Origin of the sequence: Sphingobacterium sp. BS-2 (genome assembly GCF_046161205.1) — a bacterium.
Classification (GTDB): Bacteria; Bacteroidota; Bacteroidia; order Sphingobacteriales; family Sphingobacteriaceae; genus Sphingobacterium; species Sphingobacterium mizutaii.
In genome coordinates this window covers 57,672-115,342 of sequence record NZ_JBIXGO010000007.1, presented here as the reverse complement: position 1 = coordinate 115,342, position 57,671 = coordinate 57,672, and the positions used below count along the sequence as shown (strand labels likewise).

Here is a 57,671-nt window from a genome sequence, read left to right as displayed (position 1 = left end):
AGGAATGGAAAGTCCTCTCTAGCCAAGAAATTCAAGGAAATACCAAAGCGATTGAGCTTAGGCTTCAAACAGAGGCGGATCTAAGCTGCAAAGCATTATTCAAAGTCCAAAATGGAACTTGGACCAATATTGAAATAAAAGACTCAAGTTCATTTAATCTAAAAGAACTTGCTCCATGGGACCGCAGTCCAAGACCGGGCTTACAAGTGAAAGGCGGACCAAATGAAAAGGCTGTATTTACAGAGCTTTCACTAGACTATTAAAAAATAAGAAAGGCTATTCAACGCTCAGGGTTCAATAGCCTTTCTTATTTTCAATCCCATCCATATTCTGTATTGAAAACATTTTCACAAAATGAGATATTGATTATCCATATTTTCATTATATTAGAGTAGCTTAAACGTTTAATACCATAATAAACCCAAGTTTTTAATTCTAATTCTATTGCAATGAAAAGAGTTTTTTACCTGTCCATCTTGGCTATTTCCTTTATTTTCTTGAATAGCAATCCTTCATTTTCGCAAAAATCCGAATACAGTTTTGTGAAGGAGCTCGATAATTTAGTTCGACCTGATTTACTCCCGGCGTACCGGACTGGAGAATATGTGGAGCAGATATCAAGTTATGATCGGACCGGCAAGAATGATGATGGATTTGGGGGAGCTTATTCATTTATTAGAAAAGAAGGAAATCATTTGGTCATTGCCGATTATAAAGGAGCAGGCGTGGTTAACAGAATTTGGACACCAACCCCGACCGATGATACACTTGCCTTTTATTTTGATGGAGAGAAAAAAGCGAGGTTGAGGATTCGGTTCTCAGATCTTTTTTCAGGAAATGTATATCCATTTGTAAAGGGTATTTCTGGGAATGAGGTTGGAGGCTATTTCACTTATCTACCAATTCCATATAAGAAATCATTGAAGATAGTATTTGAAGGAGAAAAAATCTTGTTCTTGCAGATTCAAAACAGACAAATTCATGGTAAAAAGGTTGAGTCCTATACTGGGGATTTTTCAGCTTTGGAGAAGGCCAAAATTGATGAAGTGAGTAAACTATTTACTGAAATGAAGCCCCAAGCTAATCTTTTTGCTAAAGGTAGGTCTGCGGGAATACAGTCAGAGGAGAAAACATTTGTGATCAATCCAGGGGAAGAAGTTGACTTTTTTAATGCTACCCAAGGGGGACGGATCGTTGGGATGGAAATTGATGGAGGGACTTCATTTGAGGGAATGCAAAAAGATATTGTCTTATCGGCTAAATGGGATGGGGAAAATGTTGAAGGGATCTATGCTCCAATAGCAGATTTCTTTGGCTATGCCTATGGTAAAAAAGCAATGCGAGGCCTATTGATGGGGAGCAAGGGGAATTTGAATTATAGCTATATTCCAATGCCTTATGATCAATCGGCTGTCCTGAAAATAGTGTATAAAAAAAGAGCGAATGGGGAACAAGCACCAATATCAATAAAAACTAAGGTGTATTATACAGCCCAAGCAAGGGATAAACAAAATGAAGGGAAGTTTTATGCGGTTTGGCGAAGGGAAAAACCTGAACAGGGGAAATATTATGAATTCTTAAAAACTGAGGGCAAAGGTCATTATGTGGGGACTATTCATTTAGCGCAAGGGTTGAGGCCAGGAATGACCTTGTTTTTTGAAGGTGATGATGTAACCCAAATTGATGGTAAACAAAGGTTGCATGGAACAGGATCGGAAGATTATTACAATGGTGGCTGGTATGCATTATTGGATCGCTGGGACCGCGGAATAAGCTTGCCTATACACGGATCATTAGATTATAGTCTGCCAATGGGTAGGACAGGGGCATATCGCTTTTTTATGACTGATAAAATGCCTTTTGAAAAGGAGATCAACCATGTAATCGAACATGGACCAGAAGGGAATGAGTTTCCAGTGGATTACACATCGATAGCCATGTATTATGGAGCCCAACCTTTGCGTTCTAAAATAGAGCCTACAGATGAACTTCGTCAGGTTTATTTGCCAACGGTTCATGAGTATTTCCCGCAGTTGATGGAAGTGACACTCGGTGGTGGAGCAGAAGTCAAGCAAGACCGTGGATTACGGATGCGTTCTGATGGGCATCATACCGTTCGAGTTATGCTGACTGATGTTCCAGAAGGCGAGTATAAATTATCGATTTCCTATTTTGAGAAAGAAAACGGGGCTGAGTTCGCAATTTGGCAAAGACAAAAGTTAATTGCAGATTGGAAGTCAAGTCAGGCTACCCAAGAGAAATTAAATGAGAAAGTAGAAGTGGGAAGTATTAAGATCACGAAACAAACCAATTCCATTACCTTCCACGTCCGGAAACAAGGAGAGAAAGGTAATGAATTTGAGTTGGATCGGATATTCTTGGAGAAAATCGCTGATTAGTCTTTTTTCCTTATACATCGGATACAAGCATTCCAAGAAGCGGTGTATGTGCCTGTATTGATATAGTCGTTTGGATTTGTACTGAAGTTGACGCGAGCAAATACTGCAGGGTCTGTTGTTCGCCAATATCCTTTGGTTTCCCTGAATCGCATACTAGTTGGGAAATATTGGCTAAAACCTTCAGTGCTGATTCTTTTGTAGCCAATTGGTACTAAATTTAAATATCCATCTACATATCCAATAGACAATGGAACTGAGTTTTGTGGGATAAACCTTAAATACCAATTCCCTGGTTCTCGTATAATTTCTTTATTTGAATACCTATCTAATTCATTGAAATCCTCTCTAGTTGGAAGATCCCATACACCTTCAGGATAAATTCTTTCACAGATGTTTTTTCCACCAATATTATAAATGTCATTGGTGAACATATCGGTCATAGGTGGAACAACGCTGGTCGAGATGTACAAAGGGTTGTCATATCGGAACCTGTATTCCCAAAAATTCCCTGGAAGTAAAGGACCTTTTGCATTCCGGTATACATTTGCTCTTGCCCATTGTGTTGAGCCGATTGGGATGGCAGATTCAACCAATTTTATTGAAATAAAATAGCTTTTTCCAGCTTGAGGGATGAAATTGGGGAAACTAAAGTCCCTGCTAAAGAAATTTCTTTCAACAAAGTATGATCTTCCATCGAATTCAGAAATCCGTTCACTTGATATTCTTAACGTATCCAGAGAAACGACTAGGTTGACAGGAGTAGATCCATTAGCGACGGTATAAAAAGTATATCTCCTTTTCCAATCGGCAACAGTGACTGAATCAGTCCCTACTGGTACAGAATAACCGGATCCATGATGATTATATACATTGAATGAATTAATGGTTTTTGTTGGATTTTGAAAGCTGCTATCCACTAATCTGAAATCAGCTTTGCTAAGGCCAGAGTTGTCCTTAAATCGAGGGCTCGCATAAGCAATTGCGCCAAACATACCTCTAGAATTAATTTCAACAATGATCTGCGCGGTTTTCCTAGTCAAGACAATGTTGTTGATACTGCTACTGCCATCAATGACATTGCCAGTTGTAATTAGCCCTGTTGCATAAGCAAAGTCCTGTCTTAATATATTATTGTTTCCAGAAGGTTTTACTGGCAGGCTGTTCTGGTTTGAAGTAAATACTTCTAGTGGACTACTATTGTTATAGGTATATGCATACCAACGGTATTTCGTGTTTCTGTAAGCTTCAATGGAAATATCCTTTCCACCAACTTGACCATCTGCTTGATCAACAAATTCGATAGGTTTGCCGTTTTGATCCGCTTTATATAGCACTATTTTATATTGAACACCATTTTTTAACTGTGAGATTGCTCTTGCAATATTTCCATTGCTTCCGGCATTAAGCCTTGCGTTTTTTACAGTCCTTGATTTTTTTTCGAGTTTATCTGGGTATTCGTTTGGAACATTTTCAGATATCGTCATGATAGCATCGATTCCATCCAGATTCACGATGTCACTTTCAGCAGCAACTTTACGTCTTGTGGACGCTGAATTTGTAGAGGCTTTATGCTGTTCATTGTTATTTTCAGCCTCACTGATATCTTGGATTCCCTGAATTCTAAAATGTAGTGAATTTTCCTTTGCTGGATTAGGTTTCTCAGTTTCTCCAGTAGGCTTATGGCAAGCTATAATGGTCAACATCCAGAATAGGAAAATTGGATAGAATAGATAGGTCTTTTTAACTGTTGTCATGTTAAATTAAGTATTGGTTTAAATTAGAAATTGGTTTTTGGGTGTTCTAGGTTCTTACTTATAGATCAAAGTTTTTGAATTTACCATCCGTATTCGTGTCCCAATCTTCCATTCTTGGTTCGTTTGAAGTTCCCCCTGTCTTAATATTATAAGATCCGACTGCAATCCCGACCTCCAGTTCAATTTCTTCAATGAGGATAATAGGATTGACATAAACTTTTTTTTCGTTAGTGTTGTAGTTCATGTTGTTTATTGCAAAGAAAAATTTAATGTGTTTATATTAACTGATTAAATAAAAATGTGAGCAAAAATAGATTGTATTATTCAAATAAATAAGAAAATGTATTTCGTACACATATTATTATTAATAAAATTAACTTATCAATAATAAACATTAATTGATTTATTAAGATATTATAGTGGTTTTTAGGGAATTAGAGTTAGTAAAATAAATGGGAGGGAACTGTTTGTTTTGTAACAAAAGGTATGTTCTGCAACTAATGAATAGTTGCAGATTTTATTAAAAATGATGTTTATATAAGAATTATTGGGAGAGTTTTATTTTAACAGCCAGATATTGCTTTTGCCTTCCAAGGCTTCGAATGGTCTGGAGTTCCCATTCAGTAAATCTGTTTCATGTCCTTCTAAATGCCAGTTTAAATCTTCTTCATTTACTTTTTTCATTTGGAAGATGGCATCAGGGTCTTTGTAGCTGATATCACTTTTTAGCATATTGATTTTGTTATCTGCAAAAAGCTGTTCAGCCTCGTCTTTGCTGACTTGGATTAGGCTGTTTGCTTTACTGTCGAAATCTGCTAGTTCACGGTCCATTTCTCGTGGATAATTATCGGCTAGGTAAGATGCATAAAGGTCTCTGTTTTTTGTTCTTAATGCTTCGTTTTTATAAGCGATGCGTTCCGGATTCATTTCAAAGTTAAAGTCTTCGGGATGTTCCCTGAATCCAAAATGTCTGTTCAATTCCTCAATCCTTTGTTCCAATGTTGGCATAATTCTGATTTATTGTTTCCTAATAAACGTTTTACAAGCTGTTTTGTTGTTGTTATTTTTGTTGCTAATGGCTTTTGAAAACTAAAATAATCCTTTCTTCTTCCAAATCGATTTGATAGATCTGTTGACGGATTATTTCTTCATCATATTCTTCCTCTTTGTTGAGGTTTGTTAAATATATTCTTTGTTCTGCAAAAATTTCCAATAAGGTCTGTTTGCTGACACCATTCATCCAGCTGTTGTCTTGGACTTTTGATTGGTCTTCCCAGTATTTTAGGATTCTTTCCATGGCTGCATCAGCTTGATGATGGTTTTCATATTTATCTTTGACAAAATTGTAAACATGGGACTTTAGACCAAGTTTCATTTTTAGTCTATTTTCAGCTTCTTTCTCCTCTTCATTTTTGTAACCTTTGAAAGGTTGTGTTTTAGCGATTAAATAGGGTAGAGTGAGCCCTTGGATAACTAAGGTTAAGAGAATAGCGACAAAAGTGATAAATAAAATAAGATTTCGATGGGGAAAAGCTTCGCCGTTTGGGAGGGTTAATGGGATAGCCAAAGCGGCGGCAAGCGAAACTACCCCTCGCATTCCTGTCCAGCCCATGAGGAGTGGGGTATACCACCTACGTGTACTAAATTGTTGTTGATGCGCAATCTGTGGCCTGAACACGATTGTTGCCAACATGGCTGCAAAAGCGGAAATCATCCTTGCAGCAATCAAGACCAAGGTAATGATTACGGCATAACCAATCGCTGTACCTAATGGAGTACCATGGGATCGGATTCCAGCAACGATTTCGGGAAGGTCTAGTCCGATTAATAAAAAAACCATGCCATTCAATAGGAATACAAAGCTTTCCCATACAGATGCACCTTTGATCCTACTGCTTGCCGCTAAATACTTGAGTCTTTGGGAGGACATATATAGACCTCCAGCAACGACGGCCAGTACGCCAGAACAATGTGCCTGTTCTGCCAGCCAGTACATGAAATAGGGGCTGATAAGGCTTAATGCGATGTCTGAAGCGGCTTCAGTCCGCAAATGTTTGTGAATCCAAATAAATACTTGAGCCACCAAGAGACCGATGCCAACGCCTCCAAATAACATCCATAGAAATTGGGTGCCTGCATCTTGCCAAATAAATTGACCAGTACCCACCGCAACCAAAGCAAAGCGAAAAATAATCAGCGATGATGCATCGTTCAACAGACTTTCGCCTTCTAGAATGGCTGTTGTCGACTTGGGGATCTTGACGAATTTAGTTATAGCTCCTGTGCTGACTGCGTCGGGAGGTGAAACAATTCCACCAAGAACAAATCCTAATGCTAAGCTGAAACCTGGAATGATCTGATTGGAGATAATCGCGACTAAAAAGGCTGTGAAGAATACCACTAGGAAGGCAAAACTACCGATGATGCGCCACCATTTTTTCATTTCCTTGAAAGAGACGCCCCAAGCCGCCTCGTAGAGTAATGGCGGAAGGAATACAAAGAAAATGAGATCTGGGTCGATCTTAAGGATAGGTAGCCCTGGAACAAAACTAATCGCTAAACCAGCCAATACCAATAGGATAGGGTAGGCTATTTTGAGCTGGTTGGCAAAGATGGTTAGAAATACGATCAACAGTATTAAAACCAAGATAAATGGTAATAGGCTGTGCATGGGGTGTAGTAGTTAGTAGTTAGTATTTAGTAGTTAGTATTTAGACTAGTGATTGTTGTTGTAGTTGGTGAGATAGTGTGATGTAATTGATTGATGAAATTTGATATTTTAAACAACAAAAAAAGGATAGTGTTTTGTGACACTATCCTTTTTTTTGGATGTTTTGGATATGTTAATTTATCTATTATTTCTTGATACCTTGATAAATGCTGGAGGCTCCGAAAAATTGAGGCATAATCTTTACGTCTGTATATCCGGCTTGTTCGAATCGTTTTTTTAATGCTTCGCCGTATGGGAAGTTTAAAGCGGATTTTGAAAGGTACTTATAGGCAGTTTTATCTTTGCTAAACATGCGGCTCAATAAAGGCATGATCCATTTGGTGTAGATTAAATGACCAGACTTGAGGATGAAATTTTGAGGCACGGATGTTTCAAGGACGATTAGCTGACCTCCTGGAGCAGTAACGCGATAGATCTCTTGTAAACATTTGTCCAGGTTTTCGAAATTCCGGATGCCATAAGTAATGCTGATTGCGTCAAAAGAATTGTCTGGAAATTCTAGGTTTTCAGCGTCTTGTTGATCAAGTTTAATTCTGTTTTCCAAGCCCAGCTGTTTTACTTTCTCTTCAGCTACGGCAAGCATTCCTTCTGAAATGTCTGTTCCGATAATTTCCGAGGCTTTGCTATTAGCAAAAAGCAGGAGCATATCACCGGTTCCGGTTGCAATGTCCAAGATTTTATTGGGGCTTTTTGCTGCGACAAGGTTGTAGACATTTTTCTTCCAACCTTTTTCCATTCCAAAAGTAATGACCTTGTTGAGTTTGTCGTAATTCCCTGAAATGGAATTGAACATTTTTCTCACCTGCACATGTTTTTGCTCTTGAGATGCCTGATCGGGAAGAATAATCTTGTTGTCGCTCATTCTTAAATTTTTATTATCTGCCAAAGGTAAGGTAATTCAAGGATAAAACAGACTTTTTGGAGGGAAAATCTAAGGGTATTGGAGCTAGAATAAAGGATATGCTGGAGTGTTTGTAAAAAAATCAGCAGTAACCAATTGATTACTGCTGACCTTCTTTTATTCTCTTAATCTGAATGTCTCAGATTGGTTGTGCGAATTAATTCACGTCCCAGAAAATTTTACTGGTCTGTGGGTCGATGTCTCCTTGTGCGGTTACATTTGCATTGTTGTAACTGTATTCACTTTGAGGGTACATCAAACGAAGAGGGATTTTACGTCCTTGAATATTAGGGTTTGCAGACAAAGGAACGTCTGTAGGGAATCCCAACCTTCTATAATCTACCCAGGCTTCGAAGTTGTTGATACTTGGAAGGGATAGATATTTTTGATTGATGATCAATTCCAGTTTGTTTGCTGCGTTGTCCCAATTTGCAGAATTGGCAAGTAAATCCGTTGCTTCCGCTTGTGCATTGGTTACATTTAGCCATTTAAAGGATTCCGATACCGCATTTTCATAAGTTGTCTTAGCATTTCCAGCTAGCCAACCGCGTTGAGTTGCTTCAGCTTGAAGGAATAAGCTCTCCACAGAGGTAAAGAACCACATCGGGGCAGAGCCAGAAGAAACGATGCCTGGGCCAACTACTCTAGATTGGTTCGCAGAATACAATCCTTGAACAGTAGGGCCTCCGAAAATAGCGCCTACATATTCAATGGTAGGGTCTACCGGTGAATCAGCCTTATCGAAAAGATATTGATACCGGATGTCGTTGTTGGAAACATATCTGTTTAATAAATATGCGCTTACCCTATTGAAAGCATCTGTTTCAATTCCACTCTGGTCTGCTACATATGACATATAGACAGGGTTTACTTGGCCTTCGTTATTGGCAAAGCTCAAGGTTAAATTCGCTGAATTACCGGCTTCAATAAATCCGCTACCATCGGCAGTAATTTTTGCGATCTCAGCAGTAGGGTTTTGGGCAAATTCTGATTGGTGAATCAATAATTTAAGGGATTGGGTATTAGCAAGCTTTCTCCACATGGTTAGATCGCCTCCAAAAAGGACATCTGCTGTCGCCGTTGCATCTGAAATTTCAGGATTAGCCTTGAAAATTTGGCGAGCTTCCTCAAGTTGTACAAGTAAATCCGCATAGATGTCTTGTCCCTTTTCGTATGCGGGAGCAATATTTGCATCACCTTTTAATGCGTCTTTATATGGCACATTATTGTACATGTCAACCAGGTACATAAAGCCAATAGCCTTGATTACCTTGGATACACCTAAGAAAAAAGTTTCATTAGTTGCTTCCGCTTTTTGAGCCATTAATTCAGCGTCGTTTAGAACGTCAAACCAAGTGGTTGTGCTGTTTGCCCATTGACCTTGTTGGAAAGCAGGCGTGATGCTGTAATTTTCCAAAGGTAGGCTTGGGCCATAACTAGCGCCACGGCCATAATATCCGGTCCAAGAAGCTGCAAAGGAGTATTGAGTTCCCATTCTTGTTGCTGTCTGCTTCAGTACCATTGGTAAAATGTACTGCGGAGTGACAGAGGCAATCGTAGGTCTATTTGGGTTGGTGTTGATGTCAAAGAAACTATCTTTACAACCCGACAATACTAATGAAGTTGCTAGTATTGCCAATAATATTTTTTGTTTCATTTTCTTCTCGATTAAATTAGAACCTAGCATTTATTGTAAACCCAAAATTTCTAACAGGTGGGTTTGAAGTGTCATTGACATTACCATAAGCATTCGGGTAATCAGAAGCCATGCTGTCAAAATCAGGGTCCATGAATTTGTTTTCTTTAGGAAGCCATAAAGCTAAATTTCTTCCAACAAACGCGATAGAAAGACCTTTCAAGGTTTTCTGTCTTGCTGAAAGCCATGCTTCAGGAATATCATACGATAATGCCAATTCCCTAAATCTCCAATGGTTTGCACTTACAATAAAATTAGATGCGGTATTTCCGAATTCTCCTGTATAGTAGTTGTAAATAGGTTCGTTTTCACCAATTTTAGCGGTGGTGTTAGGAATGTATGAACCTGGGTTGTTGGGATCTTCAATCACAGAGTTAGGCAGGATAAAAGGTTCGCGGTTGTTGTAAGCTGTCGCTTCAGATACACCGGTCCAAGCCATTGCAGAACCTAATCCAAAGAATGAAGTTACGTGGCCACCTTTATATTCAAATAACGCTGAAAGGTTGAAGTTTTTGTAGTTTACAGATGGGTTCAATCCGATGATCCATTTTGGAAGGGTTCTTCCAAAGTTTACATTGGTTGATGATGTGAAAGGGCGACCATCTGCTTCACTTACAATGATACGGCCCTGGTCGTCTCTCTCGTAGTCGGTACCACGCATAACAAATGCTGGTTCACCCACGATAGCATAGTTTCCTGCTGCAATATAACCACCGATAGCAAGTTCTTTTTGGTTCAATCCCTGAGCATTCGTAGATGCTCGTTACTTCTGAATCATTCCAAAGGAAATTTCCTCTGAAGTTGATACCGCCATCATTAAATTTAATTAATGGAGATAGGTTGAAGTCAAAATCAACACCTTTACTGTTGAATGATGCAGCATTGGTGTTTGTTCTTGAGTAACCAGAAGCTTCTGAAGTACTCACCCTGATAATTTGGTCAGTATTCTTCGAGAAGAAGTAAGTTGCTTCTAATGTTAATCTATTGTTCCAAAATCCTGCTTCAAAACCAGCCTCAGTTGTGTTGATACGTTCTGGTTTCAGGTTGTAGTTATAGGATTCATTGTTAGCAGTCAAGCCTGAAACTACTCCGAAAGGGAATCCGTTGGCTTGAGAGAAAGTTGCTTCAAGGAAGTAAGGGCTAATGTCTGAATTGGCAGTTTTGGTCCAAGCACCTCTTATTTTCAAATAATTGAAGAAATCAGAAGTGATGTCAAGAGCATCTGAAACCACTACTGCAGCATTCACTCCAGGGTAGAAGTATGAATTGTTTCCTGGAGCTAAAGTTGAAGTTTTGTCCCAACGGCCAGTGAATTCTAAATTAGCCCAATTTTTGTAATTAAAACCGGCACTTCCGTAGGTAGAGAACAATCTCGTTTTATAACCGTCGGAGTTACCAGTTAAGTTTCCGGTTCTTATGCTGATGTTGTATAGTTCTGGGATTACTAGGTTGCCTGCGCCAACTGTTGTCGCTCTGTATTCGTTCTGTCTTACAAAGGTTCCTAAGATACCGTTGAATTTGAAATCATCGTTGATTTGTTTAGTAACATTCGCAAAGAGTTCAGAAGTCAAAATAGTTTGGTTATAGCTATATTCCTCTAATGAAGAAGGGATAGGGGTCTTACCGCGAGACTGTCCGAATGGGGTTGATTTAGTACCTACAGTAAGGTCTCGTTCTGCAATTCCTCTAGAAGTTAAACTTGCACGGTAAGTGAAGTCTAACCAGTCGAATGGTTTGAAGCCAAAATCGATATTGGTAATTAAATCCTGCTTTTTGCCAGTAGTACGCCAGTTATCAAGAGTGAAATATGGGTTTAAGCCATAGTTGGTAAACCAATTCTCGTAAGTCGCGAATTTATCGTTTTTGTAATCTTTGTATTTGGTAAGCAGAATATGCGCAGGTGTATTGATCAATTGGCTGAAAAGGCCGTCATTACCGCCAGTACCTTGGGCTGTGAAGTAATCCTCTGGACCCGATTGGTTAAAGGTATTGTAGTTCTGTTGGGAGTAATTGAAGTTTGCCCCTGCTCTAAACATGCCAAATTCACGTTTTGCATTTAAGCGAATACCGTTTCTTCTGTTATTATCACCCGGTACTATACCTTTGATATCTGAGTTTTCTAAACTTAAGAAGAAGTCTTTCGCATTAATAGATACGTTGGTTTGGTTAGTAACACCAGTGTCGTAGAATTTTTCGCGTTCATCTGTACCTACGTAAGGAGTTGTTTGTTGGCTACCATCAGGTAATTGAGGACCAATATCTGCAATTTGTCCGTCGTAAGCTGGTCCCCAAGACCAGTTTTCTACTGGGTCAATAATTCCATCGTAACCTTGTCCAAATTGTTTTTGCAATTTTGGAAAGAAGGAGATGTTTTGCCATTGGGTAGAATGGCTGACATTAATGTCAGTTCTTTCAGACCCACTTTTGGTATTAACCAAAATCACCCCATTACGAGCATCAGGACCATAGATTGCAGCCGCTGCAGCACCTTTTAAAACGGATACATTTTCTACGTCATTTGGATTTAGGGAAGATAGATATTTAATGTCCATCTGTACCCCATTCAATACTAGTAAAGGATTGTTGTTACCAGTTAATGATCTGATACCACGTAAATTGATACGGACATCTTCAAAAACTCCAGAATTGGAAGTGGTGACATTCAAACCTGAAACTTTACCTTGTAATCCATTTGCGATGTTTACTGCGCTGGCTTTGTTTACGGTTTTGCTATCTACCTGTTCAGCAGAATAACCTAATTCTCTTTTTTCTCTTTTAACCCCTAAAGCCGTTACGATCACTTCTTCAAGTTCGTTGTCAGAGGAGGTCAATTGCACATTTACAGTAGATTGGTTTCCTACTGCTACTCTTTGTGTTGCATATCCAATGTAAGAAAATACAAGGGTTGCATTTTCTCTAGATACATCGATGGTGTAGTTACCATCACCATCAGACTGGGTTGCAGTATTAGTTCCATCAACACGGATTGAAACCCCGCTTAAGGAGTTGCCATCCGAGGCCGAAGTCACTTTACCGCTTACCTGCCTTAGTTGTGCATTTGCTACTCCTACGAATAGCAAGCACAGCAGAATAACGCTGAGTAATCTTTGTTTCATAATACTTCGTTGTTCGTAAATAAATTTTGTTAGTAATACTATTTGTTAAACATTTTCAATAAGTGAAGGCTTATTGATTTCATAATTATTGATTGTGTCAAATATAGAAAAACTTTAACATTTATAAACAAACTTAAATATTACTAAGAAAATATAATACTCTAATGATAATTCGATTAATAAATAAAAGAATATACCATGTTTGCGGTATAAGTTTGAAAATAGTGGGTTTATTTTAGTTAAATCAAGATTTTTATTGATTAGTAAGCGTTGAATAGATCAATTTTGGAGAGTTTATTAAAGTTTTGATAAAATATCTAATTTGGTCTGTAAAAATATTAATTAATTAAAAATCAATAAGTTAATTAGTTAAACATTTTTTTGTAACAAGTTTGATTGATTTTTCAATTTAGGGGTTTGATAATGGCATAATTACCAAGGCTATTTTATGGAAAGAACAAAGGTGCCTAAGATAATAAGTCCTGCTCCAATTGCAGTTTTTACTGTGAGGGCTTCTTTTAGGAAGATTATGGATAGGATGATGGTAATGGCGACGCTTAATTTATCAATTGCAGCGACTTGAGAGACATTGCCGAGTTGTAAGGCTTTGAAATAGAATATCCAAGATAGTCCGGTCCCAATACCTGATAGGATCAAGAATAAGATATTCTGTTTTTAGATGCTTCCCATATCTTTCAGTTCGCCTTTGACTAAAACGATGCTCCAAATCATAAATAATACAATGACTGTACGAATAGCTGTGGCTAAGTTGGAATTGATTCGAGAGACTCCGATTTTCGCGAAAATAGCAGTCAATGCTGCAAATAGGGCCGATAGTAATACATAAAATTTCCACATAATGAATTGGTATTTAGAATACTCTACATAAACTCAAGCCAAAAGTTTTGTTATGGTAATAAGGCATTATCATGGAGGCAATTTGTGTGTCCTTTTTAGTTAATAGCCTGTTTATTACAGGATAGGACCAGTATGCCAATTCTGTAGATAGAATTCCAAATCCTGCTCCAGCAACTACATCACCGACCCAATGCCTATTATTGATAGTTCGGTAAACGCCAGTGAACAGCGCGAAGGAATAGCCTGAGATTCCAAGCCAAATATTACTGTCCTTGTATTCCCTGAACATAAATTGTGCTGAAGAAAATGCTGTAGAGGTATGTCCGGAAGGAAATGAAAGATTATTAGAGCCATCAGGTCTTTCCTCATGGATTAGGTGCTTTAATGGGAGTACCATTGCCGCATTGTACATTTGGGAGGTGAGGTAGATTATGGTTCTATCGCGCAAATTGTGTTTTCCATTTATTCCTGCCACATTCAGACCATAAACTAACAAGGCAGGGGCATATTGGGTGTAATTATCTAGCTGTATGTGATCCGGTTGATGTTCATATATTTCATATCGAGTGGAGCTATTGAGTTCTTTCAGGGATTCATTGGTCAAGCTTGCAACTCCAAACCCTATGAACACTGCTGGAGCAATGAGCTGCCTGTAATCTAATTTATAGTTATTTGTAAGGTGCTGGGCTTGAAGGTCAATTTTGACTGGATTATTTTGGCTAGTGCTATCTTGGATTTGAGCAGAAACTCTAACCATACTGGATAGCACGTAGACCAAAGTAATTAGTGTGACTCTAAATTTTATAAGCATTCTAATGATCTTTCTTTAATTGTTGACAATATCATAGGTGATTTAGAAGAAATTTTGAATTTCTAGACTTTAAACTTGTACAGCCGATTATCTTTATAGCAATTGAATTCGCAATTTGGAGCCATTTGATTTTATCATCTAGCGAGTTTTTTGCTGAAATAATGATGACCCCATCTTGTTTGCCTTGAGATTTCAATTCTTCCAATAGCTTCAGTCCGTTTCCGTCAGGGAGGCTAATGTCTAATAAGCTACAATCATAGCTAAACTGTTCAATTTTATCTGTAGCCTCCGCGAAGGTATTAGATACTTCACAGAGGTATTTTTCTTCAGAAAGATATTGAACCATGCTTTTTGCCAATTCGATTTCGTCTTCAATAATCAGGATTTTCATTTCATCGAAATAATTTCATGTAATTAAAGGTACAATTTTGAAGAAATTTTGAAGATGGTTTACTTCTTTCCATTTTTCGATGATTTTTTCTTATCTTATGGAGAGCATTAATCAATACTAACCCAAAAAACTAAGATGCATCTTCTTCCTAAACTATTTTTTGCTAATGTGCTATGTCTATCCATGATCATGGCCTTGATCATTCCTTTCGCAAGTGCCCAACAAAAGGCCATTTCATTCTATGTTTCTCCAAAGGGATCTGATCAGCATGAGGGGACCAAAGCTAAACCTTTTGCTTCTGCAGAATATGCATTAGCACAAATCCAAAAATATAAAAAAGCACATCCAGATCAAGCTGTTGAAATGCTAATCGAAGATGGGAAGTATTATTTGTCAAAACCCCTTGAAATAAATGTTGATGGCTTGACCATAAAAGCGATAAATGAAAGGAAGGTGATTTTTTCTGCTGCCCAAAAACTGAACCTGAAATGGACAAAATCCAAGAACAATATGTGGACTGCAAAAGTGCCAGCAGGTTTGCAATCTCAGCGACTTTATGCCAATGGTGAACTTTTAATCCGGGCAAGATATCCTAATTATGATCCTAATATCCTTCCATTTAATGGATATGCAGAAGATGCCATTAGCCCAGAGCGAGTAAAAGGCTGGAAGAACCCCAATGGGGCAATTGTCCATGCTTTGCATATTGGTAGATGGGGTGGGTTTCATTATTTGGTAACTGGCAAGGATGCAAATGGAGAATTGACATTAGAGGGCGGCCTTCAGAATAACCGTCCAAGTAAAATGCATGAAAGATACCGGTTTGTAGAAAATGTTTTTGAGGAACTAGATGCCGTGAATGAATGGTACCTTGATAAGGCATCTTCAACATTGTATCTGAATTTTGGAGATCAGGATCCTAATAAAATTGAATTTGAAGCGCCTCAATTGGAGTCTTTGATTTCGATAAAAGGATCGATGGAACGACCTGTTCGAAATGTTCATGTCAGCGGTATCCGCTTTGTACATACCGATCCAACTTTTATGAAGACTGAAGAACCATTGTTGCGAAGTGATTGGACGATTTATAGGCAAGCTGCAGTTCGTTTTGAAGGAGCTGAAAATTGCAGTGTTTCTAATTCGGACTTTGTTGAATTAGGTGGAAATGCTGTTTTCTTGAGTAATTATAACCGAGGGGTAAAGGTTAGTGGAAATTTAATAGAGCAGATTGGGGGAGGAGCAATTAATTTCGTTGGTGATCCTAATGCAGTTCGTAGTCCTTCCTTCCGATATGAGAAATTTGTTCCCGAAAATGAAATGGACATTATTCCTGGGCCAACAACAGAGAACTATCCTGCAGATTGTGAGGCCAGCGATAATGTCATCAGAAACATCGGTTTGATTGAAAAACAGGTTGCAGGGGTACAGATTTCGATGTCAGCAAGGATTTCGGTGCTTCACAATAGTATTTATGATGTTCCAAGGGCGGGAATAAATGTAGGAGATGGAACCTGGGGTGGACATCAGATTTCATTTAATGATGTGTTTAATACTGTTTTGGAAACGAGTGATCATGGCGCGTTCAACTCATGGGGAAGAGACCGTTTCTGGCATCCAGACAGAAAAGAGATGGATCGAATTGTAGAAGCCCATCCAGATTGGATAAAATTGGATGCTATCGAAACGACCGTCATCAGTAACAATAGGTTTAGCTGTGATCATGGCTGGGATATAGACTTAGATGATGGCTCCTCTAATTATGAAATATTTAATAATCTCTGTCTGAGTGGAGGGTTGAAACTGCGAGAAGGTTTCTATAGAACTGTCTACAATAATATTATGATCAATAATGGCTTTCATCCCCATGTATGGTTCAAAAACAGCCATGATGTATTTAGAAATAATATTGTGATGCATGCGCATCAGGATATACAGGTTAACTTTTGGGGAGATCAAGTGGATGAAAACAATTATACCAATTCAAAAGATCTGGAAATTGACCAGGCCAAAGGAGTGGACAAGAATTCCACAGTTGTAGAGTTAAATTTTACAGATGTTGCAACAGGTAAATTTGAGGTTGTTTCCGGAAGCCTGAAAAACTTCCAGCCATTGAATTTGGAAGAAGTTGGAGTTACAGATCCAAGGCTAAAAAGGCTGATCGATTTACCACATATTCCAGAAATCCACAAAGAAGGTAATATTTCAAAGGGTGTTATTTTCAATTGGAAAGGTGCAAAACTAAAGTCCATTGAATCTTTAGGGGAACAATCAGCTGCCGGTTTGCCAAGCATGGCAGGTGTTTTGGTTTTAGAGCTAGATCCTTCCTCTCCACTTGCGAAAGCAGGAGTTCAAAAGTCAGATGTCATTGTAGGTTGTCAAGGAGTAGAGATTAAGGATGTGAATGGCCTTCAACTGGTGTTAAAACGAGATCAGTATATGAATAAATTGAATGTTGAGATTTTCAGGAATCAAGAAAGAAAATCAATTCAGGTCAATTTATGATTGTTAAATCCCTTGCATAGATCTGATAATTTTGATAAACTCTGCAGGATGCTCATCATGGAAACCATGCCCTGAATTGACGGTGATCAACTTGCAATCGGGAATTAAATTTTCAGCTTTATGGGCGTCTTCATCAGACATTGCAGCCATGAGAATACTATTTTCATCGTACTGAGGCCATTTGGAGTTTTTCGCAAAAATCAATGTTGTAGGACAGTAAATCTTTTTTAAAATTTCAGCTTGATCAAAATTCTCAAACCAAGAACAGTCATAAAAAGAATCAGCAAATCTTTTATCATACCGGTTATCGGATGCTGACTCCCAAATTTTATTGATTGCCAAAGGAAGATATCCAATCCTGAAAATTCTATTTGGATGCTTTTTTCGAAACCTGTTTGCTTTAGCAATAATGATTTTCCAAATGCCCTTGAATTTATTTTTCCAGTAGCTTCTTGGGAGATAAAAGATTAAGAAATCTTTCACTTCGGACTGCTGAAGAAATTCATGAGCAATCCGAAAGTTATCTTGCCAAGCGATGGTTTTCTGGCAACGGTCTTTCTCTGTTGAAAATAATGGGGGGTCTTCGAGAACAGTGCTTTGTACCCGGATATGATTTGCCGATATCCATGCTGATAATAATCCTCCAGAAGAATGGCCGGATAAATAAACTGGTTCTTTAATTACATGATCTATGAACCATATAAAATCTGTACCCATTTTTTCGGCGCTATAGCTTTTTGCTGCGTGCGAAGATTTGCCGTGACCATGGCAATCTACTGCGAATACATGGAAATCTTGAGATAATTCTGGAAGTACTTTTGCATAATTTTTCCAATCTACCCCTTGGCCATGGATCAACAGTAAAGCAGGTCCATTATCCGGACCTTCACCATAATTTAAAACTATTCCATTTTCCAACGAAACCTGTTTTTCTTCGAATCCATATTCAGAAATTTTTAGGCGCTCTCTTTCTTCAGAGTGCAAATTATGCTCCTCATAAATGAAATAAAGGATTGTCAAAAGCGCCAAGATGCTAATAATGATTATTAGTAGGTTCATCACTTCAGGTTTTCAGATAAATTGGAAAAAGTTACCTCCAAATTTAAATAAATATTTTTACCGATTGTTGATAATTTTTTCATTATTACGAGAAACAATTCCATTCATAACATGTTCATTTATTATAATAGCTTAAATAAAATATTAAAACGTAATAATATGAATATCAGCAATTTGATCGAACAGCTCGGCGGTGAAGATTTGTTAAATTATGAGAGTAAGGCAGTACAGAAAGATCTGCTTCATTTGCCTTCTCCAACCTTTATTGATGATGTATATGGACCGACTGACAGAAGTCCTCAGGTTTTACGAAGTTTGGGTAATTTATTTGGGCACGGAAGGTTGGCTGGAACGGGATATCTCTCCATTCTTCCAGTTGACCAAGGAATAGAACATAGTGCCGGAGCTTCATTTGCTGCAAATCCTATTTATTTTGATCCTGAGAATATTGTGAAGTTGGCTATCGAAGGTGGGTGTAATGCTGTCGCTTCTACCTTTGGTGTTTTAGGGGCTGTGTCAAGGAAATATGCCCATAAAATTCCTTTTGTGGTAAAAATCAATCACAATGAGTTACTGAGTTATCCCAATAAAAGTGATCAGATCCTATATGGGACAGTTCGGGAAGCATGGAATATGGGAGCTGCTGCGGTAGGTGCCACCATCTATTTTGGCTCTGAAGAGTCGGGAAGACAGATTGTTGAAGTCAGCAAAGCCTTTCAAGAAGCCCATAGTCTTGGGATGGCAACCATACTTTGGTGCTATCTACGAAATGATGCATTTAAAAAAGATGGTGTAGATTATCATCTAGCTGCTGATTTGACGGGTCAAGCCAATCATTTAGAAGTGACTATAGAAGCTGATATTATTAAGCAAAAGCTACCAGAAGTAAATGGAGGTTATAAAGCCTTGAATTTAGGGAATAGCAGCTATGGAAAGCTTGATGAAAGGATGTACAGTGAGTTGAGCTCTAACCATCCTATTGATCTCTGCCGCTATCAAGTGTTAAATTGTTTTGCAGGTAGGTCGGGATTGATTAATTCTGGAGGAGCGTCTGGTAAGAATGACCTTAGGGATGCCTTGCAAACTGCAGTAATCAATAAAAGAGCAGGCGGGACGGGCTTAATTAGTGGAAGAAAAGCCTTTCAAAAACCAATGAAAGAAGGGGTAGAGCTGCTTCATGGAATTCAAGATGTCTATTTAATGAAAGAAGTGACTATAGCATAGATTACACCTGAATAAAGGGGCAAAGTATTATTTGCCCCTTTATTCTTCATTTTTATTGCCTTCAGGATCTTCACCCATAGCATATTTTCGGATGATATGCTCACTAGCAAGTTTGAGTCCTCTTTCGCTATGTTCGGGATGTAAACCGGCGTCTGTGAAAAATTCGACTTCATTATTGACTTTTGAATACCAAATTCTATTGACGTCCTTAAGGCCTAAGGTATCATATCTAGTGATTTTCCTGAAGTTTTTTAACTTATCTTCATCCAATGCAATAACTTGTTGTTTCCACATATTATTGTCCTGACAGTCTACAACAATATACCTGTCCTTGAACCAGCACATGCATTCCTTTCTATCCTTCAAAGTAATATAGCCTAAGCTTGCTGCAATTAATCCACCTGAGCTGACCCACAACAATGCCTTTTTGCTGAATTTTGAAGGAATAGATTTAACATTTGAAGTTGAGGCTTCATCCTCCGGCGTTTTCTTAATAGGAACTGGAACCTTCTGTCCATCAATTTGCGAAGGACGATTTAAAGGTGTTCTAGTCACTTCTGATTGTAGATTTTTATCCTGCTCCATCCAATCATCAATTTTAAAGGGTCTAGGTTGAAAATCAATCAAAACCGCTAAAAGTTTGACTATGGTTTCATCAGGCTTACTGGTTTTTCTGTCAATAAAGTATCGAATTGGTTTTAATTTGTCGATGTCTATGCCAGCAATTGCCCTTTCTAAATCTCCAAGATCATCATTCAAAATAAAAAAATCTCTAAATGTTTTCTTGTCATCAGGATTCATTCCTGTATTCACTAAAAATAAGGCATAGTCTCTTAGATTAGCAGAGGTTGGATTTGCTAATCGAGCATGTAGTTCATTGTTTTTGTGTTTTTCCCAATAGCTGGCAAGAACACGTTCTTTAAATTTATTGAATGCTGACATTCCTTGAATTTAATGTTTTTCTCTCCCCAAGATTTACGAATTCGTAATTCTAATTAATAATACATTTCAAACATAAAAACTGTTTCACAGCTGATTTCACTGGAAATACCGGAATTTACATGGAAATACCGGAAATATCGGAAATGGTTGATTATGAGCGGTTTTTAGTGCGTTAGTTTTGCTTTTGAAATCAGCGGTTAATAGTGTGTTTGTGCTTTCAAGGAAAGATACAAAAGAGATTTCAATATTGGGGAATTCATGAACCTCAATTCCAAAAAATTCAGAAGGCCTTCTGGAAAATTTTCTAGCAATCCCACACAAGGTGTGTGCGGACCTAGCAGGCTTTTACATTCTAATTTTTTGAGAAATGTGGTACTTAATCTTATACCATTTAATGAACACTGGCAATCCAACTATGCCAATTGAACCGATCAACAATGATCCAGTAATCATGCAGTCCAATACAAATTCTGGCGATGATGATCCAGCTTATGGTGATTTGGGACAGGTGCGACCTCCGCGCCCTAAGAAATAAATTAGTAGGTTTGGTTGCCCCCATGGGCAACCAAATTTTAATTTAGAGATTTATGTAGCCATTTTTTATAATGCAACGTCTTATCAGAAAGAATTAACTAATTATATGAAAACCTCTTATTTACTATTTATAGCGTCGCTATTTATCCAAGTATTTCTAAGTTTCCATTTAGGCTTTAGTCAAGTTGAAAAGCCTTCTCCGGAAATAGGTCTGTCTTGGACAGCAATTTCAACCCGCAATATTGGTCCATTTGAAAATCTACAAGGAGCAGGGAGTTTTTCGAGTAAAAAGTATTTTGGAATGGATGTTTCTTTCCTATATCCTATTAACAATCGTTTTTCATTTGAAACAGGATTAGGTTTTTCAAAACAGGAGGTTGCTTATCAAGGCGCAATAGTTGATCCCATGATAGAACGTTTTAAAGATACTTTAAGCCTAAAAATCTTTGAAATCCCTATTCTTGCCAACATGAATTTAGGGAAGAATTTTTATGCAAATTTGGGACCTATATTGCATTTTGATGTATCTGGACAGTACCAAAATTTAGATAGGCAGAATGGGGTTGGAGCACAATTAGGAATTGGTGCTAAATATAATTTTTCAAGAGTCTGGACTCTTTATTTAGAACCTGCTTTCAAATCTTATAATTTAATACCTTTCGAATCAGATAACCATGTTGATCGTATTAGCCAGTTTGCGGTTAAGGTAGGAGTGAGATATGGGATAAGGTAATTAGATTTGGTTAATTTTTATGTATCTTGAATCTTAATATTCTGAATGTTCAGATTGTAGAGCTACTATGAATAAACCTAAATTTTCCTTTTCCAAAATGTCAAAAAGAAATCACCTTACCACCACTTCGATTTTAATCGTTTTATTATTAATTTCTAACCCTTTTTTCCACTCTTTAGCTCAAAGTTCCTTAAAAAAGCACGAGACCCAAAATCCTTTTTTGGACTTGCCTAATGAAAACCTAAAAAGGTCAATGGCCTTAGTTGATAAAACCATTTTAGCTTATTTCAACCCAAATACTTTTGAAATGAGCCGATATTACAATCCTTTTACTCAAGTGAAGTCTGAAGAAACAGCTAGTGTATGGATGTATACAGCGGGAATAGAAGCAGTAAATGCTATACTTTCTGCATTAAAGTCAAATAAAGAAAATGCTGACCAGAACCTTTATAAATTGAATTATCCTAAATATGAAAAGCTATTGGCTAAATTATATGAAAACCTTGATTATTATTTAGGAACTTTTGAATTGGTTTCATTTACTCAAACGATAACTTGGTCAGTATATGCGGTTGACCGGGTAAAAGAAAAAGGAAAAGCCAATGTAACTGGGGTTTTGAATGTTTATGATGACCAAATGTGGTTGTTGAGGGAGCTTATACACTCTTATAAACTTACAGGGAACAAGGAATATCTGAAAAAGGCAGAATATCTTACAGCTTATGTTTTGGATGGATGGGATCCAAGTATAGATGAAAATGGAAAAGAAATTGGCGGAATTCCTTGGGGACCTGGTTATACAACCAAGCATGCCTGTAGTAATTCTCCATTGATTAGTTCATTGGTTTGGCTCCATGATATTTATAAAAACAACAATGAGCAGATTGAACATCGCTATATAGATCCAAAAGACGGGAAAACCAGGATGTCAAAAATGGAACCTAAGCAGGAATATTATTTAAGTTTTGCAAAAGCTATTTACAAATGGCAAAAGGATAAGTTATTAACCCATAATGGAGTTTATGCTGATATGATGGGGGGATGCGATCCTGATTGTAGGATTAGATACGAAGAAATTGATGGGAAAAACTATCGCGCAAATACCAAACTGACTAAGGCAGTCGGAGAGGCTTACTCCTATAATTCAGGTACGATGCTGTCTGCTGCGGTTGATTTATACCTTGCTACGGAGGATCTCCAGTTTGATAATGATGCCAAGGAATTGGCAAAGAATAGTTTTTCTCACTTTTCTGTAAAAGGAAAGGAGATTCCCGAATATTATTCCTTTGGCACAGAAGGTTTCAAGAATTGGTTCAATGGAATATTGCTTAGGGGATTTAAGGATTTGGCTATGATTAATAGCAATTATGGACAATATATTCATCCGTTTCAAAAGAACCTTGATTATGGATATAAGCACGCCAACAAAGATGGATTCTTGGCAACCAATCTTCTAAAAGGTTGGGAGGGAAGTAAGGAGCCTAAAGGTTTAGAAGGAATGTTCATGTTTACTTATGCGGCAGAATATGCTTTATTGGCTGAATATTATTATGGATTATAAGAGTTTTACATTCTATTTATTTATCAACTAAATCTCACATTTAATCCCTCAAACACATTATTTCTTCAAAATCCTTAACTTTATATACAAATCTTAAAGCCATGAAAAAATTAGCAGTTATTGCTTCCACAGTCCTAGTCACTGTAATCATCATGACCATGGGCTTTTCGGAGGGAAATCAAAAAGAAGAAAAATCAGAAACAAATAGCACAATGAGTTTAACAGGAAAAGAAAAAGAGATATATTTTGCCGGTGGATGTTTTTGGGGAACCGAACATTTTTTCAAATTGGTAAGAGGTGTAGTAGGAACTGAAGTTGGTTATGCCAATGGAAATAAAACAAATCCTACTTATGAGGAAGTTTGCACAGGCAGTACAGGAGCAACGGAAACTGTAAAAGTCATATACGATCCTGAAGTTATCGATCTTGGACTATTGATAGACCTTTATCTAGAAAGTGTCGACCCGACCACTTTAAACAGACAAGGAAACGACAGAGGGACCCAGTATCGTACCGGGATCTATTATACCGATAAGAACGATGAGCCTTTGATCAAAGATAAATTGCATGCTTTATCTTTATCCATTCAAAGCCCAGTTGTGGTAGAAAACGAACCATTGAGAAATTTCTATGATGCTGAAACCTATCACCAAGATTATTTAGATAAGAATCCAGGAGGATATTGCCATATCGGTCCTGAACTTTTTGAAATCGCTAAAAAAGCAAATCCTAAAAAGTAATAGGTAACACATTAGAATAAAGGGAAGTAAGATTTATTTTTTACTTCCCTTTTTTATTGATTAAACCAAAATATAGCTGTTTTCAGTGGTTATTTCATCAATATTTTTCGCTAATTTGAAGTTTTAGAATTGTAATGAGGGTTAACATATTTATTAAGGAACGTTCCAAGTATTTATTTTTCCTTTCCATTACTTATTGAATAATAAAACATCGTTAATAAGAGTTAATAAATTAATTGAATTTCAATAGCTGAAGCCTGATTATTAATGAACGAACTGCTGGAAAACACATTTAATTTCGTGCTCTCGAAATGGTACTACACAAGTGCTTTTTTCTTTGTGTTTTTTAGTATCCTCTACTTTCTTGGGACCTTTATTACAGAAACTATTGTACAGTACAAGACCAAAAACGCAAGTTTAAGGCAGATTGTATTTGCCCAAAAACCTGGACAGCGGTCAAAGGAAATTAAAAATTCATTAGTATCCATTTTTGTTTTTTCCCTTCAAGCTATCTTTTTTCAATACCTGTTTTCCATAGGCGTCTTTAAGGTCCGTTTTGACAACAACTGGAACTGCCTATGGGAAATTCCATTATTGTTCCTCTGGAATGAGACGCATTTTTATGCAGTCCATTGGTTATTGCATAGACCTTGGTTCTTTAGAAATGTCCACAAAGTCCATCATTGGTCGAAGGAACCAACGGCATACTCCATATTTAGTTTTCATTGGATCGAATCATTTCTGCTAGGCACCGTGATTTTCTTTCCATTATTCTTCCATGATTTTCAGGTCTATTCCATTTTGAGTTTACCAGTGATGAGTTTGGTAATCAATTTGCTTGGACATTGTAACCATGAGATCCCAAGTGATAAGCCAAGTACATCCTTTTCAAAATATACGTTTAGACATAGCATGCATCATAAGTGGGGCAGAGGCAATTTTGGCTTTATGCTCGGCATTTTTGATAAGATATTTAATACCCAAGTTTCAGATAATAAACACTAATGAAAAAAGAAAATAGACCAGTTTATATAAATGCCATTGGGATGCATCTTCCCAATTCTCCAGTTTCTAATGAGGAAATGGAAGAATATTTAGGATTGATAGGAGGTAAGCCTTCAAGAGCTAAGGAAAGGATGCTGAAGCAAAATGGCATTAAAACAAGATTTTATGCACTTGATAAAAGCCAGCAATCCACCGATTCAGTGGCGGGCATGGCGGACAAGGCAATTAAGGATTGTCTAGATAAGGCAAATGTTAATAAAGATGAAATTGAGTTGCTGACTGCTGGTACTACACAAGGTGATGTGCCTATTCCTGGCTTTGCTAGTATGGTCCACGCAGAAGCAAAGCTACCTGTATGTAATATTGTTTCGCATCAGAGTGTTTGCTCATCAGGAATTATGGCCTTAAAAAGCGCTTACCTGCATATATTGACTGGTGAAAATGATAATGCTATATCTTGTGCTGCGGATATGCCTAGCCGCATGTTTAAGGCTTCACGATTTGAAAAACAGCCAGAAATACAAGAGAAAGGCTTGCCATTGGATACCGATTTTTTAAGATGGATGTTATCTGATGGAGCAGGAGCCATGTTTCTTTCCGATAAACCTAATCCTAAAGGATTGAGCCTTGAAATTGAATGGATAGATGTAAAATCCTATGCCAATAGTTTTGAAGTCTGCATGTATACTGGAGCAAATAAAAAGAAAGATGGAACTATTGATCAATATTGGTTAGATTATCCAAGTTTTTCTGATGCCGATGCTGATGCCGCTATTAATCTGAAGCAAGATATCAAACTGGTAAACAATACAGTAAGCTTAGGGGTCCAACATCTTTTTCAATTGATTGAAGAAGGCAAGGTAGATCCAAAAAGAATAGATTGGTTGGTCTGCCATTACTCCTCAGAATATTTCAAACAACCCATTGTAGACCTTTTGAAAAAAGGAGGATTGACCATTGAGGAAGACAAATGGTTCACCAATTTACACGATAAGGGAAATACTGGAGCAGCTTCAATTTACATAATGTTGGAGGAGTTGCTTTATAGCGGGAAATTAAAACCCAATCAGGAAATCCTTTGCATGGTTCCGGAGAGCGGACGTTTTATCACCACTTTTATGAAACTTAAAGTAGTAGGTAATGTGCAGACTGAAAAGAAACCATTGATTTCTAAAGAGGATGAAATCTTAGCTCCAGAGATACACATAGATAATAAGCCTATCCAAGAAAAGCTAGTTCGTGATCTGACGCAGATTTGGGTGGATTTTGAATTATCCTTGCGGAATACAGCAATTATTGAGCGTATTTACAATGGGACGATCAGTTTAGAGGATTATAAACTCCTTTTGTTGAACTTAAGGCAACAGGTCATTGATGGTTCCCAATGGATTGCTCGTGCAGCATCCAACGTAAGCATGGATTATTTTGATATCCGATCATCCTTTATTTCCCATTCTCGCGATGAACATAAGGATTACCAGATCCTAGAGAAAAACTTTATTAATTGTGGCGGAAGTAAAGAAGCACTATACCAGGGAGAAAAAAATATTGGTTCGGAGGCTTTGAGTGCCTACATGTTCCATAAGGCAAGCCAACCAAATCCATTTGATCTATTAGGTGGAATGTTTATTATTGAAGGCCTAGGTAATCGATTGGCGGGCAAATGGGGTCGTGCTATCCAGCATCAATTGGATCTTAAGGACGACCAGGTTTCATTCTTTATCTATCATGAAACTTCTGACTCCAACGATAACCATTTTGAACGCTTTGAAAAGGCACTAAATTCAGAATTGTTAACTGAAGAAATGGCAAAAAGAGTAGCCAAGACCGCAAAGGTGGTGGCTAAATTATATCAAATGCAATTGGCAGAAATCGGAAATTATTAATCAGCTCCTATGTTACATACCAGCGAATATTTCGAACATAAAAAGAACAATCCAAGAGACCCAAGTCATTGGCATGCCTTGTTCTTAGACAATAGTGTTCCCTTTAATAAGGATGCAAAGGCCGCTTTTTTATTTGATTCCAATAGAAAGAGCAAACAGTTTATGCTGCCTTTTTTGAGGGTATTTGGAAGATTGACCATTATCATCTTGCAGATTTTTAAGGCAATTGCTCCAAATCTCATCAATGCACCAAAGACCTTACACCGTTTTCTTTATTGGGGAATGAAATATTGGGTTTCTCCGGAAGCCAACTTTTTGATCTTAAGGCATTTTTACCTAGGATCTGAGGTCTTAAGATTTATCAAGGATAATGTAAAAGGAGCGGAGGATATTCCGATGAATCCATTAAAGCCCTTGTCTTTGGAGGTGGTCAAGGATAACCTGTTCTTGGAGCATGATCTTAACCTCTACAATTTCATTATCAACTTAAATACGGCAATTCAGGAGAAGGGACTGAAAATTGAACCTGTTTCCAATCCAGATTTCACTGCTGTTTCTGCAGGTCCAATCCCCTTTGAGGAATTTCCAAATCGTTGGACCAATATGATGGATCTATCTTCTGCGATTGAAGTATTTACTCCAGTTTATCAATTCTTTTTAACGGATAATGACTTTTGGAGGGCATCAAACTCGTTACAGCTGGACGAGGTAATTGGCGTATATGCAGCGACAATAATGAGTTGTCCGGAAAAATTGATCGCATTAAATAACAAACACCCTATGATTCCATTGCCAACCTATGGAGCTGGATTTAGGTTGACACTTCATGGTTTATCCACGGAAGTATTACATCATTTGATCTCACAACAGAAATTACATTCCGAAGAAACTCCAGTAGTGGTTTAATATGAGGAATCTATTAAAAAACAAAGGGTTAGCATATTGTATGTTAACCCTTTGTTTTTATGTCGATTAGTTCTATTTCTCTATTTCTTTCAAACTATTCATTTTCTTGTATTCCAAGAATCCTTTAATGTCTTCAAAATGCTCACGAACGCGTTTATTTCCGAATTCGAAAACCTTAGTAGCCAATCCATCAAGGAAATCACGATCGTGGGATACCAAAATCAGTGTGCCATCAAAATCTTGAAGGGCATCTTTGATAATATCCTTGGTTTTCATGTCCAAGTGGTTGGTAGGCTCATCCAGGATCAATACATTCACTGGTTCCAGCAGTAACTTAATCATGGCTAGCCTTGTTTTTTCACCACCTGAAAGAACCTTTACCTTTTTGGTTGTATCATCCCCACTGAACATAAATGCTCCCAAAAGATCTTTGATCTTTACACGGACATCCCCAACAGCAATCTGGTCTATTGTTTCAAAAACCGTAAGTTCTTCATCTAATAAAGCAGCTTGGTTTTGCGCAAAATATCCGATTTTCGCATTGTGCCCAACTTTTAGCGTTCCTTCAATATCAATTTCCCCCATGATAGCTTTGATCATGGTCGATTTGCCCTCCCCGTTTTTACCTACAAAGGCTACTTTCTGTCCACGTTCAATGACCATATTCGCATTTTGGAATACCAAATGGTCACCATAAGACTTGGTTAAATCTTCTACAATGACAGGATAAGTTCCGGATCTTGGTGAAGGTGGGAATTTCAGGCGCAATGCTGAATTGTCGACTTCATCGATTTCAATGATCTCCAATTTCTCAAGCATCTTAACCCTTGACTGAACTTGCAAAGTTTTTGAATAGGTGCCTTTGAAACGGTCGATGAATTCTTGGTTATCTGCAATAAAACGCTGTTGTTCTTCATAAGCCTTTAATTGGTGCAATCTGCGTTCCTTACGAAGTTCCAAGTAATGGCTGTATTTAGCTTTGTAATCATAGATCTTACCCATAGTCACCTCAATAGTCCTGTTGGTAATATTATCTACGAAAGCACGGTCATGGGAGATCACGATTACGGCCTTGGCCTGATTGATCAAGAAGTCCTCTAACCATTCGATACTTTCGATATCCATATGGTTGGTAGGCTCATCCAATAAAATCAAGTCAGGTTTCTTTAAAAGGATTTTTGCTAATTCGATTCGCATACGCCATCCTCCAGAAAATTCAGAGGTTTGACGGTTAAAATCTGAACGCTCGAATCCCAATCCTTTCAATACCTTCTCCACTTCAGCATCGTAATTAGTCTCTTCGATGGAATAGAATTTTTCACTCAGCTCTGAAACACGTTCGATTAACTTCATGTAATCATCCGTTTCATAATCGGTGCGAATGTTCAATTGTTCATTCAGTTCCTCAAGTTCATCGCGCATCTGATAGACTTCTTCAAATGCTTTTGAAGTTTCTTCAAACACGGTCATATTATCCTTTGTCAACAAATGCTGCGGTAAATAGGCAATTACTGCATCTTTAGGTCCAGATACATTGCCAGTTGTAGGTTTTCCGACCCCAGCAATAATCTTTAATAAAGTGGATTTACCTGCACCATTCTTACCCATTAAGGCGATTTTGTCATTCTCGTTGATAGAGAATGTCACATCGGAAAAAAGAGTTGTTCCTCCAAAGGAAACAGAGATGTTATTTACATTGATCACGATTCGCTCGATTTTATTTTGAGCTGCAAAGATAGAGGAAAAATTTGTTCTTTCGACTGCCTTGTAAATTTTACGATTTCTAATTGATTGGGGTTTTGAGTAAAATGCTTATCTTACTCTATCCTAATCCATTCACTATGAAAAAACTAACCCTACTGATCTTTTCGACCTTGCTGAGCTTTGGACTATTTGCCTCTGAAATCACTTTAAAAATCAATAAGAAATACCTCAATTTTCCAATTTCCAACAAGCAAGATCGGAAGAAGATGGAATTTATGCCCAATGGTCAAGAGGCTTGGTCTGTTGTCGTTAGATTAGCCCCAGATAATGCAGATTATTGGGTGTTTTATGATGTTTCACATCTAAAGGGAAAAAACCTAAAGATTACCTATGAAGGAGATGAGAAAGCACTGAAGCAAATTTATCAGGCTGATGAGATAAAAGGGCAGGAAAGTTTGTACCAAGAACAAAATCGCCCCCAATTTCATTTTTCTACGAAAAGGGGATGGATCAATGACCCTAATGGTTTAGTCTATTATGATGGTGAATATCATTTGTTCTACCAACATAATCCTATGGAGAGAGAATGGGAAAATATGCATTGGGGACATGCTGTGAGTCAGGACCTGATTCATTGGAAGGAATTGCCAACGGCATTGTATCCTGATAAATTAGGGACCATGTTTTCCGGCTCCGCGATCATTGATTATCAGAATACAGCTGGCTACAATAAAGGGAATGAACCTGCAATGATTGCATTTTATACGGCTGCTAGTTCCGACAGGCAGGTACAGTGCATGGCCTATAGTCTGGACAAAGGTAGGACCTGGACAAAATACGACAAGAATCCCTTAATTGACTCCAAGGAAAAGTGGAATAGTCAGGACACCCGTGACCCCAAGGTTTTTTGGTTTGAGCCAGCAAAACATTGGGTAATGGTGCTGAACGAAAGAGATGGCCATTCCATCTATAATTCAAATAACTTAAAAGATTGGACCTACCAAAGTCATGTCTCAGGCTTCTGGGAATGTCCCGAATTATTTGAACTTCCTATTGATGGCGATGCCAACAATAAAAAATGGGTTATGTACGGTGCTACAGGAACCTATATGATCGGCTCATTTGATGGAAAGAAATTCACTCCCGAGGCTGGAAAATACTTTTATAATGCAGGGCATCTCTATGCTGCACAAACCTACAGCAATATTCCTGAAGCTGACGGAAGAAGGATCCAGATCGGCTGGGGGAGAATCCCGCAGGGGGATATGCCTTTCAATGGCATGATGATGCTTCCAACGGAGTTGACTTTAAGAACAACCAAAGACGGACCAAGGTTATTTAGTGTTCCGATTAAAGAAACTGAGAAATTATTTACAAAAGTAGATTCATGGAAGAATTTAACTGCAGCGAAAGCGAATGAGTTATTGCATCAGTACAGTGATAAAGACAAATTACGCATTAAAACAAAAATCAAACTTTCTCATGCTACAGAAGCAGGATTCAATCTTTATGCGCAGCGGATGATCAGTTACGATATGAATTCAAATATGTTGAATGGCATGTTCTATTCCCCAGAAGACCCTACGAGCATGGAACTGTCTGCCGACATCTTTATCGACAGAACCTCCATCGAAGTGTTCTTTGATAATGGAATCTATTCAAGTTACCTAGATCGAAAACCGGACAAAAACAATACAGAAGGTTATCATTTCTGGGGAAACAATATTGAGGTATTAGAACTTGAGGTCTATGATGTAAAGGGGATTTGGTAATATTCCACGTCTTGTATGTAGAGTTTTTCTGAGTCATGATGAGAAGTAATAATTTGGGCTAAATTTATCGGAAGGTGATGACAGCAAAGTGCAAGGCAAAAAAAGTTTTTTTAATTTTAGAGATATAACCCCTTTTGGGGTTCCATTATTTTAGCAGGCATGGCACGTTAGCCTGGAAGTCGCGCAAAAACGATGTTCGATTAATCGAACATCGTTTTTGCATTACCCCTTTATTGTTTACCATCCATGCTAAAATAATTCATCCCCGCTGGGGATGTATGGCGGATAAAAAATATTCTTCTGGAAAGGAAATATAGGTCTAAATTCCTAGAAACACAGATTTAACAAACGTGTCATCGTACGCAGGAAGGATCTCGGAACTATTCAATCCATAAATGTATTGGCGAACAGGTCATCCATCGAAGATGGATGATGACAAGCATGTTTTGGGACATTTACGTACAGATTCTTCACTAATCGTTCAGAATTGGAAATGCCCCAGAGAAGGATTCAGAGCACAGCGAAGAATCTATTTTTTTTTGGAAAATTTTGTCATTCCGTAATCGTAAGATGAGGAAACTATTCAATCTATAAATGTATTGGCGAACAGGTCATCCATCGAAGATGGATGATGACAAGAACGTTCGGGACATTTACGTACAGATTCTTCACTAATCGTTCAGAATTGGAAATGCCCCAGAGAGGGATTCAGAGCATAGTGAAGAATCTGTACGGTTCTCCTCCCTAAGATCTTGTCATCCTTAACTGAAGGTTAAGGAACTGTAAACCAGAGTAAACCATGATGTTTTTTATTTTGAAGTTTCGCATGATGAGATAATCGGATGAAGTTCAGTACTACACAAAAAAGCTTAACTTAATGACATTGGCCGCTAGGGGGGTAGCAATGTAAAGATTCCAACTCCATTAGATAAATACTTAATTACAGGAATGTTCAGAAAAACGATACATCTCTAAATTTGATTAATAATTATTCACAAGGATTAACAACTCTTAGAGGATTCTTATTCCCCGTATCTTGCTTTGGATCTATAATTGGGGAGAGGGAACGGCAAGGTTGATTAAAACAGCATTCGTATTTGTAGGCCTTGCACTATGGTGGTTTGCAAGTAAAGATGAAGTCAAAGATGAGACTCCCGCGGATCAAACTACCCAGCCCTATGGAAGTAAAAAAGCAAGAGTCAGCGTAAATGAGTTTGGAAGAATTTCGAACTCCTTTTTTACTCGTTGCCTAGATAAGAAAATCCTAGAGATTTAACCTACATTTTCATGTTGTCCTTATTCGAGACACATTCCGAATTTTCGCAACATGTCCCGAACATGCCTCGAATAAGTCTCGAATAAAACCCTTCTTTTTTTGTCGAATTTTTATCAATTGTCAAGCTAAATTTATCTGAAATAATCATCCTTATTTGGATCTCCTCTTCACCAATTGAAATGTTCTATAACAAACAATTTAATGATCTTGAGCAATGCCAATCCTAAATATTCGTTTAGAGGAATAAGCCAAAGCGATATCATATCCAAAGGCGGAAAAATGGTTGGAATTCCGATGCCTTTTTGCGATGGGAATGCTAAAATAATAATGCCCTTCCAGGTCAGTATAACTCAAAAAAAAATATCCTTCCCTGTGGTCAACCTGAGAAGGCATGAAGGTTCTCGGAACTATTCAATCCATAAATGTATAAGCGAACAGGTCATCCATCGAAGATGGATGATGAACAGGCACGTTTTGGGGCATTGACGTACAGATTCTCCACTAATCGTTTAGAATGGGAAATGCGCTAGAAAGGGATTCAGAGCGGCAGCGAAGAATCTATTGTTTTTATTTTTTTATGGATGCTTGTCATTCCGCTATCGTAAGATGAGGAAACCATTTCAAATGAAGAGTGGATCGTTCCGAGACCCTTCGGGTCGGCCTTCAGGGTGACACGAAAAGGGTACAGAAAAATATTTCACCCACGCTCTGGGTTATCCCTTGATCGTTACAACCTTCTACAAATATTTCACCCCTTCCAGGGGTTCCCAATTTATACAAACATCCATCCTTCCGAAGGAAGCACTTTAGCCTCCGGCTCATTTCCAGTGGCGGAAAAATGGATAGAATGCCGTCGACCTGTGCGATGGGATTGGCCTTGGAATGCTTTCAGTAGATCATCCCCTTAAAAGGGATGATCTACTGAAAGATATTCCCGACAACAAGGCATTCTATCCATGTGCGGATGATGGTGCGAAAAGCCACCTTAAATGGGCCGAAGCGTTTTGGTTACTTTTGGGCTCCAAAAGTAACAATGAGATCGGTAATCCTTAAATGGGCCGAAGCGTTTACGGATTCGAGTTGTTTTTGGTATCCCTGAGCTCCTTCGTCGGTTTGGTTACTTTTGCGCTTCAAAAGTAACAAATAGAATCTTTTGATTTTCAAGCCTTCCTCATTCCTTTCTCCTTCAAAAACTCAATATTTTCGTGACAATTAACATCTAATATTCCTATATTTAAATACACTAATTAATGAAAAATGAACAAAAAAACCATTTTATTAGGTATACTGCCTGCATTCCTGACTGTGATGTCCTGTAATAATTCGGCAAATAAAGATGCTGAAACCGATCAAGATAGTATTTCTGCTACAAGTGCTGACACAACGGTTAGTACTTCGGCAGTTCCAGCCTCAACTAAATTCAATCCCGAAACTTTACCAGAAGCAACTGCAGATATGGGCCAGTTCCCATATTATTCTATTCCAGAATGGGTGGATGCAAAGAGCAGCTATGGATATGATCGGGAATCCGATTTTGGAAAGATTGAGTTTTATACAGGCAATTCATTTTATCCTTTAGAGGGTAGGGTCAAAGTCAAAGGTTATGGCATGAATGGGAGTTGGGACGAATTCAAGTTTGTTCAATCTTTTGCAAAACATTTTGAAAGTTTTGGTGCCAAGAAATTGTTTGAGGGACAGATTCCTCAAGACCAAATTGATGCCTTAAATAAATCAAAAAATAAGGACAGCTATTTTTTCGATTTTGCAACCTCAAATATGGAAAATATAGTGACCTATGGTCTTAAAAAAGAAGGAAAATTAATCCTGTTTGCAATTGCAAGCAATTCTGCTTACGGTGCCATTTATACCGGTGAGAGTGAAGCCTTCAAACAGACTATTGGGATTATCAAGGCAGAGAAAATAGAAAAGGACCTGAATGAAAAAGGAAAATCTGTTTTGCACATTAATTTTGATACCGATAAAGCCACATTAAAAACAGATGGTAAAGAAGTAGTGGCGGAAATAGGCAAGGTGTTAAAGTCAAATGAAAGCTTGAAATTGGATATCAATGGATATACAGACAATGTTGGCAATGCAGACCATAACCTGAAATTATCTAAAGATCGTGCTAATACCGTTTTAACTACCCTAGTACAAGCTGGAATCGATAAATCTAGGTTAAACGCAAATGGATTTGGTGCCAATGATTTTATTGCTGATAATAATACCGATGCGGGTAAGGAGCAAAATAGAAGGGTAGAGCTCGTGAAAAAGTAAAACTTATTTACTCATTTTATCGAATACTGAAACGATCAACATAATCAATCCTCCAACGAGATAAATGCACATTGGAACTACGAAGAACCATTTGAAAGCCCAATATTGATATTTGGACATTTTATTGAACATTTTTGGACGTTTCATATTAAAAGAACAATTCTAAAACAAAAAGGGTCTGCATAATTTTATGCAGACCCTTTTTGCTTCTAAATGTTAAAATTATTTCAATACGAACTTAAATCCTAAAGAGAATCTAGAGGCTTCAAAATGGGAGCCATGAGATAGATTCCACCAAGGTTTCCAGTCTACGTGCATCGCTAAAGGAGTTGAAGGAATTCTAAACTCCATACCTAAAGCGGGACGGATTGCAAAGTCTGTATGGGTGTCACCATCCCAGTGTTTGTCATCATCATACCAATCATCATCCCATTTTCCATGGTCAATAAATGATAATTGAGGACCTACACCTACATACCAAGTTAAACCTCTAGTTCCAGAGATACGTTGGTTGTAAGAGTAATCAACACCAATTACTGTAATGTGGTCTCCAAATAATACCTGTGCATTTCCTGCATCACGGCCACTGAAACTGTGTTTAATTTGTGGTCCAAATAATGATTCTCCATCACCCACATCTACGCCTAAACCGATTGCAGTACGGTAAGGGGTTTGCGCATTTGCCTGCTCATTCGCGGCAAACATTAAAATAAAAAGGGTTAGAATAGGTAAAAATACTTTCTTCATGATAATAAATAATTGTTTCAAATTTCAAACTTTCGATATGATAGTTTCCGCTGTTATAACAAATAGTTTGCCAAAAGGCCTTCTAATATGCTTTTAAACGCTTAGATGACAGATTTTGAACAAAATAAAAACCTCAGGTGAATCTTCCTGAGGTCCCCAATTGTTCCTGATTTATTGATTTAAAATAACCGAGTTGAAAAATCGCCTGGATTATCGTCCTCATCATCACCTTCATCATCGTTGAATAGATCATCAGCATCCTCTTCTTCCTCTTCTTCCTCTTCCTCTTCCTCTTCTTCCTCTGGCTCGATGTTGTCTTTTAAAGGGTAATCTTCTCCAATGGGTTCATTATCATCTTTCAATGGATCCTCTTTCGGGTCATATTCCTGTGAGCCCTGATCTGAATCTGGATCATAAAAAGGATTTTGATAATCCGGCTCATTATTTTTATTGTTTTTGTTTTCTTCAGGATCCTGCATTATACTAATCGCAATAATAAGTCCTTGCCTATTTATTGCCTGGTTGATTGTTGAGTTCATTTTGTTTTTTTATTAAGTGAACAGGTTGATAATGATTTAGTTGAAAAAAAAATATACTTGATGTCAAGTATAAATACCCTTTGTCAATTTTTGTTCAACAATTAAGAAGCTGATGTTTTCAATATATAATAGCAAGGAATTAATTAAGAATATCAACATAACAAATCATGGAAAATCAAATGAAAAACCCAGATTTAAGAGAAAAGGAAATGACCAATAGATTTGAAGAGTGTAAGACTCGATTATCTTCAAAACATTTTATATGCGCTGCTCTTACCGTCATGGGGCTATCCATTTTTTTCAAATGCAAAGGCCATAAACATATCGCTTTATTTTTGGGACAATGGGTATCACCCATTTTAATAATGGGACTTTACAATAAATTAGTAAAGATCCATGGAAATGATTAAAATCTTTTGATCATAGAATTGTTTAATTATCCATTTTGCAAAGAACCAAGTTATCTCGAAAATTTTAAAGATAACTTGGTTTATTTTTTATTCTTTAAAATGGTCAGTCTTTATTCTTATGCCAACTAATTCATCTGCAATATGTTCTTTATTAAAAATAGTTATGGCTACGAAAAATGAAAGTGCAACTGAAGGTTTAAATAACAATGGCAGACCTGATAAAAAAAAGGATCTGACGGCCTTTATGAAACGTAAAGAAAAGAAGCAAGACGATGCTGGTGAAGCAGGAGTTGATCCTCAAAAGGAGCAGCTTAATATCATGCCCAATCCGAATGAGTTTCCGAAAGAGCCAACAAAAAAGAAAACTAAATAACAATATGATGAAAAAGCTGATTCCTTTGTTTCCATTAATATTAACATTAATGGTTATTTCATGTACAAATCCAAATAATACTGACAATAATAATCAGATGGATCAACCCATCGATACCGCAGAAAGGCTTGATAGTTTAGATAGTGTAAGAATAGACAGTACCTTGACTGAACAGCCTATCAATCCTGTGGAATAAGAATGGGTGCGATTTTATTTATAGAAAATTGAATTTAGGATCTTACTTATCTTAAGGTTAAAGTATTCAGATAAAAAATCATATTTTTAAGAAAACTTTAAACCTATTGCTATGCATAAAATCTTCTTAACAACAATTTTGCTATCCCTAATCTTAGGCTCTTGTACAAATACCGCTAAAGACCAATCTAATAAGGAGGTCCAAGCTGATTCTAGCAGTACTTCAAAAGATTATCCTAGATTAGGAAGGGTCGAAGTTCTGGATCCAGCGATGCTTAATATTGTTGACAGTACTGCGCAAGTAGAAAAATTAGCTGATGGAATGACTTGGGCTGAAGGTCCGGTCTGGGTGAAAGAGGGCAACTACCTCTTGTATTCCGACACTAGACAAAATATTATCTATAAATGGTCGGAGGCTGCTGGGCTTCAGGAATTTATTAAACCTGCCGGTTTTGAAGGGCCTGGGACCTATTCTGAAGAAGAGGGAACCAATGGTTTATTGATAAACCAACAGGGTCAATTAGTGGCATGTGACCATGGAAATCGCCGAATTGCTCAAATTGACTTGAAAACCAAGAAAAAAGAAACATTGGTTGGGAACTGGGAAGGCAAGAAGTTCAACTCACCAAACGATATCTGTCAGCATCCAAATGGCGATTATTATTTTACTGATCCTCCTTATGGATTACCTGGCCGTGAAAGCGATACCGAAACCAAGGAGATCAAAGAAAATGGTGTTTATAAAGTCAACCAAAAAGGAGAGGCTGTACAAGTTGTTTCCAATTTGGCAAGACCCAACGGAATAACCCTATCCGCAGATGCAAAACAAGTGTTTGTAGCCTTAAGTGATGGTAATAACCCTTATATCATGGCTTATGATATTAAACCTGATGGACTTTTATCGGATGGCCGTATATTCTTTGATTTCAAAAAGAATTTTCCTGAAGAATCCCTTGCAGCAGACGGTATCAAAGTAGATGCTAATGGAAATATGTATGCAGCTGCCGGTGATGGGGTAGTGGTCATCAATTCCACAGGAAAACCTATTGGTAGAATCCGTTCAACGGTACATACGGCAAATTGTGCATTTGCTGCCGATGGCTATCTTTATCTGACATCAACAGATCAATTATTGAGAATAAAACTTAAAATCTAAAACTATTCTTAGTTTGAAACTGTTTTTTAGATAATCAACATTTTAACACTATGGAAGATCAAATTCTGGATTTAGAAAAGGAATACTGGCAAGGAATGGCCAGTCTAGATTATGACACCGTCCGGGACCTTACTTATTTCCCTTGTACCGTAGTGAGTAAAGATGGTGTCAAATACATTGATGAACCCACTTACAAAAAATACTTTGAGATGGGTGAAGGCATGAAAATGGAAATCCTAGGCATTACTGAAGCAGTAGTACAGATGTTTAGTAAGAGTTTTGCAACCATTGGTTATTTGGTCGAAATTGAAGTCGAAAATCAAGGGCAGGTTCGTAAGTCCAAATGCGCTTGTAGTTCCACTTGGATCCAAGAAAATGGTAAATGGAAATGTTCAATGCATACTGAGGTTGATTATTCTCCAAGTCAAGCCCTATAAATAGATAAAAAAATATTCAATTAAATAGGAAAAGGACAGAATGAGGTCCTTTTCCTATTTTTTTTTAATATATACCTATCTTTTTTTCTTTGTTTAAACACTTAATAAATAAGAGGTTATATTTAACTTGTTGAAATCTTTTTAATTAATAGAGGATAATAATAAAAATATTACGGTATACCGTAATATTTAACCACTTTTTAAAGATATCTTTGTCTTAACCAAATCGTCAAATTATTAACAGTTAATTAGTAGTATGCTTAACAAATGCTTCTATTGTGGATTTAGGGCTTTAAGTAAAAAGCACCTTAAAGATCGCACATGTCCCAAAAAACCTTTTTTCTTAGCCTTATTTTTTAAACATTGTACCACAGGATTGTTTTAACCGCCATTTAATGCAAATGGCTCGGCATTTTGTGGAGAATACTGGAGTTTTGAAAATCAATAATATTTTTGCTTTTTACGGTAAACCGTAAAATATATTTTGATTAAAACAATAAATTCATAAACCCACAATTACCGAATATCATTAATTAAGTATTGATTATTATGAAATGTTTTTGCGTCCCTTGTGGTATTGCTCTTTTATAGAGGCACATATAAAAATGTGTGAATTTCCGAAAAAACCATTTTACTCAACTTAATTTATAAACATTGTTCAACTAGTTTTATTTATTTAATTCATGAATTGGAAGAAAATATTAGTGGGGGAAATTCTGGTCTTAGTTCTTCTGAAATCAGGGATACTCCTAAATAACCTTGCTGGAAATACCTGGTCTTTTTTTATTGGAATAGGTTTTCTATTGATCTGTTTAATTTTGTTCTCCTATGCAAGGTACAAGAAACTAGAGCAACCTGATCTCGTAACAGCGTTGTTATTGACCTTGCTCTATGTCCCTATGACTATTATCAACTCTTGGAGGTATATCTTTTAAACAATTATATCTTTATATTTTAAACCAAAGGTTGTCATTTATGGCAACCTTTTTTATTCCAGATAAGATAGTGGATGTTGATTGCCTATTATTTCTTTTGCAGATTTCAATTGGTAAATGTACCATTGTCTGATCACGGTATGGCTCCGTTCCTGATTTAAGACCTTCCTTAATTTTATTTCCGTAAAGAGATTGGAATATAAATTCTCTACAGAAATGAAATTATTTGATGGTACAATGAAATATGCATTTTCACCCTTTTTAATCGGGTTTACAGTAAGGTTAATCCAAGCATATTTATGGATGTCTGTAAGTTTACCTTCAGCTATCATTCTGATTTCCATTGGTCTTGCCAAATAAAAATAGAGGTGTCCTGCTGGATACCATTTATCAACAAGTAAAGCATCCTCCGTGGACATTTCACCCTTGCCAATATCTTCTGCCCTCAATGCTTCAAATTGGTTCTTTAAATCTTTCCAGCCAATCATATCCAAAGTGACATCACCTTTTCCTAATTGCTCCTTACTGGAAACAGAAAATAGATTTCCAGGATAATATCTAATGAGAAGGATGCCTAGGATTATAATAATCAAGGTAAAACTAAGTTGGAAATTCAGTAATTTCCTTATCCTCGGTATCTTGTCGAGTTCCAACTGTTGATCAATCCACAAACTGCTTATGATCATGATTCCAAAGAACCCCGGCCCGCTCCAATGTGGCAAAGTCGGTCTGAAAAAAGAAATTCCTGTAGTAGCAAGAATAATAGGGATAGAAGTGAATAATAAGAGATATACGATGTTTTTGGATACGCCTTTTATCTTAAACTTTTGCTTGATCAGTGAGAAAAGAACAAAAACATACATATAAACTAAAAGCGGATTGTTATAAAATATTTGACCGAAAAAAGCCTGTGCAAAATAATCCCAACGAATTCCAGATTCCAATATGCTAACCCGTTGACTATGGAACTTCCAAGTGATAAAATCATTCTCTTCATTCCAGAGCCAGATAGGAAGCACACAGACCATAAAGATCAGTATGCTAAGATAAAGTGCTCTATTTTTAAGTAATTGTCTTTGAAAAAGGAGGATATAGGAGATAAACCCAAAGCCTAAAAATATGGAATGTACCTTACTCAAACAGGCCAGACCTATCCATAATCCTAATAACAGGAGCTGATTGCTTTGTCTATGGACATCTATACTGCTTACAATCGCGGTCATACTATATAGGGCGGCTATCCAAAATGTATTGGCTATGGAGTCTGGCAAAATAAATAATCCAGAAATAATACTGGCATAAATCGAGGCTGTATACAGCACGGCGGCAATCAATCCCGCTCTTTCACTCATTAATTGTCTTGCAATTCCGGCAATTAACCAAGTATTGAAGCCAGCCATCATTATTGCTCCAAATCGCATGGAGAAATCATTGACCCAATGCAGGTTAAGCGTAAAAAATCGTATCAATAAGCCAACCATTGGAGGATGGTCAAAATGGTTCCAATCTAGATGTTGCGCATAGCTGAAATAATAGACTTCATCATTTCCTAATTCAATGAAGATCGCAAATAAGCAACGCATTAAGGTGCTAACAACGATTAACCACCTAAGTTTGATCCTATAATCATTTTCCATTGTTGAAAGTAAAGAGGAGGTTAGCGGAGAAATTCCATAAAAAAACGATAGCTATGGCTAGGAGCTTGCTGAAATAGAAATTCAATTTGAATTTGTTATGGAAAAGATACAGGAAACTACTATTGAGGGCTAGTCCTATGCTACTGATACCTAGAAAATAAAGGAATTGTTCAAATATCTGTGGGTTTTTGCTCGAAAAGGTCCAGATACGATTCAAGATGTAATTATTGATGACCGCCATGGAAAAACCAATCGCATTAGCTATAAATTTGTTGATCTTAAGTTTTTCTTTGCAGAGCCAAGTAAAAAAGAAATCAATGGCCATACCCAAGAGGCCTACCGCTCCGAATTTAACAGCGCTCAAAAGAAGCTTTAGCATAGATTATATTTTAAAATTGCTGGGCAGGTTTGATAAGGTAAAACGGTTTTCAGAATAATAGGAAACCAGTAAAGCGTAAAGACAGGAGAAACCGATACCAAGCATGGAACCAAACCAAACATCATCAAGATAATGCTGTCCTAAGTATACCCTTGAATAACCTGTCAGGCAGGCTAAAAGGAATGCTAGGATAGATAGACTCCTATTCCTTGAATAAAGGGCAATGCAGGTTGCTAAGGCAAAGGCAGAAGTGGTATGACCCGAAGGAAAAGCATTATGATAAGACATAGGCATCCAGGACAAAGAGTGAAAGTTTGGGTCATCATGTAAACTGAAACCTGGTCTATGTGTATGAAAGGTTCTTTTCAATAGTGAACAGATCAATCCAGATCCTATATAAGTAGCCGCGATTGCTACAGCTAACCTTCGGGACCATAAAAAGAAACAGATCAATGCTAAAGCGATCACAAATATGCCATCCCCAAATTGGGTAATAACAGTGAAAAAGTAGTCGAAAAACAAAGAGTGCTTGCTGTTAATAAATAAAAAGGAATCTTGTTTCGGAATTGAAAATACAATGCAACTCAAAAAAAAGTACCAGGTTAAAAAACAATTATAAAAATACCTGTTTTGATGGTAGAGTTTTAGGATACGTTTCATGAGGTTAATTTGCTTTGATCTTTAAAACATAAAATTATGGTTGAAATATTAAGAAAATGTTATCACAAATACTTAACTTCGTTAAGTTTCTATTAATAAATAACCGCTGTTTAATGACAGTTCAGTTTAGGGGCTGAACCATTTCGAATTCTTGGGAAATATCTTTACTTTCAACTACTCTTAATCAATTATTATGAACTGCAAATATTTTGGAGGCATTCCAAACATGTTCCCTAGCAAGTCCTTTCTGCTTTTCTTTCTGTTTTGCTTGTTTTTCCAACCGATCAATGCCCAAGAGAATCGACTGATCGGGCGTTGGGTACTTGATTTTATCACAGATGCCGATCAGTTAATTTCTGATATCCATTCACCCATGTTTTCCAATGAGACCATTTATGAAATATCAAAAGATCAGATAAAAATTAACAATACGGCATTTAAGGCAGTATATGATGATCTCAGGAATATTGAAATGCTTAACAGGACTCTTTTTTATTCTTTTGATGGGGACTACCTTGTTGTACAAGAACGTGGTGATCCAGACCATATCTTTTATTTTCTAAGAGATTCCATTTTCATAAAAACATATCCTGAGTTTCAACCAAAATATGTGGAAAGAAACGGTCAGAAATTACTCCTTGAAGATGCTTTTAATAAGGTGAGGTTTACCAGCAATATGGATTTCGCAAGCAGTATGGAATTTTATTCCAATGAACTAAAAAAGAGATCAAAATCGGAATTCTTTTGTGAGATTGAATTTGTACTGGATACGAATAATGTAATCAGGGATGTCGTTTTTCTAAACCCAATTGATCTAAAACTGGAAACTGAGTTAAGGAAAGCTTTGAATAAGATTAAAGAATTTTACTTTAACGATCTCAAGGAGAATGTTTTGGTCGTTCAAAGAATTCAATATTCAACCTTCGGTAAAAAGGATGTAAGTCAAGAGGTCAAAGATGCAATGTCATCGTTTCAAAAAGGTGATGAACTTTACCATAATGGTAAATATGAGGAGGCATTACCCTATTTGGAAAAAGCGATCCAGCTTCCCGTTAATCGAAGACAATATTTTTATTTTGATGATTGCCTACGAACCTTAGGGATTTGTTATCTCATGTTAAATAGGAAGGAGGATGCCTGTAAAATTTTTAATGAATGGGGAACCACTTCCAATTTCAAAGTCCGTAATTATTTAAGGTTCTTTTGTAATAATAAGGTAATTCTCGAACCTCCTGATAAAGAAAGATTGATCGAAAATATCAATTAGATGATTTTTCGGTATCAAATAATTTCATATCTTCCAATATGTCGACACGTAAAACTATTGCCATCGATATGGATGGGGTCTTGGCCAATAACATGGCGCATTATTTAGCTTATCATTTCCAGGAAACAGGAATCCGGATCACTGAAGCCGAGATTCAAGGAAAACCGGAAGCTGAATGTTTTGAGGATCCAGATGCTGTTTACCGATATTTGGAAAAACCTGATTTCTTTCGGACTCTACCACTCAATCCCGATGCCCAAGAGGTAGTAAAACGACTAAATGATAATTTTGACATCTATATCGTCTCCGCTGCCATGGAATTCCCTTGGAGCCTCGTGGAAAAATTCGATTGGCTGCAAGAACATTTCCCATTTATTACTTGGCATCAAGTGGTATTTTGTGGCAATAAGGGCATCATCAAAGCAGACTATATGATCGATGACCATATCTATAATCTACGTTCTTTCTCGGGTACTGGCCTGATATTTAATTGCTATCACAATATCCATGAAACTGGTTTTGAAAGATTGAATGGATCGAAAGATGTGGAGCGATACTTCTTTGGATCATAATCCTTTCTTCAGCGATTTCACAAGGATAATTTTTTATACAAAGGAAAGAGCAACCTCATCAGGTTGCTCTTTCTATGGTCCTATGTTTTCTCAAGTCTACTAGGAGACCTGAACTTCCTGTGCCTGTTTTATTTTGGAAGGATCTTTCTGAAGGATTACCGTTAAGATACCGTCCTCAAAACTGGCTTGTACATTATCAAGCAATATCTCATCCTGCAATTGAAAAGCCCTTTCAAATTCGCCCAAGTGCTGTTCTTGGTAAATATATTTCAAACCAGATTCCAATTCTGCTGCTTTACAAGAGATGGTCAGGACCTGATCGGTAATATTCACCTGGAATTGTTCTTTCTTTCTCCCTGCCGCAAATACTTGAACTTGGTATAGTTCATCATTCTCTGCAATATTGACTGGGATATTTGATTTCTGGCCTCTGTTAAAAGGATTGCCATCATTGAAAAACTGACTTTGGAACCGGTCAAATTTTCTCTTAAAATTGCTTCTGCAAAAATTTCGTTGTGCTTCTGCGTCTTGGTTATATGTTTCTCTTCTGAACATTTTTTTATTTTTTTTATGAATTAGTAAATAGGGACAATAGTGGGTTTATTTGCTTTGTTCGCATATTGAATAGGAACGATAGCCTGTGGGTTTGCCATAATATATTTACGTTCTGGAACCCTCTCAAAAGCTGGCATATAATCGTTGTATTCGGAATGATGTCGACGTCTGCTTATTTTGGAGTAGATCAGAGTTCCGATAGAAAACAAGATGGTAGTTACCAACAGTACTTTAAAGATTGTTCCGATCAACAGGGTCGCAATGCCAACTAGCACAGTTGCTACTAGTAATCTTGGAATTATGGATTGAAATTTATTTTTCATGTTTTTTTTATTTTGTTCTATTTAAAGGCCTTTGATGTAGTAGACGCAGGAACCCATCCTTTTACCTTAAATTATTTTGAAAAATTTTCAATTTCCATGTAGACTACCTTAAAATCCACATTTTGAATCAAATCGGCGCTTCCATTCCTCACGCAACCTTTCCTTTTCCTCCTCACTAAGGTCCGATCGATCCAATTCTCTTTGCCTCATTTTGCGCCCGAAACCACCGCCCGGTCTTCCAAAACCTCGGCCAAATAGGAGTTTTGAAAGAACGAACAGTCCGAGTGCCTGCCAATAATCGATGGTTTTCAAACCGAATATCTCTGGCATAAGCTTGTTCCATAAAAATTGGAGTAATCCAATGACCAAGAAGAATAAGATCAGCATTGCTATCCCAATAAAGATCTTTTTCCCTTTTCTTTTTGTATTGAATGAGCTATTCATCGCTAATATTTTTTAAGATTTTAATTCATTGTATAAACCTCGCAACCTTAATCTCAGGTGCTTCACTGCATAGCTTTTGCGGCTGATAATGGTCTTTAGGTTTTCATTTTCAAGGTTTGCTATTTCCTGTAGGGTCATTTCTTCGATTTCGTTCAGGATATAGACTTTTCTTTGTTTTTCTGGCAATTCCTCCAATGCCTTCATCAATTCGTCCCAAAAGATATCCTTGAACATCTTGAGTTCTGGATTGTCCGTTTCGTCGGCCACTAAGAGATGGGCAATAGGGAAGGAGTCCTCATCGGCAGCTTCAGTAAGCTCGTCGAGCGACTCATCTTTCTTTTTTCGATAACTATCTGTGATTTTATTGCGGGTAACAGAATATAGCCAAGCCCCAGCATTACCCAAGTCTTCAATATTTGTAACCCTAGAAAATTGATACCAAACCTCCTGCAAGATGTCCTCGGCATCGGCAGTCTTTTTCACCCGCGCCTTAACAAAGCGCAGCAACTGTCCGCCATATTCCTTGACGACCTCCGAGAAAGATTTGGCGTTTTTTTCCGACATACGTTCTAGCTGTGCCTCGTCCATACAGACAAAGACGAATCAAAAGAGTTTTTACTTTAAAAAATTTTATCTTTTTTAATAAAACCTTATTTCAATTCTAGCAATTCCGTTGATTTAATTCTTGAAAAGTTGTAAAAGAAAATTAATTCAACAGGATATTTGCCTTTTCGCTGTAACGCTGGAGCCATGAATTTTATTTCATTTGCATTGTAGGATACTACTTTACATTGATTTTCAGCGATGAAAACTTCAAAACCCATCGAGGTTAAGCCTCTACCTTTAATCGTAATGATATCTCCAGCGTAGGCAGAAAGTGGAGATACACTTTCAATTTCTGCACCTAATATATTAATGTTTAATGGCTCTTCTTGGAAGCTGAGGCCTGAGTTTGGAACATCTAAACCAATATGGATTTTTTGATTGCCAAACAACCCAGAGGGTAAATTCAGATATCCTTTTCCGTTTTTTACGGACTCGATTTCCATCTCATATTGATCCATTTTTGCAAAGTACCTGATACCGTCAACAAAATTCCCCGTGAATTCTACATTTTCGTCAAAGTAATAAGGAGCCATGCTGCTGATTTTGGCTGAAATTGGCTTTACGGTCAGCTTATTGTTTAATTTGACTGTCGGGAACATACTTGATACTATTTCTACATCATAAGATCCTGCTTTGAGATTGGGAATGGTAAAGGAAGTACTGATTGAGTTTTGATATAAATAGCTTTGATATATTTGACCAGCAAGCTTGATCTTTAATTCTTTATTGCCATATAACCTATTTAGCAAGCTGGAGGTAATAAAAAAATTATTGCCTGGGTGGAAATGCTCTTGTTCCAAGTATAGAGCTGCCGGAGTTGGTTTGATCAATTCGAGTTTCTGACTTGAAAAAATAGTGTCATAACCATTGAAATAACCAAGTCTCAGTTTTTCACCTGTATATTGAATGTCCTCCAGATTAGCTGTTTCATTATAATATGAGGTGCTGGTATTTCCAACAATAATCGGGAAATCTCCATAATAAGAAGTTAAACCAAATGTTTTCAATTTTAATCCATCTCCAAAATAAATGGGTTTATCCGCCAAAAAATCTATCCTTCCTAAGATATTTACAATGATGAGGCCTAGTTCATCGCCATAGGCTTGGCTTGGTTGGTCGTTGCTGATGTAAAGCTGAACGGGATAGCCATTCAAGCCTAAATTATCAGGGATTTTTAGGATCAGTTTTTTTTCTTCAATCTTGAGGATAGGGACATTGATCAATTCCAGATTGGGTTGGTTTAAATGCGCATATACCTTGTTCTTGTCGGTGATTTGTTTAAAATTTCCGGTCAATACTAGTGTATCACCTAAGGTCACCCTAATCCCGTCTTCTTGATCTATCCAAAAATCCCTTACCCTAATTAGCGATGGTTTGGTCAAATATTCTTGCTTCTCCGTGATGAGATAAAATTTAAAATATAAGGGCTCATTTAATGGGAAAGCTTTTGTTGGTTGATAATCATGTTTTATCAATCCAGTTTTAACTTTTGCACCCAAGGATATTTTGATTGGGTTGCTGGAGTTTTTATCCAAAATGATAAAACCATGGTCCAATACTTTCTCATCGTTCAGATATAAAAGCTCGGCATTTAAGGTCACCTTAGTGGCCGATACATTACCTGCCTGAAAAACATCTATTTTTATCGGTTTATTATCGGGTTTAACCTCTTCTTTTTTACTGCAAGAAAGCAATAGATTCAAGAAAATCAATCCAAAAATCGGAGCAAATAGGCTGCTGAAATATGATTTTTTCATTTTACAATATTTCTATTACTTGGTTACTTAGAATACTTTCTGAGGAGTTATTACCATTGAGATAAATCTTATATTTCCCTGGCAAAAGCATTAATGGCATTTTCACTTTTAATTCCTCATTAGAGGTCCTTTCAGTAACTACAGCGTAGTTTTCAAAGAATATATAATCGACTTTTTCTAAACCTCTGCCTTTAAGGATCAAAACATCTCCAGGATTGACCTGCTTTGCACTTAAGCTCGTAATGATGGGGTTGAGCAACTTTAATCGAAATGATTTTTGGGTCTGATCATTAATTGCTTTGCCATTATACATTAATTTTACCTCATAGTTATTCCCAATCAGGAAGGGAACCTTATAAATGATTTCTGAATTGGACTCCGCAATTGCTGAAGTTTGGAAGAAGTCATTAAAGGTTACTGAATATTCCATTCCTTTAATGAAGTTTCCATTAATCTGCAACTCTTCATTTGGATAGATTTCACTTGGTGAAATAGAGGAAATATTAAAAGGAAGTAGCTCTAATTGCTGATTTAAAGTCACATTAAATAATGATGATTGTAAACTTACAGTATGTTTTCCATAAGGAAGGTCTTGGACGGAAATGCTAAGATAGGATGGATAACTCATATAGTATCCAAACTCCTTAGATCCTATCTTAACTTTTTGGAGAGTATTTCCGAAATATTTATTAAACTCTATTCCAAAAATATCAACTGATTGATCTGGATGAATCTGAACTGGACCTAAAGATAAATCTTCAGGTTTTGGAGCTATAAGCTGAAGAGGTTCTGGAAAATCAGTTACTTTAACACCATCATCTATTGACCATTTTAGACTAGATTGATTAATTGGTCCAAATTCTCCTATGGTTATTCCATAGTAATAGGGCAATTTTTTGCCATTGATGATGATATTTAAACTACTCTTCTGATATGGAAGCGCATCTCCAGTAATGGGAAGGGCTTGGTTATAGTAAATCTCATAGCTTTTCGGTGGATGGATACGAGCTATGATCTTCATTTTTCCTATTGTCCTTGAAAAATAGTTGTTCCCATTTGGATCTTTTCTATTTAAAATAATGTCTATAACATCATCATGATTAACCATTTGGATTGGCGCCAAGATCTTAATGGATTTTTTATCCTTTGCGACTTCAAAGGGCAGTTTTCCCAATTCCTTGCCAGCTAAGGTAATATAGCTGTCTTTATCCATTTGGCTAAAATCTCCTTCCAAACTCATATAGGTTCCTGCGACAGCCTTTGTCTCTTTTTCGGGATCTGTTTTGATCTGATCCACCATAAACTCAACTTGATTCCCTTTATAAAATGCTTTGTTGGTTCGCACATAAAAGCAATACGCATATTTTTTGCCGATTACAAATGGATTGCTGGCGGTGTAAGTATATTCTTTTTTACCTTCTTTAGTAGAAGGCTTATCTATTTTGATTTCTTTCGGGTTCGTAGGATCGAGGTCCAGATCATAGAGCACAAAACCTATTTCTTGGATAGGCTCCGAATTGAGCTTTTTGATTTCACCAACCATTTTGATCTGATTGCTAGCCAGGATAGTGACCACATCCGTACTCAAACTAATTGCCGATTCCGTATTTGGATCTATTACAGAAGTTTTGGAACATGCTGTCATTAGACTCAAGAATAATCCCAAGATAATGACAGGCTTTTTGGAGTAAAACCTAATAATATTCAAAATAATCTGTGCTTTGATAGAGATCGGTTCCTATAGAAAAGCCAACTTTCATTTTTCCTTTTCCCGGAAGTCTAGGAATTGAAAAGCTAACCTTATTGTTGTTGATTTTTATGGCATTGATCATTTGATCTCCTAGAAATACGGTGCCTACTAAGCCTATGCCTTTGCCTTCTACCGTTAGGATATCGCCCGTAGTGCCTTTGTTAGGATAAAATTTGTCAAATGTATATCCCAGGGATTTATAGTTAATAACCTGTTCGGTTTTATAAAACACAGCTGTAGGTGTGTAATAACCAATTTGAAAAGTATCTTCAGGCTTAAAATATAAGTTTAGCACAAAGTTTAAAACCCCTTCTTGGGCATTGGCCATCCCTACTTGAAAATCGTTCTTATCAACCATGAAGTACTGCATACCATCAATAAAATTGCCTTTCAGCGTCAATGTATCACCTGCATAACCAGTCACTGAGGTTGGGGAGGTAATCTTTAACTTTTCTACCTTAACTTTCTTTGGGGATAGATAACTATGGAATCGATTAAAGACCTTCAGCTCATAATCGCCATCGACTAAATCGCCTGGGGAAACGGTCAGCAATCCCGTGCGATAATCATAGCCCACATTTGCTTCTTGGCCCCCCACTGTGCCACTTACTTCAGACCAAAAGAATCGTGAAAGTTCAATTGCATCATACTGGATGTAGGAAAAAGGATGTACCCTAGGGAAATTCGATTTCAGTACTAGATCTTTTGCCGGTTGGACTAAGGAAAAGGGCTCTGGAAAATAAACAGAATCTTTTCCGTTCATATAGCCTATTTTGAAAGTTCCTTCGGAAAAATCTGGCAAATCATGGAACCTTAATCCTTTTTGATAAGGGAATTTTTTTCCATTGATCAAAATGTACAAATTCGGTATGGTATAGTAACTATCTGCAAGGTTGGCAACCGAAAAATCCAGGAAGTCGGAATAGTCATAATCCTTTTTGGTGAATTTTAGCCGAGAGAAATAACTGATCTTTGCTAGGTTAAGTTCAAATCTTCTTGGATTCTCATTTTTTCTAACTAAACTCACTTGAACCTGGTCCGAATTATAAACATCACTGCTGGCCCTAAGGATAAAACTGATTGATTTTTTATCAGGACTCACCGTAAAGGGAAGACTGAAAATCTCCATAGCTCCGCGGACCGCTAACCTATAATGGTCCGCGAGTCCTTCAAAATTTCCATTTATTTTGATGGTATCTGATCCATAGGAGAATTTCTCTTCTGCAACGGCATTTAGATTCCCTAACATGAACTCATAGGGGTTGCTTTTGTAAAAATTCTTCTCTGTGCGCACATACAAGAGGTAGGAATAAGAAACTCCTTGCTCAAAGATCTTTTTTGGTTTGAAAAGCGCGGTAATTTCTCCAGTTTTTGTGGTCTTTCCAAGACTAATGGTCTCCTCCGGCATTTTTTCCCCATCCTGATTACTGAATTGTACGATGAAGCCATGATCCAAAATGGCTTCATCACCAGGAGTTTCGATCTTTCCTGTAAGTTTAACCTCATTTAAGCTAAGGTTTGAAAATCCAGTAGTATAGATGATATATTCTTTATTTCCCTTTTCAACCTCTGGGTTACCAGAAGATTTCGAGCAGCCTGCGCAGAAGGACAGACCCACGGAAATCAAGCTTAAGTAAAGAAATGTCCTTAAATCCTTTTGTGTCATATTCATTGTCATGGCTTATTTAAACTCAAATGTTTGGTCCACGGTCAACCATTTGTTTTTATGGAAAACCGCAATTTTGTACTTTCCGGGAAGGGTAACCATGTAAGGATAGAAACTGACCTGGTTTAAACCGACTTCATCAGCAGGCATCCATTTACCATCAAAGAAGATCATCCCTCGGCTTATCCCTTCACCATATAAGGTGATCTTGGTATTATAATTTCCCGTTGAGGGACTAAAATGGGAATAGGTAATGGGACCATATTGCACTGAAAATGAAACATCTACCAGCGTTTCCTTTTTAAGGATATCGTCATAATATCCCACCTTTTTGATCTCAAATTTGTCAGCTAAACTCTCATCCAAGTATACATTGATACTGCCATTGGCTGCAGGAGAACTCGGAGACATACCAATATTGCTGTAAATCCGATAGGTCTTGCCATCGATAAAGTTCCCGGTAATGGTGACATAGTTTGTCGATACTAATTCTTTAGGAGAAAATGATCCCACGTTTAGTTTTCTGATCGTGATTTTGTCGGTAGGAGCATAGGTAAAATAGTCACTGACGAATTTTAATCCAAAATTGCCTTCCGGGATGTCGCTGACCGTCAACCAATCCTCTCCATTCCAATTTGCTGTTGCGATGGCGGGATAGTTGCCAAGGGTTATTTTGGACTTTTCTAATGGCATTTTCTGGTTCAGACCATATACACTAAGACGTAGCGATGAATTTGGATGGGTCACTTTTTCTCTAAAGAATACATCATTAACATTTGGGGGATCTAACTTTAATGGAGTTGGAAAATAGACCGTATCGATTCCGTCATAATAACCAAATTTGAAACTATTGCCCTTTAGGTTCTTGACTAGGTCTGAGACATACGACTGTGTACCTGTTTTTAAACTAAAGGAATTAGAGCCTACTATAATCTCGAATGGTTTTTTACTATCATATTTGAAACCTAAAGCACCAAAGGTTATCATTTCCCTATAATTTACCATGAAGTTATCTAATGGCAACAATTTAGCTAAGACATTGACGCGCCCTAGATAAATAGGCATAGTGTTGTTTTTTACTAAAGTGAAAATTGGTTCATCACCGTGGTTGAAGCGTCCGTCAATGGTAAATCTCAGGGTTTTCTTATCTGTACTTATCTCATATGCTATAGGGTCAAGGGTCAAACCTAATACATAATAAGAATCATCAATCTTAGAAAAATCACCATTGATACTGATTACATCACCTTGATGGACACTTCGTTCAGCAAAAGGTTCTAGTTTTACAGGGACATAACGGAAAGTTACCCCTCCTGATAGATATTCCAGTTTATCCGTTTTGATATAGTATTTGGCTGTGTAGTTAACACCTGTTTTAGGGATGTTGGCATACAATAGCTCATTGGTTCCAATTTGGATCTTTTTGTCAATTTTTAAGCGTATGGGAAGGCCCGGATTAAAGGGATCTTGCTCTTGTAATAAAAAACCATGTTCAATGATTTTTTCCTCATTGAGGTGCAAAACCCTACCCATGAACTTCATTCCAGAAACACCTTGGCTTTCAGGGACAATGGCTTCTAGTTTAATTGGTTTTACTTGCTGGCTTATCGAATTTTGAGACGTAGGATCTGAGTCCTTTTTGCACGCCATCAGTAAGCCCAGCAAAATAGCTAGATAGTAGATTTTTTTCATATTTCGGTTAACTCCAACAAAAGTAATTAAATTGAATTACTTATTTGTTAGTCGTAAACAATAGTTGATAGATTTATTTTTAAGTCTAATTTAAAGTTCAGGTAGCTATTTGAATTTTACCTGTCGGGGGGGGTATTAGGTGGTCTAAAAGGAAGGTTTTTTGAGTTAGGGAGAGGGGGAAGTTTCTGATGTTTATCGGTCTATTGCCAATCCAACCCCCAAAGGGGTAATACAGCTTACTAAATCTTTGCTAAAATAATTTCACCCCTTCAGGGTGATAAGGGTAATATTTTTTTAACACCTTGGAAAACCCCATTAGGGGTTTAATTATTTTAGAAAATGATAGAATTGAAGGATTACCCCTTTAGGGGTTCAATCTGGATTCCGATAGTTTATTGACCTAATACCAATCCAACCCCCTAGAGGGGTAATACAGCTTACTAAATCTTTGCTAAAATAATTTCACCCCTTCAGGGTGATAAGGGTAATATTTTTTTAACACCTTGGAAAACCCATTAAGGGTTTAATTATTTTAGAAAATGATAGAATTGAAGGATTACCCCTTTAGGGGTTCAATCTGGATTCCGATAGTTTATTGACCTAATACCAATTCAACCCCTAAAGGGGTAAAACAGCTTACTAAATCTTTGCTAAAATAATTTCACCCCTTCAGGGTGATAAGGGTAATATTTTTTTAACACCTTGGAAAACCCCATTAAGGGTTTAATTATTTTAGAAAATGATAGAATTGAAGGATTACCCCTTTAGGGGTTCAATCTGGATTCCGATAGTTTATTGACCTAATACCAATCCAACCCCCTAAAGGGGTAATACAGCTGAAAAATCTTTGCTAAAATAATTTCACCCTTACAGGGTGATATGTGCACTATAAGTTTTAATGTTGGAAATCAGATATTATCAATTATAGTTCATTCCCAAATCTTGGTCAATCCTCTAATCCTTTCCATCCTGGTTCAAATGCCGTTGGGCAATCCCGTACCCTGAGCGGAATCTCGTCCTGGATCGATAACCGTCGAACCCAAATCTATTTAAAGAAGAATGAACTATTTCCTTTCTCGCCTGTTCACTCTATGAATACTACCGATAAATAAGCTCGCAAAGGCATTTTGAAGAAATAGTATGGACAGCTTACCTTAAGGCAGAAATAGGTAAAATGTCTAAATAATAGACAGCTCCGAAATTTTTTTGGAGCTGTTTTTTTAATAAAAAAATGCAGACGTTAAACCTGCATTTCTAAGAAAAACTAATTAAAATTTCTTTTTGTTAAACAAATACCCCAAAACTTTTTTGGACCAATTGTGCCAATTTATCCACTGAAATACTAGGCCCAGGGTCTTCGGTACTTGTCCATTCACGTGTGGCGGGGTTATAGGACAGGATATAATTGATATTATCGTCCTCAACCACATTGAATGAATGGGTCTTAGGATCATAATTCACGCTGAAATGAATCTCGTGTCCTTGATGATGATATTCAAATGTTCTGTTTAAATCCATGTAATAAAAACAAAATAAAAGTCAATTGGTTTTTGCAATATTAATATTGATTTGATAAAAAATCAAACTATTTAGGTTTACCATTGTTCCTATTATACACACATATTTATTAATTCACTTAAAATTAAAAGCAAATGGATTCATTAGATTTAAAAGGAAGATGGAATATTTTAAAAGGAAAAGTAAAGCAACAATATGCAGATCTAACGGATGACGATTTATTGTATGTTGAAGGTAAAGAAGACGAACTTTATGGTAAACTTCAGAAGAAAACGGGAAAAACTCGTGAAGAAGTTCAAACCTGGTTAAGAGATTTGGATAAATAAAATCCAAAACTCCTATAAAATAAAATGCCCAGCCATACGGTTGGGCATTTTTCATTCTATCCTAATTGTATGTATTTATGCAAAGGAGTTAATGTGATGTTGTTATTAACAAAATTAAAGGAATAATAAATTCCTTGAAATACCAGTTTTTAGGTAATTATCATAGCTGTATAATAGACTGTCAAAGAGAAATACAAAACTAAGCTATAGGTTCTTAATTGTTCAAGAGCTCAATAATCTTTTCAATAGGTCTGCCGATTGCGGCTTTACCATCCTTTACTACAATGGGTCTTTCAATCAAGACTGGATTTTCAAGCATAATGTCAATCCATTCCTCATCTGATAGGTTTTTGTCTTTGTAGTTTTCCTTAAATAAAGTTTCATTCTTACGGATCAGTTCCAAGGGTTTCATCTGAAGCATTTTTAGGATTTCTTTTAATTCACTCTTAGTGGGTACTACTTTCAGATATTCTTGGACTTCAATTTCTTCATTATTAACCTTCAAAAGGTTTAAGGCAGCTCTACTTTTGCTGCACATATTATTGTGGTATATCTTGATCATGGTTTTTAAATAATTCTTTGATGTATTTATCAGAAACAAAGTTAATTCATAAGGTTGGTAAACCATAAATCGAATAGATTCTTCGTTACTTTTGGAGCCCAAAAGTAACCAAAACCGACGAAGGAGCTCACGGATACCAAAAACAACTCGAATCCGTAACGCTTCGGCCCATTTAAGGTGGCTTTTCGCACGATCATCCGCACATGGATAGAATGCCTTGTTGTCGGGAATATCTTTTAATAGATCATCCTTTTAATGAGATGATCTATTAAAAGAATTCCAAGGCCAATCCCATGGCTCAGGGCATCGGCATTCTATCCATTTTTCAGCCAAGGAAATGAGCCGAAGGTTAAAGGACTTCCTTCGGAAGGATGGTGTTTGTTTAAATTAGGAAACCCCTGGAAGGGGTGACATCTTTGTAGAAAATATGGGTGTTTGTAATGGCGAACCCACAGCGTGGGTGAAATATTTATAGAATAATGAATTGTAATAACGGATAACCCCTAGCGGGGGTGAAATATTTTTCTATACCCTTATCGTGTCACCCTGAAAGCTTGCCCGAAGAGTCTCGGAACGATCCATTCTTCATTTGAAATGGTTTCCTCATCTTACGATTTCGAAATGGACTTTGTTCCTTAAAAAAAACAAAAAATAGATTCTTCGCTGCGCTCTGAATCCCTCTTTGGGACACTTCTAATTCTGAACGATTAGTGAAGAATCTGTACGTAAATGTCCCACACGTTCTTGTCATCGTCCATCGAAGATGGATGACCTGTTCGCTTATTTAAATTTTTGATATTCAAATATTTGTCTTGTATAGTTCCGAGATCCTTCCGATGTCAGGATGACAGCAAGGGGGAAAGAAGATTAAGGAAAGTTCGCCAATGCAATCTTTAATATTTTAATTGATTAGGTATGTGAAATCCCGAGATCATTCCTTTTATAGGAGAACAATTCATTTCCAAACAAATCAAAAAATATCGCGATAAACCAATTTATCGCGATCTTAATATCTACAAATTATAAAAGCTTGGGTCAAATGCTTCTTTTAAATTTTTGGGTTCTACCTTTTTCTTATGATTGAGGGCATGTCGACTCGTCGATGAAGTGACATAGGCCTGTTGTCTGGTCCGTTGCAAATTTCCGATTGGACTATTTGCCTCAATCGTTCTGAAAGGGGTGAAGGACAGGTTTTCCATGATCTCAAAGTTTCCATCTTTAGGGACTTCCTGTTGAAATATCGTAATTTTGGCTACTGTTTGAAATGGAGAAAGCTCCTGGTCCCATTCCACTGTCAAATCATTGATCGGCAGTTTGTCTAGGTCATTACAGAGTTGTACCTGCAGTTCAAATGTCAGGTCGTTTTTAGCAATCTCCTTAATAATGGAAGCGCGATATGGCCAATCTTCTGATTCAATATTGACTTCTTTCTCTTGGATTTTTTGTTTGGTTTCCGATGTAGGTATCACCCGAATCTTTGCCATATAATCACCATGCCGGACCGCACCCATACTATAGAATTCATAGAGAAAACTATTGATGGCAGGGATCTTTTCAAAGGTTTTTAGAGCATTCAATTCCTTGAGCGCTTCCCAATTTGGAAAAGCCTTTTTATTTTCTGTTGCCCATAATGCTGCAAATTCCAGTTTCCCTAAGGCCCCTTTTTCAAAGAAATCAGTCAGCTTTAGGAATAATTTGGAGATAAAGACATAATGTTCTGCTGTATTGCAGAAGAATACTGGATTATTGATCAGATTATAATCCATATTAGGGGAATCCGCCTCATTGGGTGCCAATTTTTTTCCTGGAATATCAAAAACCTTAATCGCCATGCCTTGGGCATTGCCACTTAATTTATCGGGTAAAACCCTAGAGGATCCATTGGAAAATCGGATTACAGCTTCATGTTTTCCGGCCTGCGCATATACACCCTGCGACAGTTCGGGGGGTAAATTCCCCATGATTTCAAACTCCGCTTTTAAGGCTGCATAGCCATTGGCATGTGCATCTCGGGTATAATGGTTGATATTGCTGAGTTGCTTGGTTTCCTGGATGTAGTTTTGGATATCTTTATTGATGGTAGCCATATATTCTTCGAAATTCTCTGGGATTTCCTCCAAATCAGGGCTGTATTTTATATACTCCTTGTTCATGTTCTATAGTTTAGCGTTTATTGAATTCAGTGTGATGTTTTATGCCAATTCGCTGATCCATTTCAAAGCAGAAAGGCTAGGGATAAAACAATACTCGCCGCCTTTTACAATATTGTAAGTTTGGAGATTATGGTATCGTTTGACCATGGGGTCAGCAGGAACGGTAAATAAGCCATCTTTTTGGACAGAGATCAGAGGATCCGTTTCGGTTCCCAAGTTTTGGGAATTCCCGTC

At 37.2% G+C, this 57,671-nt stretch carries 56 protein-coding genes (2 of these 56 cut by a window edge); 23 read left to right on the top strand and 33 right to left on the bottom strand.

The window, feature by feature from the left end; genetic code table 11:
* Window positions 1-263: the final stretch of a glycoside hydrolase family 43 protein gene (locus tag ACK2WI_RS01500; RefSeq protein ID WP_409149503.1), read on the top strand. The gene continues 1,273 nt to the left of window position 1, outside the view; the window shows 263 of its 1,536 coding nt (coding positions 1,274-1,536); its start codon lies off the left edge, out of view; the stop codon is at window positions 261-263.
* A gap of 186 nt (window positions 264-449) precedes the next feature.
* Window positions 450-2,399, top strand: a complete 1,950-nt coding sequence (locus tag ACK2WI_RS01495) for a glycoside hydrolase family 172 protein (protein WP_409149501.1) — start codon at window positions 450-452, stop codon at window positions 2,397-2,399.
* On the opposite strand, the gene ACK2WI_RS01490 is transcribed toward ACK2WI_RS01495, so the two are convergent.
* The 12 genes from ACK2WI_RS01490 to ACK2WI_RS01435 all read right to left on the bottom strand — a co-directional run bounded on the left by ACK2WI_RS01490 (window position 2,396) and on the right by ACK2WI_RS01435 (window position 14,657).
* Window positions 2,396-4,153: a hypothetical protein gene (locus ACK2WI_RS01490; protein WP_409149499.1), complete on the bottom strand. Its 1,758-nt coding sequence runs from the start codon at window positions 4,151-4,153 to the stop codon at window positions 2,396-2,398. The two genes, ACK2WI_RS01495 and ACK2WI_RS01490, sit on opposite strands and share 4 nt — an antisense overlap.
* 58 nt (window positions 4,154-4,211) lie before the next feature.
* A complete protein-coding gene (locus ACK2WI_RS01485; RefSeq protein ID WP_093097329.1) occupies window positions 4,212-4,397 on the bottom strand; it encodes a hypothetical protein in 186 nt (61 codons plus the stop codon).
* 314 nt (window positions 4,398-4,711) lie between these two features.
* Complete coding sequence (locus ACK2WI_RS01480; RefSeq protein ID WP_409149497.1) at window positions 4,712-5,161, bottom strand: hypothetical protein; 450 nt, start codon at window positions 5,159-5,161, stop codon at window positions 4,712-4,714.
* Window positions 5,162-5,225: 64 nt separating this feature from the next.
* Window positions 5,226-6,824: a Na+/H+ antiporter gene (locus ACK2WI_RS01475; protein ID WP_409149495.1), complete on the bottom strand. Its 1,599-nt coding sequence runs from the start codon at window positions 6,822-6,824 to the stop codon at window positions 5,226-5,228.
* A gap of 184 nt (window positions 6,825-7,008) precedes the next feature.
* A complete protein-coding gene (gene ubiE, locus ACK2WI_RS01470; protein WP_409149493.1) occupies window positions 7,009-7,746 on the bottom strand; it encodes a bifunctional demethylmenaquinone methyltransferase/2-methoxy-6-polyprenyl-1,4-benzoquinol methylase UbiE in 738 nt (245 codons plus the stop codon).
* 196 nt (window positions 7,747-7,942) lie between these two features.
* On the bottom strand, window positions 7,943-9,442 hold the full coding sequence (locus ACK2WI_RS01465) for a SusD/RagB family nutrient-binding outer membrane lipoprotein (RefSeq protein WP_409149491.1): 1,500 nt from the start codon (window positions 9,440-9,442) through the stop codon (window positions 7,943-7,945).
* Between the two features lie 16 nt (window positions 9,443-9,458).
* Window positions 9,459-10,220 (bottom strand): hypothetical protein, encoded by a 762-nt coding sequence (locus ACK2WI_RS01460; RefSeq protein ID WP_409149489.1) that lies wholly within the window; start codon window positions 10,218-10,220, stop codon window positions 9,459-9,461.
* Window positions 10,156-12,597 (bottom strand): SusC/RagA family TonB-linked outer membrane protein, encoded by a 2,442-nt coding sequence (locus ACK2WI_RS01455; protein ID WP_409149487.1) that lies wholly within the window; start codon window positions 12,595-12,597, stop codon window positions 10,156-10,158. Before ACK2WI_RS01455 ends, ACK2WI_RS01460 begins: the two co-directional genes overlap by 65 nt.
* Window positions 12,598-13,038: 441 nt before the next feature.
* On the bottom strand, window positions 13,039-13,254 hold the full coding sequence (locus ACK2WI_RS01450) for an EamA family transporter (RefSeq protein WP_409149485.1): 216 nt from the start codon (window positions 13,252-13,254) through the stop codon (window positions 13,039-13,041).
* A gap of 18 nt (window positions 13,255-13,272) precedes the next feature.
* Window positions 13,273-13,455: an EamA family transporter gene (locus tag ACK2WI_RS01445; RefSeq protein ID WP_409149483.1), complete on the bottom strand. Its 183-nt coding sequence runs from the start codon at window positions 13,453-13,455 to the stop codon at window positions 13,273-13,275.
* Window positions 13,456-13,468: 13 nt separating this feature from the next.
* Entirely contained in the window at window positions 13,469-14,266 is a 798-nt protein-coding gene (locus ACK2WI_RS01440; protein WP_409149481.1) for a phosphatase PAP2 family protein, read from the bottom strand.
* Window positions 14,267-14,297: 31 nt separating this feature from the next.
* Window positions 14,298-14,657 carry a response regulator transcription factor gene (locus ACK2WI_RS01435; protein WP_409149479.1) on the bottom strand — a complete coding sequence of 120 codons (360 nt, stop codon included), beginning with the start codon at window positions 14,655-14,657 and terminating at the stop codon, window positions 14,298-14,300.
* 135 nt (window positions 14,658-14,792) lie between these two features.
* Between ACK2WI_RS01435 and ACK2WI_RS01430 the strand changes: the two genes are divergently transcribed.
* Window positions 14,793-17,159, top strand: a complete 2,367-nt coding sequence (locus ACK2WI_RS01430) for a PDZ domain-containing protein (RefSeq protein WP_409149477.1) — start codon at window positions 14,793-14,795, stop codon at window positions 17,157-17,159.
* A gap of 3 nt (window positions 17,160-17,162) precedes the next feature.
* Here ACK2WI_RS01430 and ACK2WI_RS01425 read toward each other — a convergent pair whose 3' ends face one another.
* Window positions 17,163-18,218: an alpha/beta fold hydrolase gene (locus tag ACK2WI_RS01425; RefSeq protein ID WP_409149475.1), complete on the bottom strand. Its 1,056-nt coding sequence runs from the start codon at window positions 18,216-18,218 to the stop codon at window positions 17,163-17,165.
* Window positions 18,219-18,377: 159 nt separating this feature from the next.
* Here ACK2WI_RS01425 and ACK2WI_RS01420 point away from each other — a divergent pair, with 159 nt between their 5' ends.
* Window positions 18,378-19,442 (top strand): class I fructose-bisphosphate aldolase, encoded by a 1,065-nt coding sequence (locus ACK2WI_RS01420; RefSeq protein WP_409149473.1) that lies wholly within the window; start codon window positions 18,378-18,380, stop codon window positions 19,440-19,442.
* Between the two features lie 39 nt (window positions 19,443-19,481).
* Here the strand turns inward: ACK2WI_RS01420 and ACK2WI_RS01415 are convergent, their stop codons facing one another.
* Window positions 19,482-20,384 carry a hypothetical protein gene (locus tag ACK2WI_RS01415; RefSeq protein WP_409149471.1) on the bottom strand — a complete coding sequence of 301 codons (903 nt, stop codon included), beginning with the start codon at window positions 20,382-20,384 and terminating at the stop codon, window positions 19,482-19,484.
* 367 nt (window positions 20,385-20,751) lie between these two features.
* Between ACK2WI_RS01415 and ACK2WI_RS01410 the strand changes: the two genes are divergently transcribed.
* The 7 genes from ACK2WI_RS01410 to ACK2WI_RS01380 all read left to right on the top strand — a co-directional run bounded on the left by ACK2WI_RS01410 (window position 20,752) and on the right by ACK2WI_RS01380 (window position 27,749).
* Entirely contained in the window at window positions 20,752-20,919 is a 168-nt protein-coding gene (locus tag ACK2WI_RS01410; RefSeq protein ID WP_157739508.1) for a hypothetical protein, read from the top strand.
* 105 nt (window positions 20,920-21,024) lie between these two features.
* The gene (locus tag ACK2WI_RS01405) at window positions 21,025-21,651 is read left to right on the top strand and encodes an outer membrane beta-barrel protein (protein ID WP_409149469.1); all 627 of its coding nucleotides are present in this window, start codon (window positions 21,025-21,027) and stop codon (window positions 21,649-21,651) included.
* Between the two features lie 253 nt (window positions 21,652-21,904).
* On the top strand, window positions 21,905-23,212 hold the full coding sequence (locus ACK2WI_RS01400; protein ID WP_409149467.1) for a glycoside hydrolase family 76 protein: 1,308 nt from the start codon (window positions 21,905-21,907) through the stop codon (window positions 23,210-23,212).
* Between the two features lie 101 nt (window positions 23,213-23,313).
* On the top strand, window positions 23,314-23,952 hold the full coding sequence (msrA, locus tag ACK2WI_RS01395) for a peptide-methionine (S)-S-oxide reductase MsrA (RefSeq protein ID WP_093097309.1): 639 nt from the start codon (window positions 23,314-23,316) through the stop codon (window positions 23,950-23,952).
* Window positions 23,953-24,219: 267 nt separating this feature from the next.
* Window positions 24,220-24,957, top strand: coding sequence for a sterol desaturase family protein (locus tag ACK2WI_RS01390; RefSeq protein ID WP_409149465.1), 738 nt, complete (start codon window positions 24,220-24,222; stop codon window positions 24,955-24,957).
* Window positions 24,957-26,843 carry a beta-ketoacyl-ACP synthase III gene (locus ACK2WI_RS01385; protein ID WP_409149463.1) on the top strand — a complete coding sequence of 629 codons (1,887 nt, stop codon included), beginning with the start codon at window positions 24,957-24,959 and terminating at the stop codon, window positions 26,841-26,843. The genes ACK2WI_RS01390 and ACK2WI_RS01385 overlap by 1 nt, the downstream gene beginning before the upstream one ends.
* Before the next feature lie 9 nt (window positions 26,844-26,852).
* A complete protein-coding gene (locus tag ACK2WI_RS01380) occupies window positions 26,853-27,749 on the top strand; it encodes a DUF6999 family protein (protein ID WP_093097305.1) in 897 nt (298 codons plus the stop codon).
* Between the two features lie 72 nt (window positions 27,750-27,821).
* Here the strand turns inward: ACK2WI_RS01380 and ACK2WI_RS01375 are convergent, their stop codons facing one another.
* Complete coding sequence (locus ACK2WI_RS01375) at window positions 27,822-29,453, bottom strand: ABC-F family ATP-binding cassette domain-containing protein (RefSeq protein ID WP_093097303.1); 1,632 nt, start codon at window positions 29,451-29,453, stop codon at window positions 27,822-27,824.
* 137 nt (window positions 29,454-29,590) lie between these two features.
* Here ACK2WI_RS01375 and ACK2WI_RS01370 point away from each other — a divergent pair, with 137 nt between their 5' ends.
* The 4 genes from ACK2WI_RS01370 (at window position 29,591) to ACK2WI_RS01355 (ending at window position 34,778) form a co-directional block, all read left to right on the top strand.
* Window positions 29,591-31,225: a DUF4980 domain-containing protein gene (locus ACK2WI_RS01370; protein ID WP_409149461.1), complete on the top strand. Its 1,635-nt coding sequence runs from the start codon at window positions 29,591-29,593 to the stop codon at window positions 31,223-31,225.
* A 1,036-nt stretch (window positions 31,226-32,261) separates the two neighbouring features.
* A complete protein-coding gene (locus ACK2WI_RS01365) occupies window positions 32,262-32,501 on the top strand; it encodes a hypothetical protein (RefSeq protein WP_409149459.1) in 240 nt (79 codons plus the stop codon).
* A gap of 882 nt (window positions 32,502-33,383) precedes the next feature.
* Window positions 33,384-33,554 (top strand): hypothetical protein, encoded by a 171-nt coding sequence (locus ACK2WI_RS01360; protein WP_409149457.1) that lies wholly within the window; start codon window positions 33,384-33,386, stop codon window positions 33,552-33,554.
* A 204-nt stretch (window positions 33,555-33,758) separates the two neighbouring features.
* Window positions 33,759-34,778, top strand: coding sequence for an OmpA family protein (locus tag ACK2WI_RS01355; RefSeq protein WP_409149455.1), 1,020 nt, complete (start codon window positions 33,759-33,761; stop codon window positions 34,776-34,778).
* 3 nt (window positions 34,779-34,781) lie between these two features.
* Here ACK2WI_RS01355 and ACK2WI_RS01350 read toward each other — a convergent pair whose 3' ends face one another.
* The 3 genes from ACK2WI_RS01350 to ACK2WI_RS01340 form a co-directional block, all read right to left on the bottom strand.
* Window positions 34,782-34,925: a hypothetical protein gene (locus ACK2WI_RS01350; protein ID WP_157739506.1), complete on the bottom strand. Its 144-nt coding sequence runs from the start codon at window positions 34,923-34,925 to the stop codon at window positions 34,782-34,784.
* Window positions 34,926-35,000: 75 nt separating this feature from the next.
* Window positions 35,001-35,525, bottom strand: a complete 525-nt coding sequence (locus ACK2WI_RS01345; protein ID WP_093097297.1) for a hypothetical protein — start codon at window positions 35,523-35,525, stop codon at window positions 35,001-35,003.
* Window positions 35,526-35,704: 179 nt separating this feature from the next.
* Complete coding sequence (locus ACK2WI_RS01340; protein WP_409149452.1) at window positions 35,705-36,064, bottom strand: hypothetical protein; 360 nt, start codon at window positions 36,062-36,064, stop codon at window positions 35,705-35,707.
* Between the two features lie 167 nt (window positions 36,065-36,231).
* On the opposite strand from ACK2WI_RS01340, the gene ACK2WI_RS01335 reads away from it, so the two are divergent.
* From ACK2WI_RS01335 to ACK2WI_RS01315, 5 genes are all read left to right on the top strand, one after another.
* Window positions 36,232-36,474, top strand: coding sequence for a hypothetical protein (locus ACK2WI_RS01335; protein ID WP_409149450.1), 243 nt, complete (start codon window positions 36,232-36,234; stop codon window positions 36,472-36,474).
* A 163-nt stretch (window positions 36,475-36,637) separates the two neighbouring features.
* Complete coding sequence (locus ACK2WI_RS01330; protein ID WP_409149448.1) at window positions 36,638-36,847, top strand: hypothetical protein; 210 nt, start codon at window positions 36,638-36,640, stop codon at window positions 36,845-36,847.
* A gap of 4 nt (window positions 36,848-36,851) precedes the next feature.
* Complete coding sequence (locus ACK2WI_RS01325) at window positions 36,852-37,043, top strand: hypothetical protein (RefSeq protein WP_139185456.1); 192 nt, start codon at window positions 36,852-36,854, stop codon at window positions 37,041-37,043.
* 111 nt (window positions 37,044-37,154) lie between these two features.
* Window positions 37,155-38,198 (top strand): SMP-30/gluconolactonase/LRE family protein, encoded by a 1,044-nt coding sequence (locus tag ACK2WI_RS01320; RefSeq protein WP_409149446.1) that lies wholly within the window; start codon window positions 37,155-37,157, stop codon window positions 38,196-38,198.
* Between the two features lie 50 nt (window positions 38,199-38,248).
* Entirely contained in the window at window positions 38,249-38,635 is a 387-nt protein-coding gene (locus tag ACK2WI_RS01315) for a nuclear transport factor 2 family protein (protein ID WP_313368709.1), read from the top strand.
* 988 nt (window positions 38,636-39,623) lie between these two features.
* Here ACK2WI_RS01315 and ACK2WI_RS01310 read toward each other — a convergent pair.
* The 3 genes from ACK2WI_RS01310 to ACK2WI_RS01300 are packed head-to-tail and all read right to left on the bottom strand — an operon-like array spanning window position 39,624 to window position 42,174.
* Window positions 39,624-41,207: a glycosyltransferase family 39 protein gene (locus ACK2WI_RS01310; RefSeq protein ID WP_409149444.1), complete on the bottom strand. Its 1,584-nt coding sequence runs from the start codon at window positions 41,205-41,207 to the stop codon at window positions 39,624-39,626.
* Entirely contained in the window at window positions 41,197-41,586 is a 390-nt protein-coding gene (locus ACK2WI_RS01305) for a GtrA family protein (RefSeq protein WP_313368707.1), read from the bottom strand. The genes ACK2WI_RS01310 and ACK2WI_RS01305 overlap by 11 nt, the downstream gene beginning before the upstream one ends.
* 3 nt (window positions 41,587-41,589) lie before the next feature.
* Window positions 41,590-42,174, bottom strand: a complete 585-nt coding sequence (locus ACK2WI_RS01300; protein ID WP_409149442.1) for a phosphatase PAP2 family protein — start codon at window positions 42,172-42,174, stop codon at window positions 41,590-41,592.
* Window positions 42,175-42,439: 265 nt separating this feature from the next.
* Between ACK2WI_RS01300 and ACK2WI_RS01295 the strand changes: the two genes are divergently transcribed.
* Entirely contained in the window at window positions 42,440-43,513 is a 1,074-nt protein-coding gene (locus ACK2WI_RS01295; protein ID WP_409149440.1) for a tetratricopeptide repeat protein, read from the top strand.
* A gap of 38 nt (window positions 43,514-43,551) precedes the next feature.
* Complete coding sequence (locus ACK2WI_RS01290; protein WP_409149438.1) at window positions 43,552-44,085, top strand: 5' nucleotidase, NT5C type; 534 nt, start codon at window positions 43,552-43,554, stop codon at window positions 44,083-44,085.
* Window positions 44,086-44,184: 99 nt separating this feature from the next.
* Here the strand turns inward: ACK2WI_RS01290 and ACK2WI_RS01285 are convergent, their stop codons facing one another.
* The 9 genes from ACK2WI_RS01285 to ACK2WI_RS01245 all read right to left on the bottom strand — a co-directional run bounded on the left by ACK2WI_RS01285 (window position 44,185) and on the right by ACK2WI_RS01245 (window position 54,396).
* On the bottom strand, window positions 44,185-44,640 hold the full coding sequence (locus ACK2WI_RS01285) for an Hsp20/alpha crystallin family protein (RefSeq protein WP_409149436.1): 456 nt from the start codon (window positions 44,638-44,640) through the stop codon (window positions 44,185-44,187).
* A 20-nt stretch (window positions 44,641-44,660) separates the two neighbouring features.
* The gene (locus ACK2WI_RS01280; protein WP_093097269.1) at window positions 44,661-44,963 is read right to left on the bottom strand and encodes a hypothetical protein; all 303 of its coding nucleotides are present in this window, start codon (window positions 44,961-44,963) and stop codon (window positions 44,661-44,663) included.
* Between the two features lie 108 nt (window positions 44,964-45,071).
* Window positions 45,072-45,407, bottom strand: coding sequence for a hypothetical protein (locus ACK2WI_RS01275; protein ID WP_409149434.1), 336 nt, complete (start codon window positions 45,405-45,407; stop codon window positions 45,072-45,074).
* Between the two features lie 12 nt (window positions 45,408-45,419).
* Complete coding sequence (locus ACK2WI_RS01270) at window positions 45,420-45,971, bottom strand: RNA polymerase sigma factor (protein WP_093097809.1); 552 nt, start codon at window positions 45,969-45,971, stop codon at window positions 45,420-45,422.
* Window positions 45,972-46,057: 86 nt separating this feature from the next.
* Window positions 46,058-47,770 (bottom strand): IPT/TIG domain-containing protein, encoded by a 1,713-nt coding sequence (locus tag ACK2WI_RS01265; RefSeq protein WP_409149432.1) that lies wholly within the window; start codon window positions 47,768-47,770, stop codon window positions 46,058-46,060.
* Between the two features lies 1 nt (window position 47,771).
* Window positions 47,772-49,415 (bottom strand): hypothetical protein, encoded by a 1,644-nt coding sequence (locus tag ACK2WI_RS01260; RefSeq protein ID WP_409149430.1) that lies wholly within the window; start codon window positions 49,413-49,415, stop codon window positions 47,772-47,774.
* Window positions 49,416-49,464: 49 nt separating this feature from the next.
* Window positions 49,465-51,192: an IPT/TIG domain-containing protein gene (locus ACK2WI_RS01255; RefSeq protein ID WP_409149428.1), complete on the bottom strand. Its 1,728-nt coding sequence runs from the start codon at window positions 51,190-51,192 to the stop codon at window positions 49,465-49,467.
* A gap of 9 nt (window positions 51,193-51,201) precedes the next feature.
* Window positions 51,202-52,878: a hypothetical protein gene (locus ACK2WI_RS01250; RefSeq protein ID WP_409149426.1), complete on the bottom strand. Its 1,677-nt coding sequence runs from the start codon at window positions 52,876-52,878 to the stop codon at window positions 51,202-51,204.
* 1,284 nt (window positions 52,879-54,162) lie between these two features.
* Window positions 54,163-54,396 carry a hypothetical protein gene (locus ACK2WI_RS01245; RefSeq protein ID WP_409149424.1) on the bottom strand — a complete coding sequence of 78 codons (234 nt, stop codon included), beginning with the start codon at window positions 54,394-54,396 and terminating at the stop codon, window positions 54,163-54,165.
* Between the two features lie 134 nt (window positions 54,397-54,530).
* Here ACK2WI_RS01245 and ACK2WI_RS01240 point away from each other — a divergent pair, with 134 nt between their 5' ends.
* Window positions 54,531-54,722, top strand: a complete 192-nt coding sequence (locus ACK2WI_RS01240; RefSeq protein ID WP_093097249.1) for a CsbD family protein — start codon at window positions 54,531-54,533, stop codon at window positions 54,720-54,722.
* 214 nt (window positions 54,723-54,936) lie between these two features.
* Here ACK2WI_RS01240 and arsC read toward each other — a convergent pair whose 3' ends face one another.
* The 3 genes from arsC to ACK2WI_RS01225 form a co-directional block, all read right to left on the bottom strand.
* Window positions 54,937-55,284 (bottom strand): arsenate reductase (glutaredoxin), encoded by a 348-nt coding sequence (arsC, locus tag ACK2WI_RS01235; protein ID WP_409149421.1) that lies wholly within the window; start codon window positions 55,282-55,284, stop codon window positions 54,937-54,939.
* Window positions 55,285-56,297: 1,013 nt separating this feature from the next.
* Entirely contained in the window at window positions 56,298-57,437 is a 1,140-nt protein-coding gene (locus ACK2WI_RS01230) for a catalase family protein (protein WP_409149419.1), read from the bottom strand.
* Between the two features lie 39 nt (window positions 57,438-57,476).
* Window positions 57,477-57,671 carry the final stretch of a Dyp-type peroxidase gene (locus ACK2WI_RS01225; RefSeq protein WP_409149417.1) on the bottom strand. 1,158 nt of this gene lie beyond the right edge of the window, so 195 of the gene's 1,353 nt are visible here — the last part of the coding sequence; its start codon lies off the right edge, out of view; the stop codon is at window positions 57,477-57,479.

Excerpts from the sequence above, each read along its gene's own strand:
- ACK2WI_RS01360 (WP_409149457.1), top strand. The coding sequence starts at position 33,384 with ATGCTTTCAGTAGATCATCCCCTTAAAAGGGATGATCTACTGAAAGAT.
- ACK2WI_RS01425 (WP_409149475.1), bottom strand. The coding sequence starts at position 18,218 with ATGAACCTACTAATAATCATTATTAGCATCTTGGCGCTTTTGACAATC.
- ACK2WI_RS01335 (WP_409149450.1), top strand. The coding sequence starts at position 36,232 with ATGGAAAATCAAATGAAAAACCCAGATTTAAGAGAAAAGGAAATGACC.
- ACK2WI_RS01305 (WP_313368707.1), bottom strand. The coding sequence starts at position 41,586 with ATGCTAAAGCTTCTTTTGAGCGCTGTTAAATTCGGAGCGGTAGGCCTC.
- ACK2WI_RS01400 (WP_409149467.1), top strand. The coding sequence starts at position 21,905 with ATGGCCTTAGTTGATAAAACCATTTTAGCTTATTTCAACCCAAATACT.
- ACK2WI_RS01295 (WP_409149440.1), top strand. The coding sequence starts at position 42,440 with ATGAACTGCAAATATTTTGGAGGCATTCCAAACATGTTCCCTAGCAAG.
- ACK2WI_RS01355 (WP_409149455.1), top strand. The coding sequence starts at position 33,759 with ATGAACAAAAAAACCATTTTATTAGGTATACTGCCTGCATTCCTGACT.
- ACK2WI_RS01260 (WP_409149430.1), bottom strand. The coding sequence starts at position 49,415 with ATGACAGCATGTTCCAAAACTTCTGTAATAGATCCAAATACGGAATCG.
- ACK2WI_RS01330 (WP_409149448.1), top strand. The coding sequence starts at position 36,638 with ATGGCTACGAAAAATGAAAGTGCAACTGAAGGTTTAAATAACAATGGC.
- ACK2WI_RS01480 (WP_409149497.1), bottom strand. The coding sequence starts at position 5,161 with ATGCCAACATTGGAACAAAGGATTGAGGAATTGAACAGACATTTTGGA.
- ACK2WI_RS01270 (WP_093097809.1), bottom strand. The coding sequence starts at position 45,971 with ATGTCGGAAAAAAACGCCAAATCTTTCTCGGAGGTCGTCAAGGAATAT.
- ACK2WI_RS01320 (WP_409149446.1), top strand. The coding sequence starts at position 37,155 with ATGCATAAAATCTTCTTAACAACAATTTTGCTATCCCTAATCTTAGGC.
- ACK2WI_RS01370 (WP_409149461.1), top strand. The coding sequence starts at position 29,591 with ATGAAAAAACTAACCCTACTGATCTTTTCGACCTTGCTGAGCTTTGGA.
- ACK2WI_RS01405 (WP_409149469.1), top strand. The coding sequence starts at position 21,025 with ATGAAAACCTCTTATTTACTATTTATAGCGTCGCTATTTATCCAAGTA.
- ACK2WI_RS01495 (WP_409149501.1), top strand. The coding sequence starts at position 450 with ATGAAAAGAGTTTTTTACCTGTCCATCTTGGCTATTTCCTTTATTTTC.
- ACK2WI_RS01280 (WP_093097269.1), bottom strand. The coding sequence starts at position 44,963 with ATGAAAAATAAATTTCAATCCATAATTCCAAGATTACTAGTAGCAACT.
- ACK2WI_RS01415 (WP_409149471.1), bottom strand. The coding sequence starts at position 20,384 with ATGTCAGCATTCAATAAATTTAAAGAACGTGTTCTTGCCAGCTATTGG.
- ubiE (WP_409149493.1), bottom strand. The coding sequence starts at position 7,746 with ATGAGCGACAACAAGATTATTCTTCCCGATCAGGCATCTCAAGAGCAA.
- ACK2WI_RS01340 (WP_409149452.1), bottom strand. The coding sequence starts at position 36,064 with ATGAACTCAACAATCAACCAGGCAATAAATAGGCAAGGACTTATTATT.
- ACK2WI_RS01240 (WP_093097249.1), top strand. The coding sequence starts at position 54,531 with ATGGATTCATTAGATTTAAAAGGAAGATGGAATATTTTAAAAGGAAAA.
- ACK2WI_RS01275 (WP_409149434.1), bottom strand. The coding sequence starts at position 45,407 with ATGAATAGCTCATTCAATACAAAAAGAAAAGGGAAAAAGATCTTTATT.
- ACK2WI_RS01350 (WP_157739506.1), bottom strand. The coding sequence starts at position 34,925 with ATGAAACGTCCAAAAATGTTCAATAAAATGTCCAAATATCAATATTGG.
- ACK2WI_RS01420 (WP_409149473.1), top strand. The coding sequence starts at position 18,378 with ATGAATATCAGCAATTTGATCGAACAGCTCGGCGGTGAAGATTTGTTA.
- msrA (WP_093097309.1), top strand. The coding sequence starts at position 23,314 with ATGAAAAAATTAGCAGTTATTGCTTCCACAGTCCTAGTCACTGTAATC.
- ACK2WI_RS01440 (WP_409149481.1), bottom strand. The coding sequence starts at position 14,266 with ATGCTTATAAAATTTAGAGTCACACTAATTACTTTGGTCTACGTGCTA.
- ACK2WI_RS01265 (WP_409149432.1), bottom strand. The coding sequence starts at position 47,770 with ATGAAAAAATCATATTTCAGCAGCCTATTTGCTCCGATTTTTGGATTG.
- ACK2WI_RS01455 (WP_409149487.1), bottom strand. The coding sequence starts at position 12,597 with ATGAAACAAAGATTACTCAGCGTTATTCTGCTGTGCTTGCTATTCGTA.
- ACK2WI_RS01380 (WP_093097305.1), top strand. The coding sequence starts at position 26,853 with ATGTTACATACCAGCGAATATTTCGAACATAAAAAGAACAATCCAAGA.
- ACK2WI_RS01445 (WP_409149483.1), bottom strand. The coding sequence starts at position 13,455 with ATGTGGAAATTTTATGTATTACTATCGGCCCTATTTGCAGCATTGACT.
- ACK2WI_RS01245 (WP_409149424.1), bottom strand. The coding sequence starts at position 54,396 with ATGGATTTAAACAGAACATTTGAATATCATCATCAAGGACACGAGATT.
- ACK2WI_RS01475 (WP_409149495.1), bottom strand. The coding sequence starts at position 6,824 with ATGCACAGCCTATTACCATTTATCTTGGTTTTAATACTGTTGATCGTA.
- ACK2WI_RS01285 (WP_409149436.1), bottom strand. The coding sequence starts at position 44,640 with ATGTTCAGAAGAGAAACATATAACCAAGACGCAGAAGCACAACGAAAT.
- ACK2WI_RS01435 (WP_409149479.1), bottom strand. The coding sequence starts at position 14,657 with ATGAAAATCCTGATTATTGAAGACGAAATCGAATTGGCAAAAAGCATG.
- ACK2WI_RS01390 (WP_409149465.1), top strand. The coding sequence starts at position 24,220 with ATGAACGAACTGCTGGAAAACACATTTAATTTCGTGCTCTCGAAATGG.
- ACK2WI_RS01430 (WP_409149477.1), top strand. The coding sequence starts at position 14,793 with ATGCATCTTCTTCCTAAACTATTTTTTGCTAATGTGCTATGTCTATCC.
- ACK2WI_RS01345 (WP_093097297.1), bottom strand. The coding sequence starts at position 35,525 with ATGAAGAAAGTATTTTTACCTATTCTAACCCTTTTTATTTTAATGTTT.
- ACK2WI_RS01290 (WP_409149438.1), top strand. The coding sequence starts at position 43,552 with ATGTCGACACGTAAAACTATTGCCATCGATATGGATGGGGTCTTGGCC.
- ACK2WI_RS01230 (WP_409149419.1), bottom strand. The coding sequence starts at position 57,437 with ATGAACAAGGAGTATATAAAATACAGCCCTGATTTGGAGGAAATCCCA.
- ACK2WI_RS01385 (WP_409149463.1), top strand. The coding sequence starts at position 24,957 with ATGAAAAAAGAAAATAGACCAGTTTATATAAATGCCATTGGGATGCAT.
- ACK2WI_RS01250 (WP_409149426.1), bottom strand. The coding sequence starts at position 52,878 with ATGAAAAAAATCTACTATCTAGCTATTTTGCTGGGCTTACTGATGGCG.
- ACK2WI_RS01310 (WP_409149444.1), bottom strand. The coding sequence starts at position 41,207 with ATGGAAAATGATTATAGGATCAAACTTAGGTGGTTAATCGTTGTTAGC.
- ACK2WI_RS01465 (WP_409149491.1), bottom strand. The coding sequence starts at position 9,442 with ATGAAACAAAAAATATTATTGGCAATACTAGCAACTTCATTAGTATTG.
- ACK2WI_RS01410 (WP_157739508.1), top strand. The coding sequence starts at position 20,752 with ATGTGGTACTTAATCTTATACCATTTAATGAACACTGGCAATCCAACT.
- ACK2WI_RS01485 (WP_093097329.1), bottom strand. The coding sequence starts at position 4,397 with ATGAACTACAACACTAACGAAAAAAAAGTTTATGTCAATCCTATTATC.
- ACK2WI_RS01490 (WP_409149499.1), bottom strand. The coding sequence starts at position 4,153 with ATGACAACAGTTAAAAAGACCTATCTATTCTATCCAATTTTCCTATTC.
- arsC (WP_409149421.1), bottom strand. The coding sequence starts at position 55,284 with ATGATCAAGATATACCACAATAATATGTGCAGCAAAAGTAGAGCTGCC.
- ACK2WI_RS01255 (WP_409149428.1), bottom strand. The coding sequence starts at position 51,192 with ATGAATATGACACAAAAGGATTTAAGGACATTTCTTTACTTAAGCTTG.
- ACK2WI_RS01315 (WP_313368709.1), top strand. The coding sequence starts at position 38,249 with ATGGAAGATCAAATTCTGGATTTAGAAAAGGAATACTGGCAAGGAATG.
- ACK2WI_RS01325 (WP_139185456.1), top strand. The coding sequence starts at position 36,852 with ATGATGAAAAAGCTGATTCCTTTGTTTCCATTAATATTAACATTAATG.